Annotated in this window: 48 protein-coding genes and 5 pseudogenes; 19 read left to right on the top strand and 34 right to left on the bottom strand. The window is 54.7% G+C overall.

What is annotated here, in order from left to right:
* Positions 1-978 precede the first annotated feature (978 nt).
* The gene (locus RBB80_RS33685) at positions 979-1,854 is read right to left on the bottom strand and encodes an FkbM family methyltransferase (protein ID WP_433970242.1); all 876 of its coding nucleotides are present in this window, start codon (positions 1,852-1,854) and stop codon (positions 979-981) included.
* A 952-nt stretch (positions 1,855-2,806) separates the two neighbouring features.
* Here RBB80_RS33685 and RBB80_RS33680 point away from each other — a divergent pair.
* The 3 genes and pseudogenes from RBB80_RS33680 to RBB80_RS33670 form a co-directional block, all read left to right on the top strand.
* Entirely contained in the window at positions 2,807-3,337 is a 531-nt protein-coding gene (locus RBB80_RS33680) for a DUF3857 domain-containing protein (protein WP_433970240.1), read from the top strand.
* Positions 3,304-6,081, top strand: a complete 2,778-nt coding sequence (locus RBB80_RS33675; protein WP_433970239.1) for a transglutaminase domain-containing protein — start codon at positions 3,304-3,306, stop codon at positions 6,079-6,081. The genes RBB80_RS33680 and RBB80_RS33675 overlap by 34 nt, the downstream gene beginning before the upstream one ends.
* A 40-nt stretch (positions 6,082-6,121) precedes the next feature.
* Positions 6,122-6,236, top strand: a pseudogene (locus RBB80_RS33670) (amidase family protein); the annotation flags it as partial.
* A 495-nt stretch (positions 6,237-6,731) separates the two neighbouring features.
* Here RBB80_RS33670 and RBB80_RS33665 read toward each other — a convergent pair.
* The 6 genes from RBB80_RS33665 to RBB80_RS33640 all read right to left on the bottom strand — a co-directional run bounded on the left by RBB80_RS33665 (position 6,732) and on the right by RBB80_RS33640 (position 12,631).
* Positions 6,732-7,151, bottom strand: a complete 420-nt coding sequence (locus RBB80_RS33665) for a hypothetical protein (RefSeq protein ID WP_433970237.1) — start codon at positions 7,149-7,151, stop codon at positions 6,732-6,734.
* The gene (locus RBB80_RS33660; RefSeq protein WP_433970235.1) at positions 7,139-7,471 is read right to left on the bottom strand and encodes a hypothetical protein; all 333 of its coding nucleotides are present in this window, start codon (positions 7,469-7,471) and stop codon (positions 7,139-7,141) included. Before RBB80_RS33660 ends, RBB80_RS33665 begins: the two co-directional genes overlap by 13 nt.
* A gap of 173 nt (positions 7,472-7,644) precedes the next feature.
* A complete protein-coding gene (locus RBB80_RS33655; RefSeq protein WP_433970234.1) occupies positions 7,645-8,679 on the bottom strand; it encodes a DUF362 domain-containing protein in 1,035 nt (344 codons plus the stop codon).
* Between the two features lie 980 nt (positions 8,680-9,659).
* Positions 9,660-9,875 (bottom strand): hypothetical protein, encoded by a 216-nt coding sequence (locus RBB80_RS33650; RefSeq protein WP_433970434.1) that lies wholly within the window; start codon positions 9,873-9,875, stop codon positions 9,660-9,662.
* A 509-nt stretch (positions 9,876-10,384) separates the two neighbouring features.
* Complete coding sequence (locus tag RBB80_RS33645) at positions 10,385-11,476, bottom strand: TonB family protein (RefSeq protein ID WP_433970232.1); 1,092 nt, start codon at positions 11,474-11,476, stop codon at positions 10,385-10,387.
* A 921-nt stretch (positions 11,477-12,397) separates the two neighbouring features.
* The gene (locus RBB80_RS33640; protein ID WP_433970231.1) at positions 12,398-12,631 is read right to left on the bottom strand and encodes a hypothetical protein; all 234 of its coding nucleotides are present in this window, start codon (positions 12,629-12,631) and stop codon (positions 12,398-12,400) included.
* A gap of 1,790 nt (positions 12,632-14,421) precedes the next feature.
* Between RBB80_RS33640 and RBB80_RS33635 the strand changes: the two genes are divergently transcribed.
* The 7 genes and pseudogenes from RBB80_RS33635 to RBB80_RS33605 all read left to right on the top strand — a co-directional run bounded on the left by RBB80_RS33635 (position 14,422) and on the right by RBB80_RS33605 (position 24,488).
* Positions 14,422-14,775 (top strand): hypothetical protein, encoded by a 354-nt coding sequence (locus RBB80_RS33635; protein ID WP_433970229.1) that lies wholly within the window; start codon positions 14,422-14,424, stop codon positions 14,773-14,775.
* A 963-nt stretch (positions 14,776-15,738) separates the two neighbouring features.
* Positions 15,739-17,795: pseudogene (locus RBB80_RS33630) on the top strand (DNA topoisomerase 3).
* Positions 17,732-19,765, top strand: coding sequence for a RecQ family ATP-dependent DNA helicase (locus RBB80_RS33625; RefSeq protein WP_433970228.1), 2,034 nt, complete (start codon positions 17,732-17,734; stop codon positions 19,763-19,765). Before RBB80_RS33630 ends, RBB80_RS33625 begins: the two are co-directional and overlap by 64 nt.
* Positions 19,766-20,042: 277 nt before the next feature.
* Positions 20,043-20,960 (top strand): tyrosine-type recombinase/integrase, encoded by a 918-nt coding sequence (locus RBB80_RS33620; protein WP_433970226.1) that lies wholly within the window; start codon positions 20,043-20,045, stop codon positions 20,958-20,960.
* A 51-nt stretch (positions 20,961-21,011) separates the two neighbouring features.
* The gene (locus RBB80_RS33615; protein ID WP_433970225.1) at positions 21,012-21,668 is read left to right on the top strand and encodes a hypothetical protein; all 657 of its coding nucleotides are present in this window, start codon (positions 21,012-21,014) and stop codon (positions 21,666-21,668) included.
* A complete protein-coding gene (locus RBB80_RS33610; RefSeq protein WP_433970223.1) occupies positions 21,640-23,028 on the top strand; it encodes a hypothetical protein in 1,389 nt (462 codons plus the stop codon). Before RBB80_RS33615 ends, RBB80_RS33610 begins: the two co-directional genes overlap by 29 nt.
* An 8-nt stretch (positions 23,029-23,036) precedes the next feature.
* Positions 23,037-24,488: a hypothetical protein gene (locus tag RBB80_RS33605; RefSeq protein WP_433970222.1), complete on the top strand. Its 1,452-nt coding sequence runs from the start codon at positions 23,037-23,039 to the stop codon at positions 24,486-24,488.
* Here the strand turns inward: RBB80_RS33605 and RBB80_RS33600 are convergent.
* On the bottom strand, positions 24,384-25,289 hold the full coding sequence (locus tag RBB80_RS33600) for an Abi family protein (protein WP_433970420.1): 906 nt from the start codon (positions 25,287-25,289) through the stop codon (positions 24,384-24,386). The two genes, RBB80_RS33605 and RBB80_RS33600, sit on opposite strands and share 105 nt — an antisense overlap.
* Before the next feature lie 626 nt (positions 25,290-25,915).
* On the opposite strand from RBB80_RS33600, the gene RBB80_RS33595 reads away from it, so the two are divergent.
* Complete coding sequence (locus tag RBB80_RS33595) at positions 25,916-26,173, top strand: hypothetical protein (RefSeq protein WP_433970221.1); 258 nt, start codon at positions 25,916-25,918, stop codon at positions 26,171-26,173.
* A gap of 40 nt (positions 26,174-26,213) precedes the next feature.
* On the opposite strand, the gene RBB80_RS33590 is transcribed toward RBB80_RS33595, so the two are convergent.
* Genes RBB80_RS33590 through RBB80_RS33580 form a run of 3 tightly spaced genes read right to left on the bottom strand, consistent with a single transcriptional unit; the run spans position 26,214 to position 29,868 of the window.
* Positions 26,214-28,070 (bottom strand): PAS domain-containing protein, encoded by a 1,857-nt coding sequence (locus tag RBB80_RS33590; protein WP_433970219.1) that lies wholly within the window; start codon positions 28,068-28,070, stop codon positions 26,214-26,216.
* Positions 28,028-28,660, bottom strand: coding sequence for a CheR family methyltransferase (locus RBB80_RS33585; protein ID WP_433970217.1), 633 nt, complete (start codon positions 28,658-28,660; stop codon positions 28,028-28,030). Before RBB80_RS33585 ends, RBB80_RS33590 begins: the two co-directional genes overlap by 43 nt.
* On the bottom strand, positions 28,603-29,868 hold the full coding sequence (locus RBB80_RS33580) for a chemotaxis protein CheB (RefSeq protein WP_433970216.1): 1,266 nt from the start codon (positions 29,866-29,868) through the stop codon (positions 28,603-28,605). Before RBB80_RS33580 ends, RBB80_RS33585 begins: the two co-directional genes overlap by 58 nt.
* A 172-nt stretch (positions 29,869-30,040) precedes the next feature.
* Between RBB80_RS33580 and RBB80_RS33575 the strand changes: the two are divergent.
* Positions 30,041-31,149: pseudogene (locus RBB80_RS33575) on the top strand (PDDEXK nuclease domain-containing protein).
* Between the two features lie 54 nt (positions 31,150-31,203).
* Here the strand turns inward: RBB80_RS33575 and RBB80_RS33570 are convergent.
* From RBB80_RS33570 to RBB80_RS33535, 8 genes are all read right to left on the bottom strand, one after another.
* On the bottom strand, positions 31,204-31,575 hold the full coding sequence (locus RBB80_RS33570; protein WP_433970215.1) for a single-stranded DNA-binding protein: 372 nt from the start codon (positions 31,573-31,575) through the stop codon (positions 31,204-31,206).
* A 368-nt stretch (positions 31,576-31,943) separates the two neighbouring features.
* On the bottom strand, positions 31,944-32,798 hold the full coding sequence (locus RBB80_RS33565) for a RepB family DNA primase (protein WP_433970214.1): 855 nt from the start codon (positions 32,796-32,798) through the stop codon (positions 31,944-31,946).
* 184 nt (positions 32,799-32,982) lie between these two features.
* Complete coding sequence (locus RBB80_RS33560) at positions 32,983-33,264, bottom strand: hypothetical protein (protein ID WP_433970212.1); 282 nt, start codon at positions 33,262-33,264, stop codon at positions 32,983-32,985.
* Between the two features lie 66 nt (positions 33,265-33,330).
* Positions 33,331-33,984, bottom strand: coding sequence for a hypothetical protein (locus tag RBB80_RS33555; protein WP_433970211.1), 654 nt, complete (start codon positions 33,982-33,984; stop codon positions 33,331-33,333).
* 524 nt (positions 33,985-34,508) lie between these two features.
* Positions 34,509-37,220 carry an ADOP family duplicated permease gene (locus RBB80_RS33550; protein WP_433970209.1) on the bottom strand — a complete coding sequence of 904 codons (2,712 nt, stop codon included), beginning with the start codon at positions 37,218-37,220 and terminating at the stop codon, positions 34,509-34,511.
* A gap of 2 nt (positions 37,221-37,222) precedes the next feature.
* Complete coding sequence (locus RBB80_RS33545; RefSeq protein WP_433970207.1) at positions 37,223-37,567, bottom strand: PadR family transcriptional regulator; 345 nt, start codon at positions 37,565-37,567, stop codon at positions 37,223-37,225.
* Between the two features lie 248 nt (positions 37,568-37,815).
* On the bottom strand, positions 37,816-38,352 hold the full coding sequence (locus tag RBB80_RS33540; RefSeq protein ID WP_433970206.1) for a hypothetical protein: 537 nt from the start codon (positions 38,350-38,352) through the stop codon (positions 37,816-37,818).
* Positions 38,353-38,463: 111 nt separating this feature from the next.
* Positions 38,464-39,795 (bottom strand): UvrD-helicase domain-containing protein, encoded by a 1,332-nt coding sequence (locus RBB80_RS33535; protein WP_433970205.1) that lies wholly within the window; start codon positions 39,793-39,795, stop codon positions 38,464-38,466.
* Positions 39,796-39,960: 165 nt separating this feature from the next.
* Between RBB80_RS33535 and RBB80_RS33530 the strand changes: the two genes are divergently transcribed.
* On the top strand, positions 39,961-40,875 hold the full coding sequence (locus RBB80_RS33530) for a hypothetical protein (RefSeq protein ID WP_433970203.1): 915 nt from the start codon (positions 39,961-39,963) through the stop codon (positions 40,873-40,875).
* Positions 40,876-41,627: 752 nt separating this feature from the next.
* Here RBB80_RS33530 and RBB80_RS33525 read toward each other — a convergent pair.
* From RBB80_RS33525 to RBB80_RS33515, 3 genes are all read right to left on the bottom strand, one after another.
* Positions 41,628-42,239: a hypothetical protein gene (locus RBB80_RS33525; RefSeq protein WP_433970201.1), complete on the bottom strand. Its 612-nt coding sequence runs from the start codon at positions 42,237-42,239 to the stop codon at positions 41,628-41,630.
* Positions 42,200-43,006, bottom strand: coding sequence for a hypothetical protein (locus RBB80_RS33520; protein WP_433970200.1), 807 nt, complete (start codon positions 43,004-43,006; stop codon positions 42,200-42,202). Before RBB80_RS33520 ends, RBB80_RS33525 begins: the two co-directional genes overlap by 40 nt.
* 73 nt (positions 43,007-43,079) lie before the next feature.
* Complete coding sequence (locus tag RBB80_RS33515) at positions 43,080-43,475, bottom strand: hypothetical protein (RefSeq protein WP_433970199.1); 396 nt, start codon at positions 43,473-43,475, stop codon at positions 43,080-43,082.
* A 222-nt stretch (positions 43,476-43,697) separates the two neighbouring features.
* On the opposite strand from RBB80_RS33515, the gene RBB80_RS33510 reads away from it, so the two are divergent.
* The 4 genes and pseudogenes from RBB80_RS33510 to RBB80_RS33495 form a co-directional block, all read left to right on the top strand.
* A complete protein-coding gene (locus RBB80_RS33510; protein ID WP_433970198.1) occupies positions 43,698-44,075 on the top strand; it encodes a hypothetical protein in 378 nt (125 codons plus the stop codon).
* A 68-nt stretch (positions 44,076-44,143) separates the two neighbouring features.
* The gene (locus tag RBB80_RS33505) at positions 44,144-45,175 is read left to right on the top strand and encodes an HNH endonuclease (protein ID WP_433970196.1); all 1,032 of its coding nucleotides are present in this window, start codon (positions 44,144-44,146) and stop codon (positions 45,173-45,175) included.
* A complete protein-coding gene (locus RBB80_RS33500) occupies positions 45,118-45,453 on the top strand; it encodes a hypothetical protein (RefSeq protein WP_433970195.1) in 336 nt (111 codons plus the stop codon). The genes RBB80_RS33505 and RBB80_RS33500 overlap by 58 nt, the downstream gene beginning before the upstream one ends.
* Positions 45,454-45,603: 150 nt before the next feature.
* A pseudogene (locus RBB80_RS33495) lies at positions 45,604-46,008 on the top strand (bactofilin family protein); the annotation flags it as partial.
* Positions 46,009-46,530: 522 nt separating this feature from the next.
* Here RBB80_RS33495 and RBB80_RS33490 read toward each other — a convergent pair.
* The 8 genes and pseudogenes from RBB80_RS33490 to RBB80_RS33455 form a co-directional block, all read right to left on the bottom strand.
* On the bottom strand, positions 46,531-46,851 hold the full coding sequence (locus RBB80_RS33490) for a hypothetical protein (protein ID WP_433970194.1): 321 nt from the start codon (positions 46,849-46,851) through the stop codon (positions 46,531-46,533).
* Positions 46,852-46,931: 80 nt separating this feature from the next.
* Complete coding sequence (locus tag RBB80_RS33485; RefSeq protein WP_433970192.1) at positions 46,932-47,111, bottom strand: hypothetical protein; 180 nt, start codon at positions 47,109-47,111, stop codon at positions 46,932-46,934.
* A 112-nt stretch (positions 47,112-47,223) separates the two neighbouring features.
* Positions 47,224-47,502, bottom strand: coding sequence for a hypothetical protein (locus RBB80_RS33480; protein WP_433970190.1), 279 nt, complete (start codon positions 47,500-47,502; stop codon positions 47,224-47,226).
* A gap of 203 nt (positions 47,503-47,705) precedes the next feature.
* Positions 47,706-48,035, bottom strand: a complete 330-nt coding sequence (locus RBB80_RS33475; protein ID WP_433970188.1) for a hypothetical protein — start codon at positions 48,033-48,035, stop codon at positions 47,706-47,708.
* Between the two features lie 47 nt (positions 48,036-48,082).
* Positions 48,083-48,502, bottom strand: a complete 420-nt coding sequence (locus tag RBB80_RS33470) for a hypothetical protein (RefSeq protein WP_433970187.1) — start codon at positions 48,500-48,502, stop codon at positions 48,083-48,085.
* Between the two features lie 839 nt (positions 48,503-49,341).
* Entirely contained in the window at positions 49,342-49,629 is a 288-nt protein-coding gene (locus RBB80_RS33465; protein WP_433970185.1) for a hypothetical protein, read from the bottom strand.
* Complete coding sequence (locus RBB80_RS33460) at positions 49,626-49,931, bottom strand: hypothetical protein (protein WP_433970432.1); 306 nt, start codon at positions 49,929-49,931, stop codon at positions 49,626-49,628. Before RBB80_RS33460 ends, RBB80_RS33465 begins: the two co-directional genes overlap by 4 nt.
* A 102-nt stretch (positions 49,932-50,033) precedes the next feature.
* Positions 50,034-50,246: pseudogene (locus RBB80_RS33455) on the bottom strand (response regulator transcription factor); the annotation flags it as partial.
* Positions 50,247-50,368: 122 nt separating this feature from the next.
* On the opposite strand from RBB80_RS33455, the gene RBB80_RS33450 reads away from it, so the two are divergent.
* Both RBB80_RS33450 and RBB80_RS33445 read left to right on the top strand, forming a co-directional pair.
* Positions 50,369-50,566: a hypothetical protein gene (locus RBB80_RS33450; protein WP_433970184.1), complete on the top strand. Its 198-nt coding sequence runs from the start codon at positions 50,369-50,371 to the stop codon at positions 50,564-50,566.
* Positions 50,567-51,512: 946 nt separating this feature from the next.
* Positions 51,513-52,160: a hypothetical protein gene (locus RBB80_RS33445; RefSeq protein ID WP_433970182.1), complete on the top strand. Its 648-nt coding sequence runs from the start codon at positions 51,513-51,515 to the stop codon at positions 52,158-52,160.
* Between the two features lie 850 nt (positions 52,161-53,010).
* Here RBB80_RS33445 and RBB80_RS33440 read toward each other — a convergent pair.
* The 4 genes from RBB80_RS33440 to RBB80_RS33425 all read right to left on the bottom strand — a co-directional run bounded on the left by RBB80_RS33440 (position 53,011) and on the right by RBB80_RS33425 (position 57,373).
* The gene (locus RBB80_RS33440) at positions 53,011-53,517 is read right to left on the bottom strand and encodes a hypothetical protein (protein ID WP_433970180.1); all 507 of its coding nucleotides are present in this window, start codon (positions 53,515-53,517) and stop codon (positions 53,011-53,013) included.
* Positions 53,518-53,692: 175 nt separating this feature from the next.
* Entirely contained in the window at positions 53,693-53,965 is a 273-nt protein-coding gene (locus RBB80_RS33435) for a GNAT family N-acetyltransferase (protein ID WP_433970178.1), read from the bottom strand.
* Between the two features lie 367 nt (positions 53,966-54,332).
* A complete protein-coding gene (locus RBB80_RS33430; RefSeq protein ID WP_433970177.1) occupies positions 54,333-55,766 on the bottom strand; it encodes a pyridoxal phosphate-dependent decarboxylase family protein in 1,434 nt (477 codons plus the stop codon).
* A 701-nt stretch (positions 55,767-56,467) separates the two neighbouring features.
* A complete protein-coding gene (locus RBB80_RS33425; RefSeq protein WP_433970176.1) occupies positions 56,468-57,373 on the bottom strand; it encodes a LysR substrate-binding domain-containing protein in 906 nt (301 codons plus the stop codon).
* Positions 57,374-57,671 lie beyond the last annotated feature (298 nt).

Genomic DNA, 57,671 nt, shown 5'->3' with positions numbered 1-57,671 from the left:
TTCCTGAGCGAGTTCGGGTGACAAAAAACCCCGCTAATCGTTACCGTTTAGGGGCAGAGCGACGACACGAAGAGTCAAGCTTGGCAGAGAGGCTGGGCTGAGTCGCAGGAGGCACTCCGTTTTTCTGAAGTTTCCTTCTCTTGAACACGCAAAAGACGTGAGGTACAATGTTGCCCGCCTCCGGTAGGAGGCAGATGGGAGGGCAACGAGATGTTGCGGGTAAGATGTGAATCGCTAGCGAGAATGGGGCATAAACTTCACAAACTATATACGAACTTGCTCTTGGCAGAGCAACGCGATTTAGCGCAGGCAGAGTACGAATTGCGCAACATGCACAATATGATTCGGCAACATCGTAGAAGTTGTCAACGGTGTTTGTATAACGAGCGAACCGTGGCTTTCAGTGACAAACCTCTTCGTCCTTTTCCAACTGATCCAGGCCGGGACCTTTCCGGATGAAATAGTGTGTTAGCACGCGCTTGCCAAGTCAACCTGGACCCGAAAAAAGGCCCCGCTAATCGTTACCAGTTAGCTGAGGCCAGTTGGAGGAGTGTTGGTAGTTTTATTTAACAACCTTATACGGTCCACAATTCATTGTGAGAAATGCCTTGCTTAGACCGCCGGCTTCCGGCAGATATGCTGAACCAGTGTCGACTCGGCAAGTAGCTTTATGCTCATCCGCTAGCTTGGCGGACGCGTTGAAAAGCGCATCGAAAAGATCGTCAGTTGACTCGACTTCACGATCTAAGACTTCGTGCTCTACCCCGACGATAACCCGATCATGCACGTACAAGACCGCAAACGGAAAGCTGTTTCCCTTTGTGTTCACCCAGACTTGGGTCACGGGAGGAGTCCCTTGGCCAGCTACTTCTCACCTCCGATGCGGCAGACGACGTTGAAGCAATCGATGATTAAACTACGGTCTTTAGCATGATGACCTTCTCGGGATCGAGACCTGGGCTCTCAGCGGATAACGGTTCATTTAATCAATCCTGCGAGTTCGACTGGTAGCACGAGAGCCTCTTCCGTATTTCCTATTAGGAAGGGCCTTAATTGGTACTGACCATGTAATTCCCCGACCTCAAAGATGACGTGGTCTGGGTAAAGGAGATCTTTTACAGTGGCTCCTTTATGTGAACCGGAGCCATTGTAGTGGTCGTGCTGAATTTCTACGAAGATGGGTGGTCGATCCCGCCGGATTGTTTCACGCATCCCTGCTAGCGCCTTGGCCTCGAAGCCTTCGACGTCCATTTTGAGAAGTGTGATAGGAGGAAGCTGGTTGGCTGCGAAGAAGTCGTCGCCGCGGACCACTGGTACCGAAAGGACCTCGGTGGAGGCGTTGTCGGGGAGGTTGTTGCTCAGAGTCCCAGTACCCTGGTTAGCGCCCGTGGGAGGGTGGAAGTTGCCGTTTTCGTTGAGGTCGCCGAGGGCAACTGGGAAGATGGTTACGTTGTCGACACGGGCATGGTTGAGCTTGCGTTTCATCTCACTGCGCACTACAGAAAAGGGCTCAAAGGAGAAGACATGGTCCGCATGGCTGGACATGAACAGGGTGTGATGGCCGATATTGGCTCCCACGTCAAAGAAGTTTACGGGCTTGCCCGTGGCGCGGAGTGCGTCGGCGACAGTGGCCAGTAGACGCACCTCGTGCAACTGGAAGGCTCCGTAGTAGAAGACGGACCAGTCGATGAAGTTAGCCAGGTTTCCAGAGTACGACTTGCCAAAAAAATCGGTGACGAAGGGGCTCGACTTCTGATGATCGGGATGTGAGAAGGTGCGGAGAATTCTGTCGCGGCCGCGAAGCCAGTGTTGATGGCCCACGAATCGCAGGAGTTGTTGCTTCGTAGATGGCATGCTGCAGATGATACCGCAGGAGTCTTATTTGTAATTACAACAGAGAAAGAAAGATGGCTTGGTCGGCGACACGAATTAATCGAATGTTGGTTCTGCTAAGAGGGATTGCTCGATCAATCCCAGCTTGTCTCTTGTGGCTTACGAGTCCTTGCTCGTCAGGCCGAATCGAACGTGTAGCGGATCCTGTGTTTGTACAACGTTGAGGTGAATAGAGTTCCAATCTTAACGGCCTCTAGACTGTCCCAGCCTTTCGTTGGCTGGTGCGCCAGTTTACTGAAGCTCACTCATGTATTCATGAAACTCCTCTTCGTCACAAAACCAGCCGTAGAGATACACATGGAGCATTTGAATCTTCAATAGGCGCTCTCCACAATACCGGCATTCCGCGGTGGGACGAGCCTTTGAAAGGCTCAGCCAGCTTAAGAAAGATTTACCCATGTAGGTATACGATCGTACATTGTTTATCGCACTTAGGTTGAGAGATCAAGGCAAGACAATGGGTGTAGTGCCGGTGGCTGGTTGCCAGCTTCGATCCCGGCGATGAACTAATCCGCTAGCGTTCCTAAATAAGCGTAGATATGTCATAACCAGTTCCCCTAAACTTCCATCTCAATCGGGGAGTACCCGCTCCCTTTTGTGCCAGCTCTCATGAAAGAGACTGTACACAAGGGAATGGCGTATGGCTAAAAGGAAAAAGCATACCTGAGCAGATTTTGGATTATTGCGGCCCGATCGAGGCCGAACCAATTTCGCTTATGCGGGACTCGGCTCGTGCAAAATCGCCAATTCACTTATCGAGGGCGTCGATTAGTACCGAGAAGTCAACCTACGTTGAGTAATCGTCACATGGACGACTAACGGGCTAGGTCATTCTGTCTGTAGTAGCTGGTCGGGAGGGGCAATGTGGGGTATGTACCCGGTTCCCGAAATCTGCTATACACGCAGTTAGACCATGAAACTCCGTCTGATTGTGTTGTCCGCTGCCGTAATTGCGACTCTGCCGCTGCCGTCCCATACTCAAACTCCGACGTCCTCCGTGGATCCATACCGCGACGAGCCGTTTGTCTTTGAGCGGTACGACACCACCACAACAATGAAGGCCGACGGCACCGGAGACATAGTGCAGCATGTGATCGTGCGCATTCAGTCCGACGGCGTGGCGCGGCAGTTCAGCGTGTTGAATCTGCCTTACGCTTCAGCAAATTCGACCGCGACGATGGAATTCGTACGCGTGCATAAGCCGGACGGCAGCACAGTAAACACGCCAGTCGACGACGCCATGGAGATGCCCGCAGAAGTAACCCGCGAAGCGCCGATGTACTCAGACCTGAAAGAGAAACACCTCCCCGTGCGTAGCCTTGCGTCGGGCGACCGGCTCGAATATCAGTTCCACACGGTCCTTAGCAAGGCGCAAGCGCCGGGACAATTCTGGGGGCGGAGCATTTCCTGGTGCAGGGTGGCGTGGTTCTGGAACGGAGTCTAACGCTTGCCGTGCCGGAAAAGACCTACGTGCAGGTTTGGAGCCCGAACCACAAGACGACGCCGGTGACGCGCGACGGAATGCAGGTGTGGACGTGGACCTCCTCGCAGACCAAGGCCAGCGCACGTGACGAGAACGGCAAGATGACCGCGGCCGAGGTGAAGGATCCTGACGAGGACGCCGACGGACGCAAGCTGCCCAGCGTGGCATGGACCACCTTCCACAGCTGGGCCGAGGTTGGCGACTGGTACCGCAGTCTGGCGGAGCAGCGCCTTCAGCCCACCGCCAGCGTGCGAGCCAAAGCCGATGAGCTGACCAAGAATGCGAAGACACCTCAGGAACAGGCAGAGGCGCTCTATCGCTTCGTTGCGACGCAAATCCGCTACATCTCGCTCTCGTTCGGTGTTGGCCGCTTCCAGCCGCATACACCCGACGAGGTGCTGGACCACGGCTACGGCGATTGCAAGGACAAAGACACTCTGTTGGAGAGCCTCCTGCGCGCGAAAGGGATGACCACGGCACCCGTGCTGATCGGGGCGGGGATTGCGCCGGTAACGGATGTGCCATCACCCGCGGTCTTCAACCACGCCATCACGACAGTCGAATTGCCTGACGCAGCCGGCAAGCCAGAGCGAGTCTGGCTCGATTCCACCGCTGAGGTCGCACCCTTCCGCGTCCTCATGCCCGTCATCCGCGACCAGCAGGCGCTCGTCATCCCGGATAAGGCTCCGGCCGAAATGGAGAAGACTCCGGCGAACCCGCCCTATGCCTATCACGAAGACTTTGTCGCCGAGGGCACGCTGGACAGTGGTGGTCTGCTGAAGAGCCACATGGTATTAACCGCGAGATCTGACAATGAGTTGGAGTTGCGCTCCATGATGCAGCGGCTATCACCCGCACAATGGGATGATGCGATGCAGTACCTCTCGGGGGCAATGGGGTTTGGCGGTAAGGTGAGCGGCACGGATATGCGCCAGACCGACGCAGCTGCGCCGGTGAAGATCAGCTACGATTACAGCCGCGAGAAGTACGCTGGGTGGGAGAACAATCAATCGTTGCCTCTCTTCCCCGCAGTTGAACTCACTCTTGTAAGCGAAGAGAAGGCGCCCGAACACGATATCGATCTTGGCGCACCGCGTACCGTCGAGGCTCACAGCACCATGGCCCTTCCCGCGGGCTATCGTGCAGAGTTACCCGACGCAGTTCATGTCGCCCGGGAATTCGCTACCTACGACAAAACATATCGCTTTGTCGACGGGAGGATCATCGCGGATCGCAAGCTGGTCGTCAAGGTGCATAAGCTGCCGCGTGACCGATGGAAGGATTACCTTGCCTTTCAGAAAGCAACTCTGGTGAACGATGGGGAGCCTTACCTGCGGCTCATCCCGCCCGATCACCTCACGATTAACAAGGAGGGCGCGAAGATCGCATCCACCACGCCAGCCAAGGATACGACGCCTGCAGCCGAGCCCTCGAACCCCTCTGACACGCGGCAGCAGCTGGTAGAGATCACCGCTATGCTGCAGCGAAGAGATATTGGTGGGGCCCGCAGCCGCCTCGAAGCTTTACGCAAGAGTTCGCCGGATGCGCCTTACGTCCTGGGTATGCTTGGCGTCGTCAAGGCGACTGACGGGGATCTTGACTCCGGCGCCCGCGATGTCGAAGCAGAGATGAAGGCACATCCCGATGACGACCCCTGGATGGTTCTCGGACTGGCCCAGGAATACAGCAACAAGCAGCGGTTCAGCGATGCTGAGGGATTGCTGAACACATACGGCGGTGGCAGCGAACGGGTTCAGCAGATGCGAGTCTATGTGTTTGACAAACAGGGCGACTACACCCATGCGCTCGGAGTTCTGCGCGATCTTCAGGCGCGCCAACCCGAAGACCGCGCGGTGGCCTCGCAGGTGGCAACCACGCTATACGAACTGCATCGCAACGAAGAAGCCGCCATGGCCGCGAAGAAAGCGATGGACGGTAGCGATGATCCGGATGTCATCAACAATAACGTCTACGTGCTGTCGGAGACGAAGATCGATCTGCCGTTCGCGGAGACGCAGTCGCGCCGTTCGGTCGATCTGCTGGAAAGGGCGACCGCCTCGCACGTTTTGGAAGAGGCGAATACGAAGGCCTTTGCCGAGTCGGCGAACCTCACAGCCTCGTGGGACACGCTGGGCTACATTCTGCTGCTGGAGAGCAAGCCGAAGGAGGCCGAGCCGTACCTGCGCGCAGCATGGTTCTCACAGCAAAACGTAATCGTCGGCAATCACTTGGCGCAGGCCTTCGAGAGTCTGGACCGCAATGCAGATGCGCTATGGATGTACCGGCTTGCGAAGCAGGCGGAGCATGCGGCCGATGCGAAGCAGGACTTTGCCGAAGTGGCTGCGGCCATTGCGCGCCTTGAGAAGGCCGGGGTCAAGGCGGCCAGCGGCGAGCACTTTGCAACGTCGATGCAGGACTTTCGTAGCTACCACGTCAAGAATGGCGCGGGTGCGGAGGGTGGCGGCACGGTACGTCTCCAGTTGAACGCCGATGGTATTGCGGCAGCTATGCTCGTCTCCGGTGATGCAAAACTGAAGCCCCTGCTGGACGAGGCAAAGTCGCTGCATCTGCCCGGCGCGGAGCCAGCCGGATCGTCCGCGCGTGTGCTGCGCGACGCGGTTGTGTACTGCGGTAAGAAGAGCTCGACCTGCGATTTGGTATTTATGCTCAACTCTGGAATCGCAGTGGAAGGCGCGTCAGAGTAGATTCGCCACGTGGTTTCATGTCGTCCCGGTTCATTCCTGAAACTTGGATCTGACGCCGGGTGGCTCCAGGTGGCGAGTCGGCGGCGATCGCGGCAGGCATGTCTCCGCTTGACCTGGGTACCGACCTTGCTATCTCCGTGCGGGGTTATGCTGCCACCTAGTGCAATGGAATGCTGCCAGCTAGTGTGCAAAGTATCATTCACGCCGAAGGTGTTCGGTGCCGCGGTTGCGGTTCGATCAGGACGATATCCGGTCGAACTCAAGAGAGTATAAGGTGTGGTTTGCCGACCATCCACCCGGAACACGAACTAATGGCTCCTCGATGAGCGCATTGCCCTGTTATCACCAAATGAGGCCTTGCAGCACCGCAATAAGTAAGTACGAACCCACTCGCCAGAACTGATCTGACAATCGAGACATTGACTTGCATGGGGTCCTCAGATGGACTCTGAGCGAGACCTCAAGAGCTCACTGGTAATCAGCTCTAAATTCACCTTCACATCCGATATAGCGAAAAAGACCGCGGATGTCTCCGGTTTGATTAGCAGAAAATCACCCTACCGACGAACGCGAGCAGACGACCGCCTGGCCGAGCAATGTTGCTCGCGTGAGTCGTGGCTTTTTCAGACAGTTCATTTTAACCAAGGAATTTAGAGCCTGCGTTGGCTGGCCGTTACTGGTCGAATCGCTCTGACCACAAGCACGGGATCAGACGACGCACAGTGTCCGGGGTAATCGCAGGCAGATTCGGATCTTCCATCCACCTCATCGACTCTTCCCGGACGCGATGGTCCTGCGATGAACATCAGGAAATCTCCCCGCGATGGTGTATCGACCTTGTCTTTCACATACCTTTCCCAGATCGAAGACCAATTTTTCGCAAGATAGATTCCGGAGATTGCCGTCGCTCTTTCGGTGAATCCTGCGAGCACAAAAGACAGCTTGCGGGGTTCGTCCCGATAGGTGTGGCGGAGTATGATGGCGTAGTCTTCTACATCCTTTGCATTGGCTCCGCTAGCACCCTTCAGCCACCGGTCGAGATACCCCTCGTCCCACTTCAGCGGCAGCAAACGAAAAAGTCTTTGATCTCGCTAGGGGCGGGCTTCGCGAAGTATTTGAGCCGCTTTTGCGGTTTGAGTTTCTCGTGTAACGAAACAGCATCGCCGGAATCTGGCTCGCGGGTTACCTGCATCCAGTTTTCACACGCGTCGGTTAAGGCAAAGTCTACCTGGTCGGTGAACCCAAGTCCCATGGAGATATGGAAGGGACTGTGCAATGCGAAGGCATCGGCCTTGTGATGCTCGCTTATGGAGATCTCGGGAATTCCGAAGCCATAGCGGCGGAGTCTCCTGCGATCGCGGTCATTCGCGGTCTGGCGGGAAGTGACCACGGCCTAAGCGAGCGCAAGACCCGCAGCGTTCCCAGCTCAGAATGTCCCTCAACGTCTTAAGTTGACAATGCCTCAAAAATGGCTGGGAAAACGCACTTGCCGCAAACACCAATGTTGCGGTCAAGCACAAGAACAAGACGTTCCTGCTCATCTTCATCTCATCTTGGTCCCGATCAGCCCACTTGGAAAAGCTCGATCCCGTGCGCCTTTCCGAGATTGCCTGAATACTTCTTGTCCGTTCCATTGTTCCAATGCTCATGTACGCCAAGGCTGCGGCATCTGATGCCATCGCGTTCAGGATCGTAGAACGTCTTCGAAGGTGGATCATTAGCCAGAGCGGCTTCGCGCAGATAGTTGTCGGCATTTTTAATATCCACGAGATCAGGCCATTCCGAGGTCAGAAAATCGAAGCCGACCGAATCGACCGCCACACCGTCCAACGACATGAAAATGCTGCTCGGCCAGGCATCGTTGAAAGGGGCCATCTTCCATTTGCGCTTTGGTGGTCCATCCGCGTTCTCGCTTCCGTAGAGCCCGTCGACGATAAAGAGCATGGTCTTCTCGCCAAGATCCTTATGACCCAGGAAATCGACGAATGCGGAGTAACTTGGGGAGCCGTCATGGTTGGGAGGAAAGCCGTCGTGCGCGTTTTTGCGCCAGTCGGGATTGATGCTTGTGGCGCCGAACAGATTCTTAGCACAAAGCGTCACCCCTGAACTCACATGCCCTTTTAGCAATGCCGCATCGATTAGGTAGGCAGCCTCGACGACCGTGGTATCGAGACCCGAAGCGTTGCGGCTGGAAACCGAAAAAGGGATCGCGTTGGGCTTGAACTCGGCCTTTAGGCGCCCGTCGCCGCCGATGTGGTCCACGAACACGACGCCAGGAAACTCACTGTGAATCTTGTCGTAGAGATTGCCCGGGATGAACCGGCTGGTATCGAACACGGTGATCGACGATTGCGGCACTTTTCCCGGGCCGGTCAACTGCCGGACGAGCGAAAGGATCAGATGCGGCGACGAGTTGAGACGGTCGATCGTTCCATGATCCGTTGTGTTGTTCAGGTTCGGTTTGATTGCGACCTTCTCACCGGCCTTGTATCCGACGTTGCCACGATCATGAGTGCGATTGAAATAGTGGAAGATGGCGCTCCATGCCTGGGCATCGCTCTTTTGATTTGTAAGACCGCGGATGGAGCGAGAGACCATGCGGTCAATTGCAGCCTGGTTGTTGTTGGCGTCCGCCCACCAGGAACCCGTTCCATCCCAAGTCACAGCCGCCGGATCGTGGGCCCAGGTGACTCGGCCGGGAACTACGCCGCGGGGAACACCCAGTGGGGAAAGCGTGGATCCGAATAAGGAAGAACGCATGCTGCTGGCAGCTGCAATAGAAAGCGCGAAATGTCGGCGCGTCATTTTCATTTGTGGTTACTCCTTCTCTATACATCATGTGTTTCGTGGCGTCATTGAACGGCTCGAGACGCGAGTATGTCCCTGCCTACGCGAAGATCTCGGAAAGTGGAACGACCATGGCAGTGCGCCCACGAGGGGCCGTTGGGGATGCGAGGCAAGTACCAATTGTGATCGGTACGAATGACAGTGACCTCGTTCCTTCGAATTCATCGACCGCTCCCATTCAGCGGCTGTGCTCCGCAACACACCCTTTGATTGCTGGATAGCTCGCAGTTTTAGTCATTATTTATTGGGTAATATCTAGGACTGGTCCGGTGACTTTGAACGTATTCAAGGAAACTATTATGACTCGGGCTTCGATTCCGCCCCCTCGAAGAAGTGCGTTTCCACTGGATTTGAAAAAGACAAAAGCTTGGGCAGTGTTATCAAATTGGATGGTGCCTGTGGCAAGTTTCGAACTCGGAATAGTGCCATCGATGAACTCTTGCGACTGTGTCATGCTGAAACGAACCTTGGCGACGTTTTCGCCTTCTGAGAGGGTACCGACCTGATTCAAAATGTTCTTAATGACTCTCTTGCTCATGGAGTGATGTTACCTTGTGGATTAGAGGGCGGCTTATAATCGAAGGCAATAGGGAACCCGCTCGGGGAGGGGTCGGGTTTGGCGATATCCAGCGACCTCATCGTATGGAGTATGCCCCAATGCAAGAGCCAGCCAACTTCAATTCGACACCTGCAATTGAGGCAAATTGCGAGACCCTACGTAGAATGCTTCTTCATTCAACGCCATCCCCGGCGTTGCAACCATCCCAAACGCCAACTGGTGGTATGGGAAGAAGAATACTGGCATTCTTTTCTGAAGCTACTTCGCCGATGGCTGAGTAAACCTTGTTTATCATCTCTTGGCTCTCAAGAACTTCGACTACGCCGCCATCACAATCGCCGGGGTCGAACTGCTCCACCGTATTCGCAAAGGTCAATTCGCCCTGCATTGCCTACGTCTCAAAGACCAAGCTGCGCCTGCGATCTGGAATGCAGTCCTTGCTGCATAAACCACTGCCTCTCCAGTCGCCTCAACGTGCATACCTCAATATTTGCACCAGAGCCTGCAACATAGATATCGAGGATCATTTGTTCAGTCAGCACAACACTACAATTTTTCTTTGTATGAAGCCACGAGGCCGCCCTCTGGACGAGAGCGGCGTGTGTCCAACCGGGTGCCTGGAGGCAAAAATCTTCTCCTTCAGCCAAATGTGGCTCCTTTCTGATAGTCGAAAAGTCTCATTCTAGTTTTGCTAGATCAAGTCAAAGAGGATGAGATTCGCAAGTTCGAGAAACGGGTCTACTTGGGTGCAGGCATCTTGAACTTCGCTGTCAGTCTGATCGTTATTTTCGGTTTCCTATACGTCATCAACATCGTCGACGTTGGTAATCATGGAATCTCCTCTCTCCTCATTTGTGAATGAAACTGACTGATCAAACAGCAGTGGGATAGACGTGGCTATCCAGCGAGTTGGAAAGCCACGTTGACAACACCTTCCCAATCGATCGGATGACCCGATGCGTCTGTGGCAGGTTGAAAGCGGGTGGCCTGCACGGCACGGATGGCAGAGTCACCAAGGCCATGTCCGAGATCGCTGGTGACACCTAGAACCTGGACGGCCCCAGAGGACGAGACGCGGAGCCGCACCGAGACGACGCCTTCGATATGAAGACTGCGAGCTTCAGCGGTGTACTCTGGCTTGGGTTTGAAGAGAACCTTAGGTGCAGACTTAGCCGTTGCGGTAGAAGGACCCGTGGGTTTCGGCATCGGCGGCGGTGCGTCCTGGCCGAGGTTGACAACGCCGGGCGTTCGGCCTGAAGCATTCATCGGCCCTGTACCGCCGGTGACTCCAAGCTTGACTCCGACGACGCCGGAAGAGGCATTATCTCGTCCGTGCATGTTCTGGCTGCCGGCTGAGCCGGAACCAAGATTGACAACCTGCGACTGCGCTCCCATGCCATTATTCGAAGCCGGCATCCCCGACATTCCCTTGTTGCCAAGATTGATGGCGGTGGTCGACGGTCGATTCGACGGTGCGATCGGATTGGTCTGCGAACCGAGTGCGACCGCAGTCGGATGAGGAGAGTTGTTGACCACCGCAGTAGGCTGGGCCTGGGCGAGGCTGACCACCTTAGGAGCTGGTGGGGGCTGAATTAGCTTGGGCGGCGCCGGAAGAACGACCGGCATCTGCTGCACCATCTTGATGACGGGCGGCTTAGGAACGTCCGGCAACTTGACGTCTGGAAGTTTAATTTTTGGCGGCTCAACCTTTACGACCGGTGGCGGCGGAATCTTTGGTGCCTTGATCTTGACCGGCGGTGGCTCGGGCTTCTTGATTGGAATCGGCTCGGTCAACTCGGTAAGCTTGTGTCGGGTGTCGATTGTTTTCTTTGCAGCTGCGCCGATGATGATGGCGCAGAGCGCGATCATGATATTCGCGACAACCGCGGTGACTACTGAGGTCTTACTCTGAGAGCCGTTGTCTAGTACACCGAAATGAGTGAACTGCGTGATCGGGGTCTTTGCTTCGAGAGGGGGAGGTGGTGTCATTTCATATCCTTTGCGTTACACGGAGTAGATTCACGTTCGTTGAGTTGAAGGCCGAAGGTTGTGAGGGTAGAACTGAATTCCGGGCCTTGGGCCCACGTCGACAAGACATCGACATCCGCAATTCCGTTCGTATAACCGATGCGTCGTGCGCTGTCGGCGTATACGGATGACACCAGGTGTAAGCGATGAGTCGAGAACACCTATAGACCAAAGACCCGGTGCGCGCGCCTGCGCATCACCTGAATTTGATTGGTCGCAACTGAGATCTCTCCCAATACAGTCCCATCCGTATTGGATTTTGTTGGAACGATCAGGACCAGGTCAAAAGGGTGCGACTTAAGGAATAAAGGTAGGTCATGAACCTCGTTTACGACTGTGGCGCGGTAGTTCCACAATCGCATTTGAACCAAGAGAAGCGAACGTTTATCGTCATCTTCGCAGTACAACAGAATGGTTTTCGGCGGTCTCATTTGGAGGTTCCTCGTGTTTCGTAGTAATTTTGCTGTTGGTTTACAGAGGCTCCCATAGAACCCCATCGACAGAATCTCTAAGTTCTTGAGGCTGCTGGTTGACGGGCCTCAATCTGGTGAACGCTGTGATCTTGCCGCTCGCCGAAGATCTGCCGTCTCGCTATCCCGCCTACTGCGATCGAGTCGAGGTTCTTCAGGTAATAGAGCAACAGGGCGTCCCGGTCGCCGTCAGACGCATTTATCCAGTCCTAATGCGCACTAACTAGCCCATCAGATCCCTCGCTGAAAATAGAAGCTCTCGGACTCAAACTAGGGTTAGGAAAGTCTCTACAGTGACAGAGTCTACCGGGATGGTTACAAAAAATGGTTACGGTGGAAAACTTAGGGACTTAAGGCTGAGAAAGAGCCTTAAGTCCCAACGCACACCCGCAGTAGCTATCGACGATCCTGGCTAGTCAAGATCGTGTTCGAGTCCTGGCTCATCACCCCGACAAGGCTGCGATTCATTGCAGTCGCCGTCGATTTCGGAATCATCTTCAAATATGTCGAATAATGCATCGTCGAATTCCTGGGCGTTGTCGTCAATCGTTTCGTCAGCACTTGGTTGTATAGTCATTCCTTTTTTGAGTGGGCGATGATTCGCCTTTGTTGGTGGACACGCTGATGCGCGGAGATTATCCGGCATTTAAACACGTACTCTGGCGTGCCCGAAATTCTTGATTTTAGAAATAGGTCTCGATTGAGTTCCAGTTGATTGGCGGCACTTGAAGTGCCGCTGATTGCGCAACGCCGTGCGAGCTTACAGTGCGGTCGCCGTTTCGTTTGGAACTTTGTCTGTAGATGTTCCAGATGGTGGCGATAAGTGTCCTCGGTTGGGCCACGAACGCTTCGCGAGGCTTTCTCAACGTGAACTGAGTTTGTCCGGATTGCATTTGGGAAACAACGAACGTTACCGTGAATGACGAGCAAGACCAGCAACAGTGTCGGCAGAGGCTCGGCAGCTTCGGTTAGTCCGAGAAGACCAACGATCCGACAGGTGATAGCAGCCGCTTCGAGGCGGCGCGCGGTGCCAAGCCTCGTGCAGATACGGCTGTATTGCAATTCCAGTGCAACCGCATATTGGATCAGACTCTCCGTGGGTAATGGCAACCTGGGCTGTCTCCCAAGCATGCGGATGTTCACGAACATCCAGAGAATTTGATGGAATACGGTCATATGTGTCCTCCTGTTTCAAACGGAATCGCTGGGAGTTGGCTATGCTGAATGGAGATTTCATCCGTTAGGCCAGCAGATGCAGCCTGTCGGCGAATGTGACCAAGATGCCAAAAGCCCGGTTGAACCGGACACGCATAGACACGCAATCTGTCGCGATCGTGCTGTCTCCCCCAAACCTCTTCGGCCCATTCGCGGGTGGGCCAGGAACGTTTTGGATAACCATTCCCCATCCGGCAGGAGGGACAAGGTGGCGTCAGCGCAGACCAGCGCCGGGAGATGTATTTGAACTGTTCTTCTCTGGATCGGCTTCGAAGTGCGGCTTGCTGAGAGTTGGCCGCTTGGGTCTGGAGAAAAATAGGGGTTGGAAGGGAAGCAGTCGCAAGCTCGACGGAACCCGACTCTCTGACGAGACATCGGCCGCTCCTACGTGCAAGCTTTCGTAGTCCGACCTCAAGTGTGTTGTATTGCGTCTGAAGATCTGCCGCCCATTGTTGATAGCTAGTGGTTGAGAGAACAGGCTGAATTCCAATACTGCTCAGGTAGAGTGCCAACGTGCGCGCCCTTCGTTTACCTTTCGTCATGGATTGCTTCCTTAGGATTAGTCCTCCGTAAAGGAGTGAGAGATTCGGCAACGCAGAATGCAGGACAGTCCCGTCCCTCGTTTGTGAAAGGCAATTGGGTAATTGGTGGCGCTTCAGGAGAGTCGGCACTCTCGCAGGTTGTAGATCTTCAGCGAATCAGCACAGGCCGTCAGAAGGAATTTCGCGCGACTCCCTGTAACGTTTCCATGGCAGACTCCGCCACTGATCCACCGCGGTGGACACGCGATGAAGCCTTGACCTATTCGTTGAGCGATCGGAGGATTCAGATGCAGCCAGCATCAATCATCCAAAAATCTCCTGAAGAGATTCAGGCTTTCCCCTCGCGATAAATCTGGAATAGAAGAGCCCAGCCGATTTGTAATTATCGGAGTTTGACTTCACAGCCTATGACATGACGTGAAACCCAAACCACATAGCCTGCCGAATCCTGGACAGGACCTCACTTATATCGCTCAGTTTGCTCGAGGCGCACTGATGAATACAGCAGGTTCTTCGAATGACGCGAAAGCAGCTGGCGGGTAGCAGTAACCATTATCGCGGGCGTTCCTTTCGAGTGAATTGCAGATAGCATCGAGTAGGCAGTTGGAGTTGCCCCGCCCGCGCACATTTTGTGTAATTGCCACGGGGCAGGTGGTAGGCTTGCTCTATTGGAGGATGGATGAGCATACCCGGAGCAGTAGCTGAACTGAACAAAGAGATTGATCGTCTTACCAGGATCCGTGACTCCCTTTCGCAGGGGGCTGCAGGAGCCAGCCAGCTGGTTTTAACTCAGCCAGCCGTCAGTCAGGCAGGTGCACCTAAGAAACGAAAGTACGTGCGTTCTGCCAAGACAGCGGCCAAGACACCAGCCAAGAACTCCGTGCCGGCGAAGAAGACGACTGCCGCTAAGAAGTCTGCATTGGTGAAGGCAACTGCTCCTGTGAAGAAGAGAGAGATCTCTGCTGCGACCCGGAAGAAAATGTCGGACGCAGCGAAGGCGAGAGCCGCGACGAAGGCCGAAGCCGCGAAGTAGCGCGATGGAGGTTGGAAGGTCGAGGCTTTTACGGAACTCGCCTTTGCCAACGGACCACGCCAGAATTTCGCGCTCAGGCGGCTAGTTGAGTCAGGTATTGAGGGGTTCATAGCCATGCCAAGAACCCCTGCAAACACGCCCAAATCCCACGGGAGGAATGGGCTCTCTTACTCGTGCTGAGCCGATCGCTGCATCGCTCATGTGAACGCTGACGCTATCGCTTATTGCTGTCACGCCGAGCCCGTCATGCGCGAACAGTAACGGTGCAGGCGCGGGCGTAGTTGAAGAGCGAGCAAATATTTACGTGCATATAGCGCCCTAACCTCCACCCTCGAGGTCGGCTAGGACCCAACATCCCTCCCTTTCCTCCCTTTGCCTCGATGGTCTCGATTTCGAGCTCGGCCTGCTCGTTCCCGCCTGAAGGTGTCACGCTGCACTCAAATCGCGGAAAATGCGTTGTGATGCCCAGATTCTGCACCCAAATCGCGGAATTCAGGGGCATGTTTGTACCGAAATCGCGGACAGCGTGATGAGAGCGGAGTTGATTCTCCGCTTCGGGGATGCTCTCTGAGCTGAGTCTGGGGTGTTCTGCTAAGAGATGAATCATAGTTTCCCTGTGCAGCGTTACGCCCCAGGTTGCCTCGCCAGCCGTCTCCCATTGTTCCACTTTTGCGTTCAAATCGCGGACGAACTTCGTCGTGTACGTCGTCCGCGATTTGAGTACAAATGTCCGTGATTTGAGTGCCGTGGCTTAGCAGTAAAAAAGCGGACAATGCTGAACAATAAGGGCCATCAATCCGCGAATCGAGTGCAGCGTGACAGCGGAGGAACCCATTTATTGTGATTAACGACAGGCGTGCCCGCGTGCGCAGGCTCCGCCCTTGCCGAAAACTCACGTTCGATCGTAGCAAGCAGAGGTCGACAATTTACGATCGAGTTGAGCGTCTAGACCTGAAGGTACAAATGAAAGCAAGCGAATCCAGTACCGTTGCGGTCCTGACTGAAAAGCCTTCTGTCGCACGAGACATTGCCCGTGTCCTCGGAGCCGACAAGCGGGGCGAAGGCTATCTCCAGGGAAACGGCTATGTGGTCACCTGGGCGATTGGACATCTGGTTTCCCTCGCACAACCGCACGAAATCAATCCTCAATGGCGGCAATGGCGCATGGATCTGTTGCCGATACTGCCCGAGCAGTGGCCACTGGTTGTTTACGAGCGAACCAAAGATCAGTTCGAAGTGGTGCGAAAGATTCTAACGTCGGCGCGTGTGTCGCGGATAGTATGCGCGACGGATGCTGGGCGGGAAGGCGAACTGATCTTCCGCTACATCTACGATGCGGCTGAGAGCAAAAAGCCGGTCAGCCGACTTTGGATTTCCTCGCTGACTCCGGATGCCATCCGAAAAGGGTTCGACAATCTTCGCCCAGGCAGCCGATATGATCGATTGGCGGACGCCGCCAGTGGCCGAAGCCGAGCCGATTGGCTTGTTGGCATGAATCTGTCACGGGCCTATTCACTTTTCTATAGTGAGGAGCTTTCCGTCGGACGGGTGCAGACGCCGACCCTGGCCATGCTTGTCGATCGCGAACTTACCCTCCGCAATTTTGTCTCCGAAGACTACATCGAGGTTGTCGCGACGTTTCAGGGACGGGAAAATCAGGATAAGGAAACCTATCAAGGTACATGGTTCCGTCCGCAAACAGGGTCGAAAAAGGGCAACAACGCTCAGGCCAACAACTCGCGATTGCCTGCCGATGGCCAGGATGCCAAAAGCATCATCCTTCGCGCTCGTGCGGGAGAAGCGGTCATTGAGTCACTCTCTTCCGAGACACAGCGGATGCAACCACCCCTGCTTTACGACCTCACGGAGCTGCAGCGGCATGCGAATCGTCTGTTTGGCTTTAGTGCCCAAGAGACTCTTGATATCGCGCAGGCACTCTATGAACGGAATAAACTGATCAGCTATCCAAGGACGGATAGTCGTCATCTCTCTGTTGACGTTGCCGCTACAGTTCCAGGCATTGTCGCCGCAGTTTCCGCAAGCTATCAGAAGCAACTGGCTGCAGGAACAGGGGAGCGCCCACTTGGAAAGCGATTTGTCGACGACAGTAAGGTGAGCGACCATCACGCCATCATTCCCAATGCGGTTTCCTCCGAGAAGGCCAACCTGACGGAAAAGGAACGCAAGATTTACGGTTTGATCTGCAGCCGCTTCCTCATGATGTGGCATGACGATCACATTCAGTCCGTGACGACCGTGATTACCACGATCACGCATGAGGAATTCGTGGACCGCTATCGAGCCACGGGGACTGTCGTGCAACAGTTGGGTTGGAAGGTCCTTGACGTTGGGTCGGAGGGGCGAAAGAGAGAGACAAAGGGCGGGGATGAGGAGAAAACTCCGGAGAAGATCCTGCCAGTAAATCTTGCCACAGGACAGCCACAGGACATCGCGAATATAGAGGCCAAGAAAAAGAAGACCAAACCCCGAAGCGATTTACCGAGGGCACTCTCTTGACCGCGATGCAGACGGCGGGCCAAAGCCTCGACGAGAAAGAACTGTCCGAGGCGATGAAAGAGACGGGCCTCGGTACGCCTGCCACACGGGCGGCCACGATCGAAGTGCTATTGAAGCGTGGCTATATCGTACGCTCGGGGACGGGTCTGGAGGCAACAGAAAAGGGGATCCATCTTATAGAAGTGGTTCATCCCGAAGTCAAAAGTCCCGCGATGACCGGCCAATGGGAGGCCTTTCTCAAGAAGATCCAACTGGGTGAATCCCAGCTGGAGCCTTTCCTGGATGGCATCAGTCAATACGTGCGTTCGGTTGTCAGCAAGGTTCGTCAGACTTCGCCCGTTCAACCTGCGCCGCCGCCCCCGCATCCACAAAGACTTCCGATCCTTCTGGTCTCCCCAGTCCAAAGAACTTCTTCAACAGCACAAGCCTCCCCGAGCTTTTGCAAAACGCGTTCGGCTTCGCCCAGTTTCGCCCTAACCAGGAAGCCGTCTGTCGGGCAGTAACCGCGGGAAAAGACGCGCTGCTTGTCATGCCGACCGGCTCGGGCAAGTCGCTTTGTTACCAGCTGCCTGGATTGGCACGAGGTGGAACCACTCTCGTGATCAGTCCACTCATAGCATTGATGGACGATCAGGTGCAGAAGCTGAAAGAGAAAGGCCTCGCTGTGGAATGCATCCATTCAGGTCGTGATCGTGAAACATCGCGCCGTATCTGTTCCGACTACCTCGGCGGCAAATTGCAGTTTCTCTTCATTGCTCCCGAACGACTTCGGGTGGCAGGCTTTCCCGAAATGCTGGCCAAGCGAAAACCATCACTGATCGCGATCGATGAAGCGCACTGTATCTCGCAATGGGGCCACGATTTTCGACCTGACTATCGGATGCTTGGCCAGTATCTACCTGGTCTTCGTCCTGCTCCGATGCTGGCGCTCACGGCCACAGCAACACCGCTGGTCCAGAACGACATTGCAACTCAGCTAGGCTTGACTGAGCCCGCACACTTCATCCATGGTTTCCGCCGCGAAAACATCGGCATCGAGCTTGTAGAAGCTTTGCCTTCGCAACGGCCTCAGTTCGCTCGGGAGATCCTGCTCGAAGACAAACACCGCCCAGCCATCGTGTACACCCCCACGCGCAAGCAGGCTGACGCTCTGGCGGAAGAGTGGGCAAGCGAGTTTGCCGTAGCCGTATACCATGCCGGACTGGATGCCGAGCGACGGCGGCAAGTGCAGGAAGAATTCATGGCGGGCAAGCTGGACGTCATGGTGGCAACCACGGCGTTCGGTATGGGGATCGATAAGACGAATATCCGAACCGTGATTCACACCGCCCTGCCAGGCAGTCTGGAAGGGTATTACCAGGAGATCGGCCGCGCTGGGCGCGACGGAAAAACGAGTCGCGCCATTTTGATGCACTCGTATGGAGACCGGCATACCCATGACTTCTTCTTCAGTCGGGATTACCCGGCGGTTCCACTGCTGGATCGAGTATTTGCAAGCCTTCGTACAGAACCCCAACCGAAGGAGGCGCTGCGCAAATCCTTGGCGATGGAGGAAGAACTTTTCGACAAAATCATCGAGAAGCTTTGGATCCATAAGGGGGCTGTGCTGGACTTTGCGGAGAATGTCAGCCAGGGCGAGGGGCTATGGCGCGCGTCCTACATCCTGCAGGGCGAGCAGAAGCGGGCGCAGATCGATCAGATGATTCGTTTTGCGGAAAGCAATCAATGCCGCATGACGTCCCTTGTTCGTCACTTCGGCGATACGTCGGATAGTGCCAGGGCTTGTGGCGTGTGCGATTTCTGTGCTCCCGCCAAGTGCGTTGCCCAAAGATTCCGAACCGCGACGGAAGAGGAACGAACAATTCTTCATCGAGTGTTGCGCGCCTTGCAGACCGTCTCCAACAAATCGACCGGCAAGCTGCACGCCGAGCTTTGTCCCGGAGGCGAGATGAGCCGAGACAACTTCGAAGAAGTCCTTGGAGCCATGGCCCGGGCAGAACTCATCAAGTTTGCGGATGCTGTCTTCGAAAAACAAGGCAAACAGATTCCCTACCGCACTGTCAGCCTTACTCCAGCGGGGCGAGCCACCGATCAGACTACGCCGGTGCTCTTCGTTATGAAGGACGCTGGACGGCCGGTTTCCCAGCGCAAGCGCCAGAAGAAATCCAGTAAGTCTAACGCTTCTCCAAACACCACCGGTCGAACCCAATCCAGGCCACCAAGAACAAGAACGACTGCGTCCGAGCCAGAGAAAGAGACTCGCATTGAACAGGCTTTACGTGCCTGGCGCCTGAGCGAGGCGGAGCGCAGAAACATTCCGGCATTTCGGATCTTTGGCGATCGAGCGCTGAAAGGTATCGCTACCAACTGTCCCCACAACGATGCGGAGTTACTGGCTGTGCCGGGCATTGGCATGAGTATCGTGCAAAAATATGGAGCACATATCTATCGTCTGATTAGAGGTTCACGTTGACGCCGTGAGTCCCATCAAGTCGCACCCACAGCCCCCGGTTCGCGTGAATACGTCCTCAACCTGTATTTGATGCTGGAGAAAGCGAATGCCATTCTGTAATGGAGCGGATAGGACCGAACCCACAATCAACGCCAGTTGAAGGGACCGCCTCCATGTTTCCCTCGCGCCTTCTGGGGGCTGACCGTATCGGTGGATAACTCTTTTATAATGAGCATATATTGCCTACGACAATGGCAATTATCGGGGGTAAAATCAGTTCGTGACAAATGAGCTCGTTTTGGCGCCCGTACCGCCCGAAAGCAGGGAAGAGAAGCCCCTGCCCCTCACACCCGCCCAGGCTCGGCTGCGGAAGATGGTCCTCGACACCGTCCCGTCGCCGCACTCCAAGCGCAACTACGGGAAAGCCCTCGACGATCTGTTCCAATTCTGTGCCAGCCGGCCTCTCTCCCGGTCCTTATTAATGGAGTGGCGGGCGGGCATGGAGTCGCTCTCGCCCTCCACTATAAACGTTCGGCTCTCCGCCGTCCGCAAAATGATCGGAGAGGCGCGGAAGAACGGCTTGCTCGGGGCCGAGGAGGCCGCGACCCTGACCGAGGTCCCCAACATCAGTCAGAAGGGAACCCGGCTGGGAAACTGGCTGAACCGCGAGCAGGCCAAGGAGTTGCTGGCTGTCCCCGACCGCACGACGCTCAAGGGCAAACGCGACTACGTCATCCTGGCGCTTCTGGTTGGCTGCGCCCTGAGGCGGAACGAACTGGCCGAGCTTGACGTCGAGACCATCCAACAAAGGGAGGGGCGGTGGGTCCTGGCTGACCTGGAGGGCAAGGGCCGGCGCATCCGTACCGTCGCCATCCCGATCTGGGTGAAGCACGGCATCAATGCCTGGATGACTGCGGCTGGGATCGAAGATGGCCGCCTGCTTCGCTCGGTTTCGAAGTCCGGGAAGATCAATCGCGACACGTTGAGCGACTGGGCGGTCTGGTCGGTAGTTGAACAGTCATCGAAGCAAATCGGGATCGAGCACTTCGGCGCCCACGACCTCCGTCGCACCTGCGCGAAACTGTGTAGGAAGAACGGCGGGGATCTGGAGCAGATCAAATTCCTCTTAGGGCACTCCTCGATCCAGACCACCGAACGGTATCTGGGGTCGGAGCAGGATATCGAGATAGCGGTCAACGATAACCTGGGACTGTAGGCTCTCATGAGCGCCGTAGGTAACATGTAGAAGAACTTCCAAACATAGCAGATGAGACCCGAACAGGAACAAATCGCGGCTTGGCTTGAGGAGCAGTCAGCCACGCTTCACACGGCATACGTCCTGGCGCTACAACTTCTGTCAGACCTATCGACTCCTGGCCGAGCGCAGATCATATGCCATGTAGGCAGAGATCTCTGTACTGGACTGCTGGAATTACGAGATGTCACCAAGCGCCCACGGGCCGATACGAACAGCGTTCTTCAGGAGATTGAACCCGAATGGGCAAAGGGAGGATTCGATGCGATCGATACCGCAGAGAGAGTTGATCCAGCCAGCGTGTTGCAGCCGACGGTGTCGGACGACGTGACCATCTCCCGTCATCTCGTCAAGCTTCTCCAACGGTTGATGGGGGAGCATCGGCTCGGTTCGATCAATCAGGAAGGGCAGGCAGTGGAGATGTTCGTAGGAAGCAATCCGGAGGCAGCTAAGCGTCCAGAAGTGCTGCGGCCTATGTCTCGGGAATGGGTCAAATTACGAAGATGGTTCCAACAGTATGCACATTTCGGAGTCCACCAGACGACACCTGTCGAGGAAGAACTTCACTCGAAGTTCGCAATGCTGGAGAACTATATTCTGGGCATCAAACGCACTTTCTACGAAGGAATGGAGGGCTTGGATGAAATCCTGGGCGAAGCCAACTCCTGAACTCGTCGCGCGTGCCATAGCCGGAATGCTACATCCGGAGCAGCAGCGGTATTTCTTCGATCGTCTGGAGAATCCTGAGTGGATCGAGCCGCTGCGCAAAGCGAAGTTCTTCGTGGACCAACCGACGCCGGAGCAGGACGAGAATTGGGTCCGCTATTACCTCTGGCCGGCCAGCCGGTATTTGTCGCGAATGGCGGCACTCGAGCCGGAGCTCGTCGCTGAGATCATGGCTGGCTTTCCTGCCACCGATAACCCTTATGTGATTCAGGATATTCTCACCGCGGCGGCCAGCATGCCAGCGGCATCTGCGGCCAAACTCGCCGAGGCAGTAGCCCGCACGGCTCCCAGTGGCGGTTTCGTTGGAATGGATCGCGCGGGAGAAGTAGCCGCGAACCTCGCCCGGGCCGGGCAGGCTAGTGCATCTCTTAAGGTGCTGGATTCTGTCCTTGAGGTCGTCCCCGACACGAGGCCGTCAACGATCGCATCAGGACGGGAATACCGGCGTGAGGCACGCACCCGAATCCGATCGTTTGATTATGGGAATATCCTACACACCTACGGTCGGGAGCTGACAGCAACTTTGGGAGCGAAGTACCTCGAACTCCTGTCCAAAAAACTGGTGTTTGCGCTGACACAGGAGCATCCGTACGATCGCAAGACGCGCCGGCCGGTAGAGGACTATTCCTATATATGGCGACCTCTTCTCGAGTACGGAGATTCGCGGGAAGAGGCAAAGCAGCTTCTAATCTCCGGTGTGCTCCTGTCTGCAGAATCCATGGCATCGGCCGGCGCGTGGAATGATGCGTTGCAAGTTCTTCAGCGACAACCCTTCATGGTATTCGAGCGAATCCAGTTCTTCTTGCTTGCGAAGTATCCCCAACTTGACCTGAACCTTGCATCGCAGAAGTTAACCGATCCAGAACTCTTCCATGACTATGGCCTTCGTCAGGAGTTCAACGAACTCGCTCGCGCCACCTTCCCACTGCTCACAAAGGACCAGCAGGAATTGCTGTACGCACTTATCGACAAAGGGCTTGAGAAGGAACTTCTGGTGGAGCGGGGATTGTCCCCTGAACAGATCGAGCGGGCTGTTCATCAGTGGAAGCTCGAGCGTTTCGAACCGATCCGTGATCACTTGTCAACCGAACGCCTCGAACAGGTCGCGGAATTGGAAAAGGAGTTTGGCAAGGCAACAAAGTTCGAGAACCGAGTCGTTCGCGGCGGGGCCGTGGCTCGTGGGGCCGCAAGCCCCGCTTCCCATGAAGAGCTGCAGTCGATGACCTTCGATGAGTTGCTCGCGTACTTGAAATCCTGGTCGGCGGACTTGCGCACCCCTTCGGACCGTCACATCAGGGCCTAGCAGGAGAATTGACGAAGGCAATTGCGGCGAACCCCGAGCGTTATCTTGATCGCCTCGATGATTTCAAGACGCTTCAGCCCACGTATGTTCGCGCTGCGCTGCAGGGATTTCGAGAGGCAACAAGAAATCAATCCACACTCGCCTGGAGACCTCTGCTCGCCTTGGCGGAGTGGATATGTGAACAGCCCTTGGATGTAGCGGCCGAGACGAATGAAGGTTATTGGGATGCTCCCGATTCAGGCTGGCATCCGACGCGATTCGCAATCATCGACATCCTCGAGGACGCGCTGCAGAAGGATCTGTTGCCGTTCCCTGAACAGAAGACGGCATGGCAATTGATCGACACTCTGGCAAATGACGAAACCGAGTGTCTCGACTACCGCGACGAAGCCTCGCAAGAGAAGGACGTCTGGACCTACTCCTTGAATACGCTCCGCCCCAGAGCGGTTCGTGTTGCTCTGAACTATATCGAATGGCTGAACAAACACCTGAAGGAGGAGGGAAGTTCCGTTCAGGCGGTTGCTGAGATCGCTCAGTTCCTCGATCAGCACCTCGATCCTGACGTGGAAAGATCTCTCTCCGTGAGATTGATCTACGGAGAGATGCTGCCGTTCTTATGCGCGGTCATGTCGGACTGGGTTGCCGGTGCTGTGGACCGGATCTTTCCGGATCAGCCTGATCAGCAAACCTTGCGTGATGTAGCCTGGGGCGCTTATTTGGCTGCGAATCAGGCATACATCGATGTGTACCGATTGATCGAGCGTCAATATCGCGGCGCGATTCAGATCGGGGATGACACCCGGAAACAAGGGAAGAGTCATCTGCTGGAGCGCCCGAGCTCGATGTTGAGCCACCATCTTGTGCAACTGTATTGGTGGGGGAAGCTCGACCTCAGCCAAGGTTCTGTCCTTAGTGAATTCCTTGCGACTGCCAGCGATAGTGCCTTGATATCGATGTTTATCTATGTTGGACGATCATTGTCGGAAGCCCAAGAGCCCGTGGCTGACGAGGTTATTGCCCGCCTAGAGGTGCTCTGGGATTACATCCTGGCCTCCGAAAACGCCTTGAAATCCGGCAAGGTCTTTGCCAACTTCGGATGGTGGGTCAATACATCGTATTTCGACGATGCTTGGATCCTTGACCGGTTGTACGCAAGTCTGGTGCTTGCGGAGGGCGGCTTCGAACCCGTTCTCGAAGCCTTGTCGAGGCTTTCCAGACTGGCTGAGACCTATCCCAAACTCGTCCTCGATTGCACACGGATGATCGTGCTCGCGCAACGCGAATACCTTGATCTCTGGACTGTCGATCTGAACAATATCCTCAGGACGATTCTTGGATTGGGCGACGTCGAGCTTTCAGCGGAAGCAATGGGCCTCATCAACGAGCTCGGAAGCCGGGGGCACCTGACGTATCGTGCACTGCTGAAGCCATCCGGAGCTAGCCATGAGAGCCCGAGCTAATTCCAGAGCGGAAGCTCTTCCCACCCTGAAGGAAATCCTGCCTGCGCGATGTTGGTGTGCGCTGTAGGAATGAAGGTCGCTAGGTGAGCCCTCAGCCGCCCCCCAATCTGTCGCGGGATCTATTCCCCTCAAGAGAAACTGGAGAAATGCCGCTGTCGAATAGATGTGCTGTGGATTTGGATACGCTAGAAGGTGATCGAGCAACGGGATCTCGCGGGGCCTGGGAATGGGGGACAAGTCTCCGAGTGAACGGTTCCAAAGGCGGCCGTGATGAGCACAAACATTCCGGACGTTATTGATGTTTCTTATCGAGGCAACTAGAAGATGGGGGCGCGCCAATCGATGCCGATGGGCTAAAACCTGCCTATCAGCCACCTTCAAACCGCTCAGGAGCCAAGACAGTAGTCCGAAATCCCACAACTCAGCCTCAATCCATACAGGAGGCCGACCAGTGTATTTGTTCTTGAAGTGCTTTATGAACTCATCGGTAGATCGCTGAAACGCAGCTTCGGATCGTTGTAGCCAATCTTCGTAGTGAGTACGGCCGGTGCGCGGAGATCTTTTCTTCGTGAAATCATCATGGAGCTGCAGCGGGTCACGATGCGCGAAACGGTCCCGAGATCCCAACAGGTGGGCTATGTCTACTCTCAGTGCGACTTCAACTCTTTCGATCGCATCCAGGAAAAGAAGGCGAAGCTGCCGATCAAAAACATACAAATGGGTAACCTGCTCAAAGGTCGTCCCGGTGCGAAAGTTATCCTCAACGATGATCTGCTCTTTGCCGGTGACCGGATGAAGAATCGGTTTGCCGGTCAGCGCATGCCTAAGAATGTGGCTTTTACGAAAGGGATACCAGTAGCCCGCTCAGGCGGTAGTAGCCCATTCTCTCTAGATAAGTGGTGGCAGCAGGGATGTCGGCAATGGTCATCTCGCGACTCAGGAGCAGGGCAATCTGCTCAGCGACTGATTTATATGGCTTGTCGTAAGGATTAGAGAAGGGTGCGCTGGTGCCCATAAAAGGAAAACCGACCCTTACGCATAGCGAAGAAGGGCCGGTCGTATTGTTTCTATTATCGTCCGAAACGGACGATGAAGTCAATTCTTTATCGATAGCTTTGCACATTAAGGGTAATACTCCCGAGAACGTCGCCATATGGAATATGGTCGAGAGTCAACTTCAACATTCATGACGTTTCTACCAAAGACATGTCTCCTGGAGGTACCAGAAAGCCTTTGTGACTGGGATATAGCAACGGATCGATCACTTCGGCGCCCCGACCACCACCGTCCCGGGCCAAACTCTGCCGGAAGACGATAGCCTTGGCTTGTAGGCTCTTTTGGTGAGCGACTCTATTTGTCTGGGCGAGGCCTGAAGTATCTTGGAATGATTCTGCAAGATATGGCCTGGTGGAAGGAACGCCGGAATAATGAATCGTCGAGTCTGCTCCTACGATATGTTCGCCGTCCCTGACCCTTCCTTCGTCCTTAAGGATACGGTTGGAGAGATGTACTTCTGCAATTTGCGATGCTTCTGTGTCTGGTCGGTGCAGTTGGCTACAAGGCCGAACCTTTCTGAAGAAGATAAGACGGGTGCCTATTCGCTGACGACTCCATCGGGTGAAGAACATCAGTTCGCTGGGATTGTGGATGTGGCGCGGTGGGCGACGGCCAATGCTTTTGGATAAAGGGCTTCGGGGAGTCGTATGGTACTCCGCCGCAACTTATCTACTTCGATGGTTCAAACGGCAAGAATAGCGAGAAAGTTGTACCGCTCCTGCCGGTGCGTGTGGTGCTCCACACTCGCAGATCGCCTTGCAGTCTTTCAATAAGTTGAGCAGACACCCACATTCCGAGGCCGGTTCCCGTCTCATTTTTGGTCGTAAAGAACGGCTCGTAAATCTTGGCAAGCGTCTCAGTATTCATTCCAGTACCGGTGTCGACAATGGTAGTGCGAATGCCAGGGCGCTCTCGATCGCGCCAATCGCAAGATGCGCTTACTCGAAGTGTAAGCGAGCCTCCCGATGCCATCGCATCGATCGCGTTCACGATGATGTTTGCAAAAATCTGACGAACATCTCCAGCCAGGCACAGAAGGGGCGGCCCTTCTCTATATTGGCGGTGAACTGAGATATTATGGGCCAGGAATTTTCCGTTGAAGAGCACCAGCAGAGAATCCAGAATCTCAGCGATCTGCACCGACGATGGAGCTGTAGATTGCCGGTAGAACTTGAGTGTCTGCTGCGTGATGTGGGACACGCGGCCTACCTCCTCGAGCGCCTGCCCTACATATGTTTTTGCCTCTGCTGCATCAGCGCCATTCGAGGCGAGATAAAGAAGATTGGTGATCGCCTCCAACGGATTATTGATCTCATGCGCAATGGACGCCGCCAGACGGCTGGCAATGGCCAGCTTCTCCGACTGGATGAGCGCGGCTTCGATCTTCTTGCGTTTGGTCATATCAGTGAGCGACAAGAGAATCAGAGGTGCCGCATCCGGCTCCTGCACCATATAGCGCCCACTGAGCATGAAAGATTTCCAGCCGATGCCGGGGAAGTCGTATATGACTTCATGGTTGAAGAAGTTTCTGTCGTGCGGCAGGATCTCCTCCAGCAGAACTCGCAGGTCGGGTTTATTCCACTGCCCATCTCCCAGGTCATAGACGAGGTGATTCAGGGTTGTATCTGGCTCAACTTCAAAGGCTCGATAGAACGCTTGATTTGCCATCAGGATACGCAGGTCGGCACTCAATACAAGCACAGGCTCCGGCATGGTATCGATAATGGACTTGGTAAACTCTGCCGCAAGTACCAGTTCCTGATTGCGCTTCTTGATGACATCGATATCCATCAGGACCAGGACCGCGCCATCGATCCGATTATCGAGTGTCTTGTAGGGTCTTATCTGCAACCGATACCAATGGCCTTGCTGATCCTGCACCTCTCGTTCGAGGTTCACCACATCCCGGAGAACGGTTGTAAGCAGAGGCCTCAAATCGACATTGAAATCCGGCCTGATATCGGTGATGGAACGCCCGATATCGGAGGGAAGCACTTTGAAGACGGTCTCCGCCGTAGGGGTCATGCGGCGTATACGCAGGCCGCCATCGACCATCACAATGGGGATCACGGTGCTTTCCAGCAGGTTTTTCAGGTCGTTTCCGAGCAGGTGCAGCGTGGAGTTGTTGCTGTTCAACTCGTCGTTGACCGTGGTGAGTTCTTCATTGGTGGCTTGCAGTTCTTCTTTCGAGGTCTCCAGCTCCTCGTTGGTGCTTTGCAGCTCTTCATTCGTGGAGAGCATCTCTTCGTTTGTGGACTGATAATCTTCGCGGAGCGCTTCCTGTGCCGCCAGATGTTCCTTGAGCAGAGCACGTGCGGCCTGCAGTTCGCGCCTTTGCTCAAGAAGCTCTCTCCGGACCAGGCCGCTTGTCTTCAAAGCTCCCGACGGACTCCTTTTGTCATGGATCTCGCTGGGAGAATCTGCCTCCTCGAAGAGGATGAGATAACACCGCCCCATTCCGGTCGCCGGTTCGTCCATGGGGATCACCGACAGATGCACCACACGCTTTTTGCCGCTATGGTCCAAAGGGACGTTCTTTTTATGGACCGTAACAGCCTTTTTCTTGCCGAAGCGATGGCAGTGCGCAGCGCGATAGCCAGCTCTTCACGCACCATGTTCAGTATGTTGAGATTGGCCCGCCCGGACGCAGGCTCCAGATAAGGACTCGTTCGCCCACGGAATTGAAGAATTTCGAGAGCGTCGTTAACGATCACCCCTGGCGGCGCACACTCCTTGAGGATAATTCGATCTGCGACCTGCTGCAGCTCCGCTTCATTCTGGCTCGCACGGCTGATGGGCTGCGCCTTCGTTGGTGGCGATGCACTCGCCTGTATGGGGGTCCGACTCGTCTTGAGCTGCTGCTGGCGGTGATTGCCAACCTTTTTAGAATAGATCTTGTTCTTCTTATTCAGTGGCATGAACATCTGCGGATAAGAGGCTGCGCTCTCGGCGCTTCCCAACAGCAGAAAGCCGGATGGATTCAAGGCGTAGTGCAAGGTCGAGATGATCTTTTCCTGCAGCTCCGGTTGAACATAAATAAGGAAATTCCGGCACGAGATCAGATCCAGGTTTGAAAAGGGGGATCCTTGGCGACATCCTGACGCGCAAAAACACATAGATCGCGTACCACCTTGTTGACCCGGTATCCGCCTGCCTCTTTCGTGAAAAACTTTGCGACGCGGTCCGCTGAGACATTCTTCATTGCGCTTTCGGGATAGATGCCGGAGCGGGCTTTCGCAATCCCCTTCTCATTGATGTCTGTCCCAAAGAGCTGAATGCGGAGGCTACTAGCTTTTGCACCCAGAAATTCCAGCAACGTAATCGCCAGCGAATACACCTCTTCTCCGCTGGAGCAGGCAACTACCCATATGCGGAGGGTTTCTTTTCCCTTCTCTCCAACAATCGCCGGATAGATCGTACTTAATAGGTCGTCAAAGACCTCCGGGTTGCGGAAGAACTCCGTTACGGGAATCAGAACATGATTGGAGAGCTTCGCCACTTCTTCCGGATGCTCTCCGAGATAGGTCAAATACCCAGCAAGAGAAGCTATCCTGAGAGCTGCCATGCGCTGCTGCGTGCGGCGATGAATCGTGTTGGGTTTGTATTTACTGAAGTCGGCGCCTTGCGAAGTGCTCACCAGGCTCAAAATTGAATTGAAAATGTGGTCATCGTCCTTCGGCTCTTCGTGCGAATCCGTCGACTTCCTCCGGAGGGTGGGATGAGTGCTCATCCACGACAGTTCCGCCGCGATCTTCTCAGGAGATAAAACGAAATCGATGCAGCCGGATTTAATGGCGCTCCGAGGCATGCCGTCGAACTTGGCGGTTTCGGGGTCCTGGGCGAAGGTCACTCCACCTTCTGCGCGAATCGCTTCAACTCCCGCAGTACCGTCCGACGCCGTGCCTGAGAGGATGACGCCGATGGCCTGGCTCTTGCGTACCTCCGCGAGAGAACGCATGAAGATGTCGATGGGTAGATGCTGCTTGCGGTCTATCACTCGCGGCATCAGCCCAAAGTGGCCATCCGTGATGGAAATATCCACGTTGCTTGGCATCACATAGACGCGATTCGACTCGATTCTCATCGCGTCGATCGCTTCCAGTACAGGTATTTTGGTCGCCCTCGAAAGCAGCTCTGGCAAAATGCTTCGGCGTTTAGGGTCGAGGTGCTGAATCAAAATGAATGCCAGAGCGATGTCAGTGGGGAGAGCACGCAGAATCGCCGTAAGAGCTTCCAGACCGCCTGCCGATGCGCCGATCGCCACGACTGGAATGTCCGGCGATACACTTTTAGGCGGTGGTCTTTTTACTTGGGAAGTGGGCATTCGACACCGGTCCCTCCGGGACCGTCGTGCGTCGGAAACAGTCGGCTCGATCCTTGTTGGATCAGTAACCTCCCCAAGTGTACGCCACCCTTGACATTCGAAACCATGTCGGATGACACAGATCGAACCCGTGTGTTCGCCTAAAGGGGATTCGCTGTAAGCTAGGCTCTTGATGAGTGAACTGACTTCAACCCATGGTTCTCCAGAGTCCCTTTTGATAGACGTGCGAGGCCTGATCGCAGAAGCACGTCGTCAGACGGCCGCAGCCGTCAATATTGGGCTTACGGCATTGTACTGGCGCATCGGCAGGCGGATTCAGGCGGAAGTGCTTCATGACGCCCGCGGAGCCTACGGAGAACAGATTGTCGCCACACTGTCGCGACAATTGGTTGCGGAGTTTGGTCGTGGCTATACCGAGAAGACCCTACGCCGGATGATCCAATTTGCAGAGGCGTTCCCTGACGAAGCAATTGTCGCCACACTGTGGCGACAATTGAGTTGGTCACATTTTCGTGAACTGCTTCCGCTCGTCCAGCCTTTCCAACGCGAGTTCTATGCGGAGATGTGCCGTATAGAAGGTTGGAGCGTTCGAACACTGCGGGAACGGGTCAACTCCATGCTCTATGAGCGCACGGCATTGTCCAAGCAGCCGGACGCGCTGATTCGCCAGGAACTGACTGCCCTCCGAAATCAAGGGGAGGTCACGTCGGCTCTTCTTCTGAAAGATCCTTACGTGCTCGACTTTCTAGGCCTGGCGGACCGCTTTCAGGAACGTGACCTTGAAGAAGCGATCCTGAGGGAGCTTGAGACGTTTCTCCTGGAGTTGGGTGCAGGATTCTCGTTCGTGGCACGTCAGAAGCGGATTCAACTTGACGGGAACGACTTCTACATCGATCTACTGTTCTACAACCGAAAGCTCAAGCGGTTAGTCGTCGTCGAGCTCAAACAGGGTAGCTTCAAGCCAGAATACAAGGGCCAGATGGAGCTCTATCTGCGATGGCTGGCGAGGTATGAACAAGAGATCGGAGAAGAGCCGCCAGTTGGCATCATTCTCTGTGCCGGGAAGAATACAGAGCAGATCGAACTGCTTGAAGTGGAGCCGCTGGCATCCATGTGGCCGAATACCTGACTGTTCTCCCGCCTCCCGATATTCTTCGACAGAAACTCCACGAAGCCATCGAGACAGCCCGCCTACGCCTTGAGACTCGATCTGAGGATGCAGAACCCAGTGCAACCGGGCCTCAATGCGAGCAAGAGCTCGGAAGAATCGCCAAAAACTAAGACAGAAAAATAGTGGACGGAGCCGACAAGCCCCGTCCACCCGAGCGGTGACGATTATTCGTCGCCGGCTCCGTCTGTTGGGTCATCAGCGGTCTCAATCTTCGAGAGCCGCTTCATGCTGGTGGCGTGGATCTCAGCGATCCGGTGCTTGAACGTGGTGCCCTCACTCTCATCCTCGACATCTCGATACCGCAAGGTGCCTTCAAGTGTGATGAGCTGCCCCTTTTGGAGAGTCTTGGCGAACTTCGAGAGATTCCTCCAGGCATAGACGCGGTGCCATTCGGTGCGATTCTCGTAGTCGCCTTTGTCGTTCTTCCAGCTCTCCTGGGTTGCGATGTTGAGGATGACGTACTCTTTGTTGTTCTGCGCCGTTTTGGCTTCTGCGTTCTGTCCGAGGCGACCGATGAGGATGACTTTGTTGAACATGTGTTTAGCTCCGTTTCTTTTGGTTTGTCCGCTGTCTGCGGTACATGCTTGCCCAACGGGTGTGCCGTCGCGACCCACTCCTCGGCGACTGGATCGAATCTGCGGAAGGGGACCACAGCTTGCCTGGGGGCAGGAGTCCGCACCTCTTGAGAGGCGCGCAGCGGATTCTGGGAAGGAGAGCGTGCGTCCGAAGGGCGGGGGTGTTTTGAGCGCGGCACGCTGAACGCAGATAGAAAGGCAAACCGAAAGGGAGCCGCCCTGCTCAACGGCCTCTCTCATGGCGCGAGTTGCAAAAGCCAGCTCAGACACTAGAAGTGTCATTTCACAAGCAGGAGGAAAAATGACAAGGGCAGATGCAACGTCAATGCTCATCGCTCGGCCCATCTCCTCGCCTTCTCCATGGTTCTCCGGATGTAGGCAGCTCGCTTGGAAGGGCTGGGATCGCGGGAGAGGTAATCGTCTTCAAGGACACATCCGATCCGGTTCTCGGTCATGCCATTGGCAAAAGCGGCGACACAGAAAGCGATGTCTGCGGCGGCAGGACGGTCCTGGTACTTGGTTGAGCTTCGGAATCGCTCAAGAGATAGGTTCGATAACCTCGGTCCCCTTCGGGGAGAAAGAGAACTTTGCAGACGCCTCGCTGCGTGTTCCTGCTCGCGGGCCTCGTAGATCGTCGTTATCTCTTGCTCGAAGGCCTCCGCCATCGGGTACTGTTGTCCACTGTGGCTGTGCAGACGCACGAAAGGGAAGAGGCCGTCCGACATTCTGTATTTAGGTTTGCAGTTCGTGAAGCCGGGAAGCCGCCCAAACCTCCTCCAGTCCGCCGCGCTCGGGTCAGCGTCGTAACGGTCGGCCAATGTCTGCGCGGCAAAGGTTCCGAGGAGCTTCGGGAATACTCTTGGGTGCTTGAGCCACGCTTGAAAGTTGCCGGCGCTGGTCTCGACAACAGCACATGGGTTGAAGCCATCCGCCGCGAGCCTCGCAAGCGAGGTCTCGTGGAGATCGTCGAGGGTGGTGAAACGATGCTCGCCCGATGGACGAATGTAGATGTGCGAGCCGTGGGCATTGCGGTACTTGAGCAGAGGAAGCCTTTCGAGGACCGCCGCGGCCGAAATGCTGTCGAGTCCAGGAAGCATCCCCCGGTCACTCAGGACACCGACATCGTAGAGTGGTGCCTCAATCGCCGTGAGCAAATTGCGAACTGTGGATTCTGTTCTATCCATCGACGTCATCCTTGAGATTTGTTTCACCGTGGGAGGGGAGCGGGGAGGGAAAGGCCCCGCCGCCCGCCTTGTGTGGGCGAAGTTCATACCATCTACCCACTAAGCGAGATGAGAGGGGCACTTTTTGACACCATCGGGGGCATTTTTTTTGCGAAGAGTGGGGTTGCAAACGCAACCCCTCGGATTAGAGAGGTTGGCTTCCAAATGGAGGATCTTTCTGCCTCTGTGAGTTTGTCCTGTTGCGTGGCTGACGTACGTCAGACCACGGCGTCGCTCTTCGCAAAAACTCCCGATGTGCGGCATCAAGCGTTAGCCTCGCCTGATGTAGATCAAAGAGAGAGAAGCAAGTGGAGCATCCGCCCTTGATTCCGCCGCGTCCGTCTCGCTCCGGGTTGTAACGCGGATGCCGTTCGCACTTCGCCTTCACCCGCTCGGCGACCTTGAGTTTGTAGTTGAACTGAAACATGATCTCCTCCTTTTGGAAAAAGAACGGGAGCCGGTTAGCTGACTCCCGTTGCGGGTTAGGCTGCAACTAGCTTCTTAGCCGTCGTCTTCTTCGCTGCGGTCTTCTGAGCGGCCTTGGTCGGTGTGGGTGTCTTCGCTTTCTTGGTGGCTGTCTTCTTGGGCTGCGGGGAGCAAAAACGGCCTCGGCCTCGGTCAGAAAGTCGATTTCGCTTTCGCGTGGAATGGGTGTGTGTCCCGTAAGGACAAGCCGGAGAGCAAACCCCGTGAGCTTGTCATCGGGTTGTCCGTCGATGGTGGATAGCAGAAGCTCTTCGGAGCTTCGCTCGTTGTTTTCGTCGTTAGCAGCAAGGTGTTCGGCTACGTCATCGAAGGCATAGGGGTCGATACTGACAAGGGCGCGAAGAAACACCCTCAACTGCACTGCGCTGAACATGGCCGGGGCCTTGTCGAGAATGCGGTCGAACTTGGATACACGCGCTTTATGCAACTTCTCCCTGCGAGCGCGTTCGGCTTCATGCTCCTTCTGTTCCCGCTCGAACTGCTGTTTTCGCTCTTCGGCTTTCCGCTCCTGCTCCTGCTCGTACTCCTTTCGTTGCTGTTCGTAGTTGCGCTGGCGTTCCTCGGCCTCTTCCTCTGTCTCGGCTTCGGGCGCGCGGGTGCCATTGTTGGGGCGGGATCGGCGGCCTGTTCCGCCGCCGCTCGTGGATCGTGTACAGGGCAATCATCGTCCGTGCATACGGTGAGAGTGGTTCCTACGCGCTTGCCGTAGACGATGATTGCGGGCTTAGCGGCTGCGCACGGCGAGGCTGGCTCGGCGTCCGGGTTCTTGACTACCGTCTCGATTTCACGGAAGTGGCCGCGCTGAACGGCTCCGGGTCGCTGCTCTCTTGCGTTCCTCCATCCGCTCTCGATCTGGATAAGCTCGGGACGGGCTGCAATCTCACGGTCGATGTGGGCGGTGAGCTTGATTTGATAGCAGGGTCCGGAGAGGCATTATGTGGAATCAGGGCAAATGGCAAGTATTTTCCGCTGGCTCGCCACCGGCGCACTCCCAGCGTGAGGAGAGATCATCGTCAAGGAAGTATTTGCCTCATTTTTTTGATCAGTGGATTGTCTCTGAGTTGCCGACGACTCGGAAGTAAAGAGGAAACTTGCCTTGTCATTGTCTATATGACCTGAAGTTGCTCGAGTATCCAGCTTCGGAACTACTACTGGCAATTCCTATGCTCACGACTCGAACTACATCTACTCCAGGCGCAACGCACTCGTAGGACTCACGCTCGCGGCACGTCCTGCAGGGACCGCGCTCGCTAGCAGAGCTACAAGAGCAACACCAAGAATCGCGAATAAGTAGCTCTCAAGATCGAGCGGTTTCATTCCGTACAACGAACTCTCCAGTCCCTTGCCAGCCGCCATAGCGAGCGGCACACCAATCACAACGCCTGTCGCACACAACAGCAGGCTTCCGCGCAGCACCATCCACACCACCTGCGAACGCTTCGCACCTAGCGCCATGCGCACCCCGATCTCCGCAGTGCGACGGTTTACGCGGTATGCAAGCGTTCCGTAGAGCCCTGTCGCAATAAGCACCACAGCCAGCACACCGAAGCAGCCGGCGAGACGGGCGAAGAGAGCCTGCTGCGCGATGGACTGCTCGAAGACCGCGCCCTGCGTCATCGGCGCCAGCAGAGGCATGTCGGGATCGATCTGGGCGATGACCTTGCGCATGGTCGGCAGCATCACCATAGGATCGCCGGGCACACGCATCTCGATGTCGAGTTGACTCACCGCACCACCCTGCGTAAACACCGTCCAGAGCATCGGCATCGCCTCTTCGGTGATGCTGGTGTACTTGTGGTCTTTCACCACGCCCACGATGAGGATCGGATGGCCGCCTTTCGAGTTGGTGAGCACGTGGCCTACCGCATTCAAGGTTCCGACATACTTCTTCGCGAAGGTCTCATTCACGATCAACACCTCTGGGGCGGACGTGGAGTCGGCATCGGAGAAGTCTCTTCCCTGCACGAGCTGGACACCCATGGTGCGAAAGTAGTCCGCGCCTACGGTGTTCTTTCGAAAGTTTGCCTGCCCCGGTTCAACCCCATTCGGCTTGTGCCCGTCCACTGTGACACCCGCGTTGTTGCTGGACCATCCGGAGCCGGGCCGACTGCTCGCCATCGAGACGCTCTCCACACCGGGGATCGTCCGCAGCCTCTGCTGCAGCGCAACGAAGAAGGCGATACTTTCTTCCTTCGTATGCGCGTGCTGCGGATGCACACCGAAGACCAGCAGGCCCTGTGGCTTCTGGCCGAGGGGTGTCTTCAAAAGGTTGCGCAAGGTCCCGAGGAGCAGCCCCGCGCCCACCAGCAACACCACGCACAGGGCGATCTGCGTAACGATGACCGCATTGCCGGCACGCACCTGCTGCGAGCTGGACTGGGATACTGTCGCGGAGCTGCGGAGCACGAGCTCCGGGCCGCTCGACATGGCAGACCGCAATGGGGCGAGCCCAAACACAAGCGCCAGCAGTAAGAGCACGCCTAGTGTGAACCCCAAAACCACTCCATCCGGCTGCAGGTTCGATTGAATCTGCGCCCATGATCCGAGGGCACGGGTTGCGCCCACTGCGAAGAACCACGCTGCGGCACCGCCGAGTGCGACGAGCAAGAAGCTTTCGGTAAGGAGCTGCCGGGCGATCTCCCTACGGCCTGCGCCGAGCGCGAGTCGGACGCTGAACTCTCGCTGCCTGCTGGCGTTGCGCGCGATGAGCAGCATCACGACGTTGCTCATCGCGATCAGCAGGACCAGGCCTACCATCGTCATCAGCATCGTCAACGCCCGGGCGAAGTAGCCATCCTGACTGTCGAACTGCTTGGCCTCATTGAACGAAAGCCGGTACGTCTCGTCGCCCGCGCGCTTCTGTGCAACGCCGGTGTGCGCCGCCCGTTCAAAGAGGCCCTGCGCCTTCGCCAACGCCTGTTCCCGGCTGACGCCCGGCGCCGTGCGGACCATCAGCTTCATGCACCAGAACTTTTGCTCGGTCAGGTACATGCCATCCTCTGCCGGACTCCCCCACGCATTGAACTCGGGCCTGCTCTGCAGGGGAATCCAGAGGTCCAGCGGCAGCTTTCCTTCGGTGCCTTCGAATCCCTTCGCGGCAACGCCCACGATGGTGAACGGAATCGACTTGATATAAAGCGTCTTTCCGAGCACGTCGCGGCTGTGCGCATAGTGCGTGGCCCAGAAGCTCTCGCTGATGACGACGACGGGAGTGTGATCGTCTTCATCCTTCTCGACAAAGCCGCGGCCAAGCTCCGTGCCGACGCCCAGCCCGCGGAAGTAGTTGCCGCTGACCATGTCGCCCGCGGCCTCCTCCGGCATGGTGCCGACGCGTACCGGGGCCTTGCCGCTGGTGGACATGGGGATGAAGGTCATGACCTCCTGCAGGCCGCCTTGCTCGCGTAAGGCTCGATAGACAGGGTATGAGAAGGAGGTGTTCGAGTCGCCTGTCTGCGAGGCACCGTCCGGGTATCCCGTTGTGTGCACATAGAAGACGCGCGAGGCGTCCTCGACAGGCAGCATCTTCATCAGCACCGCATGCATCACGCTGAAGACGACTGTATTGGCACCCACGCCCAACGCAAGGGTCAGCACACACACGATGGTAAACACCGGCGTCTTCGCCAACTGCCGCACACCGTACCGTGCATCCCGCCACACATTCGCAAAGAACATCGTTGTCCTCGATTCCCTCTGTCGCTGTTTCAGCAAAGTCATATTGCCAAACTGTCGCCGTGCCGCTCGTGCCGCTTCCCTCGCGCTCATGCCCTCGCGCTCATACTTCTCCGCGAGCATCTCCAGATGCGTACTCATCTCTTCGTCGAAGGCACTGTCGGCTCGCCTCTGCGCAAAGAGTGCCTTCAGCTTTGCCATGAATGTCAGCACGCGGTCAGACATGTCTAAGCCTTTGCCTCGAGCGCCAGCACGCGGCCAATCACCGCTGCAATGCGCTCCCAGTTCTCTGTCTCGACGGCGAGCTGCTTCATCCCGCGCCTGGTGATGCTGTAGAACCGGGCGCGCCGATTGTTCTCGGAGAAACCCCACTCACTGGCGATCCAGCTCTTCTGCTGCAGCCGCAGGAGCGATGTATAGACGGTGCCCTCATTCAACGTCAGCACGTCTTCGCTCAACTGCTCGATGCGCCGTGCAATCCCAAAGCCATGCAGCGGGCCTAACGCCTGCAGCGTCTTGAGGATCATAAGATCCAGCGTCCCCTGTAAAACCTCAGATTTGTCCGTTGCCATGTCTACTCCTTTGGATACTGCAAAGAAGCTACCACTTTCTCCTTTGGAATGTCCACAGAAGAGCTTTACGCAACGCTTTGTCGAATTGTTCCGTGCTTTTGCAGTTTCTCAATGGCAGAGCGATTACATGAGACGATGAACGCCATTTGAAATTCGCAATTAGTAACCCGGATCATATGGTCCAAATCAATCCACGGCTCCGGCTACCAGTTCTCTTGGTCACGGGCTTGTCGGATCAATCCAACAGGTTACAAGTGATCCGATGATGTTGTTCGCGATGGTCTCAAGGCCGTAATCTGCACGAGGTCGCTGCCAATCTGTCTCTGGGTCGGACCAGCAGGCGTCGGTATGTCTGTCAGCTTCAGCAAGAGCTTTTCGTAGGCAGCAACACCGTCCTCCACGGCGGCCTCTTCCGCCTCGCCGAGTGGAATCTCCTGAAGCAGGCGCAGCAGGTTCGCCTTGCCTTCGAGCAGAAGAGCGGCTGAAGACTGCTTGGGCATGTAGAAGTCGCACTTGGCGCAGGCCATGCGATGCGGGCACTGCTCGAAGAAATCGTAGGTGCAGTAGCCGTGCCCAAGATCGTAAAACTTCCATGGATCTGCTGGAGCAATCCCGGTACGAACGGCATCCTGGTCGATGAGGACTTCAATCGCCCGGAGGTTACGCGCGAAATAGCCTGCGTCGGCATAAGATTTCGCCAGCTTTAGCGGAGTGATCTTTGCGTAGTGCTGGGTTGCAGAGGGACTTGCATGGCCCAACCACTCCTGCAGTTCAAAGAGCGTCATCGGCTCTTTTGCGTTGAAAAGCTTCGCTGATCTCCAGACCCATGTTTTGCACACGCGGAAACAGCTCAGCTTCCGCATCCCGGAAGAAGTAGACGCTTTGGCGAGGATCGCCTACAAGGAACACAGTGCGGTTTTCGCGTTCGCCCAGTGACCGACCAGATCGGCAAGTAACCGATGCTGCCGCCGTGATGTGTCCTGAAATTCGTCCACGAGAAGGTGGCGGATTTCGTTCGAAATAGCGTAGGCACCTTCGCTCGACACCAGCGCCTGCTGCGCGAGTTGGGCGATTTCCACGAAGTCGCAGCGTCCGACCTCCGAGAAGACGATCTTAAGCCTCGCCGCGGCATACCGGAGAACAACAAAGCACGCGCGAACGATGCGCCACTCATCATCACCGTACCGCATAGCAGGGAGATCAGCGATACTGGCCAGTGTGTCGCCGAAACCATCCAGCCTGGAGAGTCTGGATACCAGCTCCTCCATCTGCCCCTTCTCCGCTTTCGCCGTGGTTGGGAAGCCTTCGTTCTTTGTGAACTTCGCCCGAAACTTTCCCTCCTTGGTGAGCAGCATGTCCGCAAGATCGAGATAGGCGCCAAGATACCCTTCCAAACCATCCTTATTGAAAGGACCGGCAAGGTTGGAGCTATTGGTGAGGCCTGCGAATCTTTCACCATTCAGATTGTCGAAGGCAAACCGCCCCAGCGACTCAATCCCTGCAAGTTCGTCCTCGGATAGAAGCTCCGAGATGCTATTCAGGGCCTTCAGAATGGAGCGGGCGAACGGACGCTCAAGGACTTCGCGGAGAACTGTGTCGTCGACGGTGGCGTCGAAGACGAAGCCCTGCATCCAACGATCGCGTTTCGCCAACATCTTGACCAGTTCCGATTCGAGCTCATACCAGGAGTTGTCTCGCCAGAAAAGCAGGGTCGCGATAGCTTCGCGCAACTCTTCCGGTCCGTCATCGATCTGGGACATGGTTTGCTGCGCTGCTTTCCGGTAGAGCTCTTCCGGGTGCTCGGCAACGGTCAGACTGCCTCCGAGGCCGGACAGGAGAGGTTGTTGTCTGGCGAGATCGCGGCCGAACGAGTCAATGGTCGAAATCCGAAGCAAAGCCGGTTGCTCGAGAAGATTCCAGCCGCGCGCCTGGGAATGTTCGTAGGCTGCAATCGCCAGGATGTCGGCGCCGGCGTCGTTTCTTGAAGCTTTTGCGAGCGCGTCGAGGATGCGGTGGCGCATCTCTGCCGCAGCGGCGTTGGTAAACGTGATGGCGACGATCTCGCGCGGATCGTCCACGCGAGGCAGCAAGGCAAGGAAACGCTGGGTTAGCAGTGTCGTCTTACCGGACCCGGCCGGCGCCTCAACAATGATCGAGGCGCTTGTATCAATAGCTTTCAGGCGCTCACCCTCGTCGGGCGGCGCCTGCATGGTGTTCTGAATTGTCATAGGGATACTCGGATGGAATTGAGAAAAAGAGGGAAATGATAAAGAAGTGCTGCTGTAGGTCTGAGTTTTCGATGTTTAATTTCCTTGCAGAAATTACAAGCTGATTCTGCTCATCTTTGATAGTTTGAGAATCAAGGGGAAAACGGGAAAGGTACGATACTCACTATGAAGACGTGGATTGGATTGACCGTTATTGCAACCTCATTATCTGTTTTCGGCCAGGCTCCGAAAGCTACTGCGCCAGTTGCTCCTCATCGTTCTTCCACCCATGCGGAGCCGTCAACACAAATCGGATCACCACTTCCGATGGAGGTGTCCACGTCGGTAGAACCTCACTATCGAGGCATGAACGCATCGGCAATCTTTGACGTCTTGCATCGAAACATCGGCGTTATTAAGGCTTCAGAATATGAGACAAAGACGCAGTTCGATGCGAGATTGCAGAGAATCATGAGTCTGCCTTTGTTTGACGGTCATAAAGTTGGTGACCAGTACACCTTTGCATTGGGTGGTGCTTGGGCAGGTGAAAGGAGTTTTTCCTCAGAGGGTGGAGACCCACTCTCATATCTACGAGGTGCGATACAAACCTCATACAACTCAGAGTCGCAGATATTGACTGTCACGTTGCCCATTGTGACCGGGATGGCTTCTGGGATGTACGATATGGCCTTCGGATGGGGCTATGACGTTCGTACTGTGGGACATCACGTCGGACAAAATGCTTTCGGCGTCAAGATGGCGGTCACTGATTCTGTGATCCATGAACAAACGCTAGATTTCAACGACGCCGACATCGCCTGGTTAGAATCACACTGTGAACAGGAATCTGCACGCAGCGACGTGAAATGCAAAGTTCCTGTATCAGCAGCGAGGGCGCGAGCAATGGACGGCAGTATCCGCGTAGCCTTAGGCTCGACGCTAAAGGAACCGTACACTGCAGAAGATTCCGGAACGCAAAAAGCCACTATCGACAGCCCATATGAGAATCATGAAGTGCGACACGGGCTTTTCATTTCCCCTAACCAACTAGTGATCTATGACGGACGGACAGGTGAAGTGGTAGCGCAATACATCAAGTAGGTTTATCGATCGAACGCTGCGGTTCTCTCAAAAGGAACTCAGTGTCTCTACCGGGACATCGAAGCAGATTGTCATGGTGAATTCCGACTGGCTCGTCACAATGGGCGCAAGTGTGAATTGTGTCGTCTGGCATTCGATCCTCCTGACAATACGTTATTGCATGATTTGGCGGTAAAAGCGCTCGACCTTCGAAGCTGTACTCGCCAAGACTTCGCTATGCTTGAACTGAAGTGCTGGTGATCGGTAGCCAAGTCGACGCGCGATTTCACTCTTTGTGAAACCCTCAACCTGCAACTCTGCAATCTTCTTCCAGGTCGGATCGGCATCTACCAAGGCATCATCCGCGCAAGCATTTCTCGTAACTGAAAGAATGCGCCTTTCCGTGTCTGCCTGATGCGCTGACGCCCCCCGGTTCGGATTGACAACACGATGGTCTTCCCTACGTCGCAAGCATCGGCCACAGCCTTATAGCCGACACCAACACCCGCAAGCATTAGAATGTGCCGGCGAGCCCTTTTAAAACTCACGATCCCGTTACCGAGCCCCGCCTTGCGGGCTGCTGCCCGTCCCGTTTCGTATCTCGAGTTTGCAGCTCGGCAGGGGACACACTTGCAACCGCCGATATACTTGATCCTCGTCCCATGAGGTTTGTCAGCTGCAAGATCCTTTGCTGACCGTAATCCCGATGGTCTCTGTTGGGCCATTCGATTTCCTTTCTCAGAATCAAGAAGCAATTTGACTAACCTCACGGTTCATTGAGTAGGTGGTGTCGCTTCCTCGTCGAGTAGCTTGACCCAAGGCTTTTCGGGATGACGGACCAATAAGCCTCGCAGTTCCAGATAACGAAGCCCAAACTCGATCTCTTCGAACGCGTCGTGGTCATCAACAGATTCTTCGCTCACATTCATCCATCCGTCTCCCTCCGAAACCGTGTTGCAGTCGAGGAATGAGGAAGCATTCTCAAACGCGAGACAGTGGGCCATACGATCGATCTCCGACATGCTCATGAGGTCAACCGTCGTCGCTGTGGGCTCTCCTACAGGAACGGATTGGAAAGCGGCTTTTAGTAGGTCTTCAAGCCAGAGGACATCGACGCTCTCTCTGAAATTGCTGTCTTCTTTCGACCGACAACCGGTGTCCTCGCCCATAGCCAAATTCATGGCATCGGTCATCAGGTCTTGTTCAGTGGGGAATTCGGCGTCGGGATCGCCGTCCAAGGGTTCAATGTTCCGGGTCCAGCTTGTGCCTATCGTGCTGCGCACTAAGCGCGAAACGATTTCTTTGGCTAGCTTTCGTTCTGGCTTCTCAGATTGGCATATTGCTGTCATGTATTTGCCTCGAATCGTTTGAAAGTGACTACCCATACAAAATGCGTGGCGTTCCATGAACCTTCGCCGTTGATCGATTCCCAGAGCATCTGGTACTCCAATTTGGCGGTCGGAGCATGCCCGAGTAGGAGGAGCGCGAGTTCACCCTCCTGCGTTCCAGCCATATCCTTGACATCCTGGGCAGTGATGGGTTCGCCCGCCTTGCACCCTTCGGCTATAGCGTCTTCCTCTGAAATAACCTTGAGAGGTTCGATCCGGACGCCGGATACTTCCAACTGGATACGTGAAGCGTGGCGTGGCATAAACCGGGCGACCTTGTACCGCCATCCCCACTCATTCCCGGTCTTTGGTGACTCTATCGTCGTAGTCGGGCGCTTCCCGTCTGCCACATAGTGAACGGGTGCGGTCTCCAGTGGGACGTAATGCCATTTCGGGCGACCCTTTTTCGTTTTACCGTTTGGGCGTTTTTCACACCACAGCCAAGTCGCCTCCTTCACATAGCACCGATCACCTGGGCTGCCATAAGAGCTCACCCACTCGAACTCACCCGGCTTGATTCCGAACATTCCGCTTGGGAGAGAGATGGAAACAGCTCCGTGTCTGTTGAGGTGAGGCTTGTAGATGCCAGCAGGTGCGCAGATGGCCGGCGAGATGATCGACTCGCCTCTCACAAGCCGCGGGAGAACAATCCGCAAGCGTTCCTCATCCTTTACGACTCGTCGGGTTTGAGTCTTCAGCCCATCACGAATGGCTAGAACCATGGCGGAACTGAAAGCAATTGGTCGATCCTTTGCGATGAGCATTATGTTTCTCCGTCTCTAAAAACGAAAATGCCGCCTTCGAAATTGAAGAGCGGCATGAATAATCGGATTGCGTTCAGCAGTGCACACCTGCATATGGGATGCAAAGAGAAAAAGGCTTATTTACGAACGGGACGTAGGCTGATTTGTACGTCTGGGCAGAATTTGTCACAAACTTTTTCCAAGTCTCTTCGCCGCCCTGAACGAATAGGGTGCCATAGATGACTACAGGAAGCATCCTCAATTTCGACAGCACTTCTTCCATCGAGTCCTCGCGGCACAATACAAGCACATATCCCAACGAGCCTTCTGGCAGCTCAGAAGCTTCCCAGTCTGAGTCAACCATATAATCTTCGCCGAGTTCCCCCAAAACTCCTTCGTCGGAGAGCCTTGCCATTTCGCGGTCTAAGATCTGGAATCTCAACGCCTCAGACGCCGCAAATAACGGATCGCTCATCCGATAGAAATTCAAGATGAGCCAAGCCTAGTAGGAACCCATTTCATGTTGCGCGAGCTCTTCAAAGAAATCTTGACGGAGCTTTTCATTACCGGAGTGCTTGTATTGAGTGGAAGCCACCGATTTAAAAGATCTTCGCCTTTTCTTGAAAACCATGCTTGCTCCTTTGAGCCCAGACTTAGCTTCCTACCACGACAATGGATTCTACGCCTACCCGAATTCAGGATGGAACGCGCCATGCACATCTGGCGCTTCACTGTCGGTGATAAATTACCAACGATGGGTCAACCTATACATATACGCCGCATCTGCTCCTATGACATGTTGGAGGTTCCGGCCAACGGATATGTGCTCGCAGAATCAGCAGGCGAGATGTATTTCTGCAATGCACGATGTCTCTGCATCTGGGCGATCCAGCTTGCGACACGTCCAAACCCGACTGAAGAACAAAAGTTATTTTCGACGGAAATGACACCGCCGGCCGGACTACGCCGCACCTTTATGAATGTCACGGAGCTAGCACAATGGGCAGCTGCGAATGCGCTTGGGGGCGAAGAGCACGGGGGGCTCATGAATGGAAAAGTTAGGCAGCTCCCACCTACAGAACCGGCCTAATTTCGGGATCGTCAGACAAAACAAGTGATCAAAGGTATCGTCCCGATGCGGGAGATAATTGAGTTGATATGACTGATGGTGAACTTAAGGATTTGGAACAAGCAGGATGGAACAGAGTCAACATCAATACATACCGTCACCGCTGCAACGCCATGGTGCTGAAGAGAGGGGACAGATGGGTGTCAAAGACCGCGGCAGGAGAACTGATTGCGAAGTACAGAACCGTGTCGCAAGCTGCCGACCATCTTCGAGAGTGCGACCCCCATTTCTGGAGCATGCGCAGCCGCGGAGGGTACGGACAGTGCGGCGGCGTCTCAATGGCTCACACTGATTTCGACCGTCAATCAAAAACTTATGCCTTTGTCTTCCACTTGCCAAAACAGAGTGACTTTCCGAAGTTTTTAACACCTGTATTCAAGAGTCATATGTTCGGGCAAGCAACATGCGCCAGATGCTCAACCCCGATGAGCGTCGTTAGATTCCGATCGCTGTTTGCGGATAACTCTCTCAAACGAAACCGGGCCGAAGACTTTATCGTGTGCATTTGTGGCTATCCCGTCTGGGTTTTACACCAGGAACGTTTCTTTGATGCAGAGCAACGGATGTTCAGGTATGAGCGTGCCCTAAAGCGCAGGAGGAGCCTATCCTTAGCGGGTGGGAGACATACGGCCGAGGAAATCCAAAAGATACTCGCCCTTCAAAGGAATCATTGCATTTATTGCAATGTTCGATTTTCTGTCGAGGTGAAAGCGACCAAAGATCATCTGTTGGCGGCTGTGTACGGAGGCTCTAACTGGGCGCTCAACATTGTGCTGGCTTGTAAATCCTGTAATTCTCGTCGAGGAGACATTCCGTTTCGGACGTATTGCAAGCTCCTCAGTGAGGTGCAGAATCGAAGAATATTGGCGCATTTGAAGCGCAGAATCCTAGCGATAGATTTCGACAACTTAGGCAAGGGTGCCTTCAGTTCGTTTCATATCGGCATTGAACTACACGATTCGCAACATACCCACTCACCAACCACACAGGACACGACTATCTGGTGCCCAGTCCTCCCAGCGGATCATTCCTGTTCAAACGAGCCGAGGACGGAACTCTGATTAAAGTCGGCGATGCTACGTGGGACGAAGACCTCAAGATTCCACCAGGCCAGACCGTCAATGTGACGTTCACTTGGAAGGTGAAGCCGAGCGACTACAACAAGACGTACGAGGAGCTCACTGCGGTCAAGCCTGCGGACGGCAGTATCAGTCCAGACCTCAATAAATTTCTGACGACACGTATGGATGAGTGGGCGGGTTTCGTATTCTTCGACTACCTCGACAACGTCAAGATCGATCTACCGCGAGACTGGGTGTTGCCTGCGTCCAAGTTTTGAAGGGTCTTCCACAGATCGCTACATCATCCACCTAAGGTCCCCACCATGTCTTAGATACTCTGTGGATTCAATAAGATACAAACTATCTCATCTTGGGCCGCGGGCGCCAAGAGTATTATCAATATAGTCGGTCAGTAATTCCGGGATACAATCGGAGACTCAATGCTGCCCTTGGAACAATCCGAAGCTTCAGCCGTATCGAAGATTCCGCTGGAACGGCCGCGGTCTGAGTCGTCGACTGATCCCGCAGCGATAGGAAGATCGCTTGTCATCAAGGGTGAGGTGACGGGATCTGAATCACTTTACATTGATGGCAGGGTCGAGGGCGCGATAGATCTACCCGGTAACCGGGTCACCATTGGTCGCAACGGGCAGGTTGCAGCCAACATCGTGGCAAGCGAAATCGTTGTGCTGGGTAAAGTTCGCGGCAACTGCCAGGCAAGTGGTCGCGTGGATATTCGCAGCGAAGGGTCGCTCACCGGCGACGTAATCGCAGCACGTATATCGATTGAAGACGGTGCGTTCTTCAAGGGCGGCATCGAAATTCGCAATCCCGACGCGATTTTGACTCCATCGAGTGTCCAAGGAATAGCGAAACTTGGTTCCCCTCTCGCGGCGGCCTATGACACGCAGGCTGAGAATGAAATTGCTGACGGACAATATGAAATGCTTGACGATGAAGCCGATTTAGAAGACCTAATTCCACGATGGCGCTCGGGGACTCCAGCTCTCGTGCACTCGCGGAGTGCTCGATAAACCACCCATCGCATGCCACCTGAATCTCCAACAAACTCGCCTCGGGTGTCTATTGGCTGGGCTCCTAGTTTTACTACTGACGTCAAGAAACTGGACGCAGAAGTGGGATATGCCGCGTCAACCGAAATTCTAAACGCCCTGGTTGAAGCACTTTCCGCGCTCAAGCGGTATGAATGGGACAAGACCCTCATATCGCCGGCGGGCCACATCGGTTCCTCATTCCAATACGACTTCCATCCGCATTACGTCTTCACTTTTAGTGTTCTAACTGACCGAGATGAACGGAAACAACCAATTAAAGAAAATTATGTCCTCAAGAGACTATTTAAAAAGTGACGGATTTCCTGCCACTTTTGAATAGATATCAAGGGCAAATCCCAGAGCCAAAAGCAAAAAGCCGAATACTGCGAGCTTTCGTGTACGCCTATCAGCCCAGTCTTCCCCTGACTGTGAAGTGGCCGGCTTTCCAGAGGGATCATCCAGGATATCTGGCTTTCCAGCCGCCTTTAATACCTCGAACAGTCTTTCCCAGCCTCGCACAACCCCAGTCTTCCATTTAGCGGTGAACGCGTCGAGCGCCAGGACAATACCAGCGACGAAATTGATGGTTGAGGCTAAAGCGTCCAAATGGATGTCGACCATGAGGCGAGGATACGGTGGTCCTCTCATTATGAAAAGAGGCCACCTAGATTCATGCGGACAAGACATGCTCTGAGATCAGATCAGCTCCGCTTGAGATGGTCGAGCACCATCCAAAGATATTGTTCAGGTCCAATCACGGATATCAGCTTGACGCCAGCCTCGATCCACTTCTCCTCGGTAATTACCGGAGGATTGGAAAGACAATAGTTTGGATTAGTAAGTATTTGCCTGACGTCACTCGCGGTCCATGGCTGATCCATATCGTATTCTCCTCGTGCCAATTCTACCGTTGCGATGTTGGCTGATAGGTCGTCTCTGCCCAGAAGGCCGTACAGTGAAGAAACCAGCCGTCTCCGACCTCCAAACATAGGTTCATGACGGGGTGGCTAAGGATTCTCTGGAGGCGAAATGAAGTCGCGCCGCCTCTGCTCCGGGGATGTTCCATCCGTACATCGAACCGCACAGCATAGCCTCTTCGACTTCAGGGGTAATCCCCATTCGTTCGTTGATAAGGCGAACGTGCTCCTCGCATCCCTTGACTGTAGTGTGGTGGTCGTAATTGGTCAGGTGATAGCCCGACTCGCCGAATGTAACAATGCCAATTCGCTTGGAAGGCTTTCCACCAGGGATCACAACGTACGCGAAATTCATTTCGACAAGCTCCTTTGTTTTCCTTCTCAGTAACCGAGTTCGTGAGTTCTTTCAGAAACCCATCAATGCCAGCAATGTGACGTTTTCTTGGATGGCTAAAAGTAAATCAGTGATGATGGACGAGATGTCGGTAACGGATCGCTGCGGCGAGAACCGCTAAGGGGGCCACCAAAGCGGTTCACAGCCACACTCGAGAGCCTACGTTAGGGAAGCTTATAGACGATCTGACCTGTTGTGCCTGTGATACCAGAGATCGAAAACAGTAACCCAAACGCTTCGTTCTCAGAATCGGCATCGAAGAGGGCCTGCACTCCATTACCGTCGTGATGACCGTATATTGACCAAAGCATTCGATAACCTTCTGGGGGCCAACCATCGGTTCCCACCGTCATCTCAACAATAAACGTCTCAGCCTCACTAACGGTATCGAAAGGATGGCATATAGCGGAACCGTCGGAGGTCTGCTCCTCCACTACTGGCCGAACCTCGTATGTGTCGAAACGGAGATCTTGAATCAATTCTGAAACCCGCATGTCTACCCTCACTCAGAGCCATGAACCCACTTGCAAAGTCACAACTGTTATGCCGCGTCGATATGCAAAAACCAAGGGGCAATACCGGCAACGAAGTTTAGTGAATGCCCCTGGCTCTGGAAAAGGGTTGTCAGTTGTATCTCTCGTTCACTGTCACTGATTTTGTCGTCATCGTTGATTAGGATCGCCGTTTTCGTAAAAGCGCTGTTTCCCCATGATGATGGAACAACAGCTTCGTTCCGGCTCACAAAAATCCCAACGATTCCCGAGAAGGCGTGATGCTCGATTTCTGCCGGCTCGGGCACTTCTAGAAGATTCTCGAGCGGCACACCACTTTCAAATGAGCATTGCCCAAGAACGCACATCATATTGTCCACGTTAAGGAGCATAGTTTCGCCGGACTGACGATGGTCAAGCTCGTTTTTGCCGCCGCGGCGCCAGCTGTCACGGTAAATCGTGAATTCCATAAATACCTTTCTGATAGATGTTCCGCGAATATCGGATTCCTTTCGCGGTGGCGCCGCCAGTTGGTCTAGCCGCCACTAGGGTGTGAGAAACGTGAGTTGATGTGTCCTCCAGATACAATTCCTTGGCGAAGAACGAAAAGCCGCCTTTTCGCAGGCGGCTTTAGGGCAAGCGCTATCGAGTGGAGCATGCTGAGAACAAGCTCTTCGCCATCAGCCTTGTTATTTCGTCGTTAAAGGAACTCGGCCACTGGCATGAGCTCCGCTAAACATGCTCTCGAATCCAGACGTGAAGCCTGTTGACAGGAGCGTTCACACTCCAGACATGGATGCGCTCGTCGCCATTTTTCTCAGGGGTCTCCACTCGAAGCGGAAGGAAGGGATCGCCTAGCTGGTTTGAATTGCAAAAGCGGATAGCTGCGTCGGCCGCTGTTGGTGCGAGAACGGGGGATTCGATTTTGGATTTATTTTCAGCGTCTGAAAAACAGGAAACTAAAAACCTTCTTCGGGTGTTCACTAAAACCATCTCCTTCGGTCAGATGGGGCCACTAGATAAAAGGGTTCTGGCGACAGGCGACCATACGAAATAGTCCTTGAAATCCTCTCGAGTTTGGCTCATAGCTCCCTAACCGAATAGGAGACTACAGCAGGATTTTCCAGAAGAGTAGGCATACTGGATAGGAATGATTCGTGATCGATCTTCGATGCGTCATCTTCGATTTCAACAATGTGCGTCAGATGCCATCCCGCGCAAGGCAAAGACCACAAGGCCTGTTTAGCTGAAGGGGCTTGTGGGAGTCGTGTATCTGATATCAATTCGCGACTCCCCGCGCGGTCGAGCATCAGTGTTGGACGTACCGATTACCGCGCTTCTCCTGCTGATCTGCCTTGACTGCCTCGAAGACTGATTCCGGAGCTTGAATGCCAAGCTGAAGGAGGATTTGACGGTAATAATCCACGTCTTTCCTGTTAATGCCTGCCTGTGGATCGCTAAGGTTGGAGTAAACAAACGCTCCCTCTTCTGTATTCACGACGCAAAAGACATAGTTGAGGGGGCGGTCGTAACCCATGAGAACGTAGACCTTCTGGCCGTCTTTTGTAACGGCCTTGAAACTGTGCTGGGACATCATTTCTCCTGGGAGTGTGTGTGATCGGCTTCGTTGTGATCTTCAGCGAGTCCGCATTCGAAGCAATAGCCATTGTTGGTTGGGTCGGAGTATTTGTGCGGTGTTGCCCTGGCCAGCTGCCACGATGGCTCCAACACTTCCCACTTGCCTACGGTCTTTCCGTGGACGTCGGTGATGTTCCCGCTTTGGTGCGGTTCTGGGGCCTTGTTCCCATACGTGCTTACGGCGAGGGCCGACTGGATTGCGCGGCGAACGTCTGACCAATCTTGAAGCGCGTTGTTGCTCAGATCTATCTTTAGGCTCAAATTCCTAGTGTCGTTTCCTAACCTCTTCGATAACCTTGTCAGCGCTTCTTCAAGCTGACTGATCCTCTCCGCGTGTTGCCTATTGAGCGTCATGACAGCAAGCCCAGTGCGGTTATTGCAGCCGAATTTGTCGAAAAGACTACGAACGTGACCTTTGACTGTCAGAAACGAAACATCCAATTGATTAGCAATCGATTCGTCATTGTGGGCCTGAGTGATGAGAGTCAGAACTTCGGCTTCCCTAGCTGTTACGCGGAAGCCCTTAAGGCGCGCACGGAGGCTATGCCGGCGCCTGCGCTTGGAAATCTTTAGCATGAGGCCTTTCATATATGTCTCCGGCTTAGAGCGCGAAGATTTGAGTTTGGTCGCGAATCGAAAGGGGGCGGTACCAGATTCACCACGGCTCTAAGTGGTTGTATATACAGAGGATGATGACTATGATCAGGGTGGGGGCAACGATGGACGAGTCTCATATTTCGGACGGAGACACTATGGTGGCGAGCGTGGAGAGTCGCGCCATCAACATGGCAACGGAGTACTACGAAAAACGTGGTTATGCTGTCACGAATGTCTGCCGCGCTCGTCACGAACACAAAGGTTATGACTTGCTGGTTAGCGAAACGATGCAACTCTAAAAATTGAAGTAAAAGGATCCGGAAAGCTTTATCACGGAATCCCGGATCTTCACGGGAATGAACTTGACGATCAACTTCAACTGATCGCTGACTTCCTTTTTGTCTGCTATTTTCCTAACGGCTTGCCTGCGAAGGTCGCAGTGATTCCTCGCAATAGAATTCCTCCGAATGCAATGCAGCCGAAGCTTGCCTATTGCATAGGTAGCTCGTTCAAGAACCGTTCATTCATCGAGTCCTTCTTGGAGAAACCGTGAGAATCATGGTCATTGCCATACTTCTATTCGCCGACTGCCTGGTGGCGACACCTCAAGCGCAAGAGAACCAAGAAACACAGGCTTTGAAGGCATGCACCCTATCGCATATGGGCAAATACTCAAGCGCGAGAGAAGTGGGCTACAACTCGTGCCCTGCAGAGACTCAGGCGTGGTTGAAAGCGTGTATCGCTCGCATAACCACCTGTCCGAAAGATGACGATCGTGCCTGTGAGGATGGCCAAGCAAGGTTCAACTGCGAGGGAGATTTGCGAGATGTTGAAAATTCGATTGACCATACATGGCAGGCTGCACATCCGACACCTCCCCGTCCAGTAGATCCGAGAATGGAAAGCGCCATGAAAGATCTCGCATCGCAGCTGCCTCTTCCAGGACTGCCTAATTTGAAAGTGCCGGTCTTCGCAATTCCGAGAGCAGTTGTGTGTTCCAGTGCGAATGCGCTGATGAATCCAAATCGTGACATAGCGCTCGCAACAGGAGCATGCACGGTCTTTGAAAACTCTAGGAGAGTCTCCATACTGGTTCCGACCGAATCCACGGAATACATACGGGACCATTACTTCCAGATCGTCGAAATCAGATGGCATAGTAAAGATATGTCTGAGGCAAATGTCTATTCTGGCTGGGTCGCAATATCGGCGCTACGAAATTGATTCCTACTACTGGAAGAGGAAATGGCAAAGAAACTTATAGTCGGGCTCGAATATGACGGAGCCTTTGCAGACATAGACATTGAGATCTCGGAGGCGCTGAACAATGGGGCAGTCCCGACAGCACCACTCTTTCAAGCTGGGGACCGGTCAAATAACGAGAAAGAACAGGTTGTTCAGTCCTATTTAACCGCGCAGAGTCTACCGGCAAGCTTTCACTACCAATCGCTGTTCATCGCTGACGCCGCGAACGGTTATCCCACCGTGAAGATGGTAGAACCCTATGGGCATGCTTTTATTGTGAAACCTCATGTCTTCGATGAGCTGAAGGTCGCCTCGATCGGCGACATGCAAACCCTAATTTGCGAGATTACGCGAGAAGGGAAAGACTATACGACCGCAGACCCGAGGGTTGTGTCACTGAGCAACTCTCAAACTAGGGATGCTTCGATTGAGCAAATGCTCAAAGAGGTTGCAGTCCTTCGAAAGGACCCATGCAAGAGTCAAATCTTTATCGAAGCACGCGGTCTATCGGCAACTCACCCACAAAGATTTAGAGCGCCCCTGCAACAAAGGGGATTTTCCTTTAAAGAACAGCCCTTTCCGCTTGGTAGGGCTCTAGAAGGAGTCTTTGGAGGCTATTGGTTGTCCAATCCACTTTTTTGCTCTTAGTATTGCAATCGTTTTATGTGTGGTTAGGGGCCCACGTTGACTCCCTGGCTGTGCAGACTTGGAACCGTCGCAATAGCATTGTGGTAACATTTTCCGTAGCGACAGCAGTTGGCCTGCCGCCGCTACAGCACTACTGCAGTGAGCTACTTGCGAAACCTCAAGACTTCAGCAAGTAGTAGGGCTAGAGCAAGAATCACGCGAACCAACTCGTGATCTTCGACATCAAAGTCCAGCTTCACCTTCACACCACATACCCCCTCTCGACGGACCCGGAGCGCTAACTCTGGGTCAGTCAGTCGCGTTTGAGACGCGACCCGCGTCGATCGAGAAAGCTACTTCTCGCCTATTCGCGCTTTCAACTGCCAACGATCAAGGGTGAGATCCCAAACTTTTGTAGATGTGCGCAAATTCCCGACCTGTACGAGGGGCATCGCCCAAAGAAAGTTCGGGCTGATGCCCATACTCGGGATAACGGAATCTGATCGATCTGATCTCGGCTTGCTGTTCGCTGAGGGTCGATCATGTAAGCTAAGTACATCAAATCGCTCTTGTATCACGGTTAAGTACAGCGCGACACTTGGATGTCCCGAAAACCGCCCCCGCAAACCCCGACCTTATTCCCACCAAATCCCAGCACCGCTCTGATCGCGCTTCAGCCGATAATCCCGCCCGGCAGGTAGCTTGAAAGTCAAGTTGACGCTGGTCCCTCGCTGGAGCGTCGCTCTGTTTGAAAGATCTAGGCCAAATGCTTTCAGGCCTGACTTAATGTCAAAGCTGCGGCGGCTCTCTGCGGTGCGGGAGAATGTATGGAGCGCTTCGGACATGTCGCCGGAAAGTCTAAACGTCTCTTCTATAACATCCGCTTTTTTAAGGCGGCAAGACTTCCTTGCGTGGTCTCAGTTTCGATTCCCAGCCTGAACTCACGCTTCCGTTCATCGGGGACCTCACTACGCAGGCCCCTCCCGACTGGCAACCCCTTTTCATAAACGCTTACTAGGTATACCCGCAGCGGAAATGTTATGAAAACTAGTTTATATTCTCCCGCTGCAACTTGAAATTCACTCGCACATGTCATCAACGCGGTTTGATTCGCCCCCATTCCAGTTCCGAACACTTCAACCTGCAAACCTGCTAATGTCCCTGCGATGATCTCCTCCTTATAATGAACTTCGCTGCGCTCCGCGATAGGGCAGCTGAGCCAAAATAGCGGCAGCTTGACCTCTCGCATTTCCGAACTCTCTATAATAAATTCTCTCGACGCAACTAGGTCTTTAATACGCCTGATGAAATACTCGAACCTACTGTCGGACACTTCGTCGGCATATATTTCACGGCTCTTTTCATTATTGAAGAGCACCCCGGGCGTATAAGAGGGGGCTCAAAAACCCGAGCGGCCTCTTTGTATTTAATTAGATCCGACGTGATCGCTTCTTTGTTTAGACCTATTTCACTTAGGCCTCTCTCAAAGTTTTCCGGGTCGATTCTCAACGTCTCGAACCAGTCGTTTCTTGTCGTGTAAATCATTGGGTGCTTCATGTCCGAGATTTTACCCGGAAAAATCGCGGCACGGCCAAACACTCTCTCACTCCCTTCCATAAATGCAAGTAATAGCGAGTGTTATATGAATTGCCAAATACTCCACGAAGCCAAGCCATAGTCTCAGGCTCGAGGTCTAAGCACGCCACCTGATATCCTTTGGCGCGAGCACGATCGATACATGTACTCACCAGGCTGTTCCCGATTCCATGCGCTCGCTGCTCAGGGAGCACAAAGAGGCCTTTGATTTCGCACGTTCTTGGATTCATTCGGTGGCGTAGGAACTGCCCGATATGCGATGCAGCCCACTCCCTCCGACCGGTGCATCGCTAGCAACACCTCTCCATTTCTAGTCGAATAGGCATCGGGCAATTCCAGAATTTCTTAATCGAGACGGTCAAATCGAAATCCGGATGATTGCCAGTGTTGCGTACAAACTCACCATAAGCCTTGAACATCGCACGTGCTGATTGCACCATATAAGCGGCGACGAATCTTCCAGAGGCACAATGCAAATCATTACGAGTAGAGTTTAAGCCCTCATGCCGGGTGGCGTAAGCCCAGACGGCCATAGCTCCTAAACAGCCGTCTACGTTCCTGATGTCCCGGAGCAAAGTCTCCCGTTGGCTTACCGGTTTACGAAGGATGCGGAACAGCAACCTGATTGGCAGCGGTGGCGACAACACGCTCGACGGCGCTGACGATGGCGTCGATGTCTTCGTCGTTGGTTTGCCAGTTGCAGACGCTGATGCGCATGGCACGTCGGTCCTGGAATGTGGTGCCGGTGAAGAAGGCGGTGCCTTCGGCGCAGATGGCAGTGATGATGTGGTCCGTAAATATGTCATGATCTGCCACTGTAGCGGTGGGCGATGGGTTCAGGAAGCGGACGAGGCCCTGGTTGATAATAGGCGTGTTGAGTGCCATGGCGTGTGGCACCGCACCGATACGCGATGTGAGTTGGGTAGCGAAGCGGCAGCAGCGATCGACGAGAGAGGCGATGCCGTTGCGGCCCAGCTCGCGGAGTGCGGCGTAGGTGGCGAAGCCGCGGGCGCGGCGCGACATTTCGGGACTGAAGTTGATCTGGTCGCGCGCGTCGGTGCTTGCGACTATGTAGGAGGCGCCTTTCGACATGGCTGCCTGATGCGATTCGGGATGCGCGATGAAGGCGTAGGCAGAGTCGTAGGGGACATTGAGCCACTTGTGGCCGTCGATGGCCCAGGAGTCAGCGAGGTGAGAGCCGTTGAGCAGGTGCGCGTAGCTGGGTGAAGCGGCAGCCCACAGGCCGAAGGCTCCGTCGATGTGGACCCAGGCGTTGTGCCGCTGAGCGATGGGGATGAGTGCGGCGAAGTCGTCGTAGAGCCCTTCGTTAACATCCCCTGCCTGAAGGATGACGATGGACGGAACGTCACCTTCCTGTTGCAGAGCTGTTTCGAGAGCTTCGGGCAGTAGCTGGCCTGTGTCGTTGGTGGCAAGGTAGTGGATGTTGGCGGATCCGATGCCGAGCATGCGGATGGCGCTGACGGATGAGGTGTGGACTTTGCGGCTGGTGAAGATGCGGATGGCAGGAGCGGCGGCGAGACCTGCTTCTTCGATGTCGATACTGAAGCGGGCGAGAACGTGGTGACGTGCCGCGGCGAGCGCTGTGACGTGGGCCATCTGGCAGCCGTTGGTGAAGGCGAAGCTGGCGGTGGAGGGGATGTTGAGAATGTCTTTGAGCCAAGCTCCGGCGACCTCTTCGACGATGGCAGCGGCGGGGGAGTGGGCGTAGATGGCGGCGTTCTGGTCCCATGCTGAGGTGAGGAGATCGGCAGCGAGTGCGGCGGGAAGGGTGCCACCGATGACCCAGCCAAAGAAGCGGCTGCCGGAGGAGCGATGGAGGCCGTCTTTGCAGGCTTCGATGAGGTCTTCGATGACTGTGGCGGCATCGAGGCCGGTGTTGGTCAGCTCGACGCCGAGGGCGGAGCGGAGGTCATCGAGGGTCGCGGTTCCGGCGACGCGGGATCGAGGCTGGGCGATGTATTCGAGGGCGTGATCGAAGGCTAGCTGGAGGGGTCGAGCTGAAATAGCCATTTGTATTGATGATACTGCGGGGGAGCATGTGAGATGCAATGGTATCCGGCGAGGCGCTCGCCCACCTCTCACTGCTCAAGTGGGAGCACATCAACCTGACGGTGACATGACAACTTCCTGCGCTTACTGTGGTTGATATGTCAACCATCGCAAGCGCTTTGTCGAGATGGGGTGAAATCGGATGCGACCACGATCTGCACGCCTTCCTCTGCAGCCTAGAGGTCTATTCTTCTCTATTTCAGCTAAAGCAACTGCGTGAGCGCCTAGTCGCACTGGACGACCTCGATGCGAGATTTGGAGGCTTTGATTCAGAGGATTTCACGAATTATAGGAATTCACGGCCGCTTAAACAGGTGAAGGCACTCCGGACCCGGCTCGAAGCCGCCAATGCAGAACTCTACCAGTCCGTCCGCTCTGAGATTGTTCGCCGCGATTAACCGCGCACACTTTCTTCAGTGTCTCCAGGGGTGGCGAGCCAGAACGAATCAGAAAGCCCATCACCGGGCTTGGGTTTCGAGTCTCGAGACGAGTTAATGAGCGGTATTCTTCAACTCCGCGAACCGAGCGAACCGAACTTTCAGCGATCACTGGAGATGGTGCCCTATCAGGGGTCACTACACCAAACGTCAAAAATCGTAACGACTTTCCGTCCCTTCAGCTAGCTGGTACGGGAACAGGATCCAGAGCCAAAGACGGCCCTGCTAAACCGACCAAGATGCTCTTAAATCTCTCCTGATTTCCTTGAACAGACTGAGTACGCGTTGAATAAGTGGGTCCACATTCCCGCGCGACCATAGAGCATAGGTCTCCAGCGGTCGGATCGAAAAACTCGGAGGACGCAAAACGACACCTTCAGGAACAAGAGTTTTTGCCCAATATGGAAGGAACGCAAATCCAGCACCGGCCATGGTGAGAGCCACCGCAGTTTGGAAATGCTCCACCATTTGATATTTATTTAATGGCACGTGGTTTTGTACGAAGGCCGTGGTGATGAGTTGATGCAGACTCGGGAATAGATCCTTCGAGGGAATCATAAAAAGTTCCCCTTCAAAACCCTTTAATGCCACAGCCCTCTTGCGGGCAGCTTTATGCCCTTTCGGAAGGGCCACAACGATGGGCTCCCGGACCAGTAACATACTCTCGATTTGGTCATAGCTATCAGCTAAATGTCCAATACTGATATCAAAGGCTCCCGACTGAATTCCCGGAACCTGTAGAGCTTCAGGCGCTTCTTTAAGCTCCACATTCACAAGAGGAAGAGCGGTTCTAATCTTGTCGAGAAGCCGGGGAAGGATATGGAAGCTCGCAGTTGGAATAAAACCGAGCCGGATCGTTCCTGCCTCGCCGCTCTCCGCATGCACTGCCGCAGCCGAGGCTTGCTTAACCTTCAATAAGATTTCTCGCGCCGCAGACAAGAAAGCCTCGCCCGCGCGTGTGATCTCAACATGTCGCTTTGACCGCCGGAAAAGAAAGACGCCCAGCTCATCCTCAAGTTGCTTGATTTGGACGCTCAATGAAGGCTGGGAGATATGCAGGATATCGCTTGCCTGCCGAAAACTTAAGGTTTCGGCAACGGCAACGAAGTATCGAACTTGCCTGAGTTCCATGGCTGATAGCTCTCAACGATCAGAGTAACAGGAACAAAGTATTTCACCGATATCAGGCAGCCGACGTATCTTGCAACTGGGGGTGGAAGAACTCTCGATGCCTCCAACCATGCTCGCCCCTTCGAGAAAACGTCGGGGCAGGCAAGCTGTGTAAACCGGTCACACTAGGAAATCGGTGGACGGCCAGCCGCGTACTTGACTGGCGAACAGATAGAAAGCCTATTTCTAATCTGCCCGAGTGGGCATGAAAGCCTCGGAGACACGCGTGGCAGCACAAGAGCCGGTTCGAATTCTCGGG

It is taken from the genome of Tunturiibacter gelidiferens (assembly GCF_051013345.1).
In the GTDB taxonomy this organism is placed as follows: domain Bacteria; phylum Acidobacteriota; class Terriglobia; order Terriglobales; family Acidobacteriaceae; genus Edaphobacter; species Edaphobacter gelidiferens_A.
This window is presented reverse-complemented; position numbering and strand designations above follow the sequence as displayed.

Excerpts from the sequence above, each read along its gene's own strand:
- RBB80_RS33645 (WP_433970232.1), bottom strand. The coding sequence starts at position 11,476 with ATGACACCACCTCCCCCTCTCGAAGCAAAGACCCCGATCACGCAGTTC.
- RBB80_RS33470 (WP_433970187.1), bottom strand. The coding sequence starts at position 48,502 with ATGGAATTCACGATTTACCGTGACAGCTGGCGCCGCGGCGGCAAAAAC.
- RBB80_RS33450 (WP_433970184.1), top strand. The coding sequence starts at position 50,369 with ATGATCAGGGTGGGGGCAACGATGGACGAGTCTCATATTTCGGACGGA.
- RBB80_RS33490 (WP_433970194.1), bottom strand. The coding sequence starts at position 46,851 with ATGGTCGACATCCATTTGGACGCTTTAGCCTCAACCATCAATTTCGTC.
- RBB80_RS33560 (WP_433970212.1), bottom strand. The coding sequence starts at position 33,264 with ATGTTTCAGTTCAACTACAAACTCAAGGTCGCCGAGCGGGTGAAGGCG.
- RBB80_RS33640 (WP_433970231.1), bottom strand. The coding sequence starts at position 12,631 with ATGCCGGATAATCTCCGCGCATCAGCGTGTCCACCAACAAAGGCGAAT.
- RBB80_RS33510 (WP_433970198.1), top strand. The coding sequence starts at position 43,698 with ATGCACATCTGGCGCTTCACTGTCGGTGATAAATTACCAACGATGGGT.
- RBB80_RS33425 (WP_433970176.1), bottom strand. The coding sequence starts at position 57,373 with ATGGAACTCAGGCAAGTTCGATACTTCGTTGCCGTTGCCGAAACCTTA.
- RBB80_RS33595 (WP_433970221.1), top strand. The coding sequence starts at position 25,916 with ATGAATCGTCGAGTCTGCTCCTACGATATGTTCGCCGTCCCTGACCCT.
- RBB80_RS33655 (WP_433970234.1), bottom strand. The coding sequence starts at position 8,679 with ATGGTCTCTCGCTCCATCCGCGGTCTTACAAATCAAAAGAGCGATGCC.
- RBB80_RS33505 (WP_433970196.1), top strand. The coding sequence starts at position 44,144 with ATGACTGATGGTGAACTTAAGGATTTGGAACAAGCAGGATGGAACAGA.
- RBB80_RS33680 (WP_433970240.1), top strand. The coding sequence starts at position 2,807 with ATGAAACTCCGTCTGATTGTGTTGTCCGCTGCCGTAATTGCGACTCTG.
- RBB80_RS33540 (WP_433970206.1), bottom strand. The coding sequence starts at position 38,352 with ATGACGCTCTTTGAACTGCAGGAGTGGTTGGGCCATGCAAGTCCCTCT.
- RBB80_RS33430 (WP_433970177.1), bottom strand. The coding sequence starts at position 55,766 with ATGGCTATTTCAGCTCGACCCCTCCAGCTAGCCTTCGATCACGCCCTC.
- RBB80_RS33445 (WP_433970182.1), top strand. The coding sequence starts at position 51,513 with ATGGCAAAGAAACTTATAGTCGGGCTCGAATATGACGGAGCCTTTGCA.
- RBB80_RS33520 (WP_433970200.1), bottom strand. The coding sequence starts at position 43,006 with ATGCTCATCGCAAAGGATCGACCAATTGCTTTCAGTTCCGCCATGGTT.
- RBB80_RS33685 (WP_433970242.1), bottom strand. The coding sequence starts at position 1,854 with ATGCCATCTACGAAGCAACAACTCCTGCGATTCGTGGGCCATCAACAC.
- RBB80_RS33565 (WP_433970214.1), bottom strand. The coding sequence starts at position 32,798 with ATGGATAGAACAGAATCCACAGTTCGCAATTTGCTCACGGCGATTGAG.
- RBB80_RS33475 (WP_433970188.1), bottom strand. The coding sequence starts at position 48,035 with ATGCGGGTTTCAGAATTGATTCAAGATCTCCGTTTCGACACATACGAG.
- RBB80_RS33585 (WP_433970217.1), bottom strand. The coding sequence starts at position 28,660 with ATGTGTTTTTGCGCGTCAGGATGTCGCCAAGGATCCCCCTTTTCAAAC.
- RBB80_RS33465 (WP_433970185.1), bottom strand. The coding sequence starts at position 49,629 with ATGATGTCCCAGCACAGTTTCAAGGCCGTTACAAAAGACGGCCAGAAG.
- RBB80_RS33635 (WP_433970229.1), top strand. The coding sequence starts at position 14,422 with ATGAGCATACCCGGAGCAGTAGCTGAACTGAACAAAGAGATTGATCGT.
- RBB80_RS33535 (WP_433970205.1), bottom strand. The coding sequence starts at position 39,795 with ATGACAATTCAGAACACCATGCAGGCGCCGCCCGACGAGGGTGAGCGC.
- RBB80_RS33485 (WP_433970192.1), bottom strand. The coding sequence starts at position 47,111 with ATGGATCAGCCATGGACCGCGAGTGACGTCAGGCAAATACTTACTAAT.
- RBB80_RS33530 (WP_433970203.1), top strand. The coding sequence starts at position 39,961 with ATGAAGACGTGGATTGGATTGACCGTTATTGCAACCTCATTATCTGTT.
- RBB80_RS33615 (WP_433970225.1), top strand. The coding sequence starts at position 21,012 with ATGAGACCCGAACAGGAACAAATCGCGGCTTGGCTTGAGGAGCAGTCA.
- RBB80_RS33550 (WP_433970209.1), bottom strand. The coding sequence starts at position 37,220 with ATGTCTGACCGCGTGCTGACATTCATGGCAAAGCTGAAGGCACTCTTT.
- RBB80_RS33580 (WP_433970216.1), bottom strand. The coding sequence starts at position 29,868 with ATGCCCACTTCCCAAGTAAAAAGACCACCGCCTAAAAGTGTATCGCCG.
- RBB80_RS33525 (WP_433970201.1), bottom strand. The coding sequence starts at position 42,239 with ATGGGTAGTCACTTTCAAACGATTCGAGGCAAATACATGACAGCAATA.
- RBB80_RS33610 (WP_433970223.1), top strand. The coding sequence starts at position 21,640 with ATGAAATCCTGGGCGAAGCCAACTCCTGAACTCGTCGCGCGTGCCATA.
- RBB80_RS33650 (WP_433970434.1), bottom strand. The coding sequence starts at position 9,875 with ATGCAGGGCGAATTGACCTTTGCGAATACGGTGGAGCAGTTCGACCCC.
- RBB80_RS33480 (WP_433970190.1), bottom strand. The coding sequence starts at position 47,502 with ATGAATTTCGCGTACGTTGTGATCCCTGGTGGAAAGCCTTCCAAGCGA.
- RBB80_RS33570 (WP_433970215.1), bottom strand. The coding sequence starts at position 31,575 with ATGTTCAACAAAGTCATCCTCATCGGTCGCCTCGGACAGAACGCAGAA.
- RBB80_RS33545 (WP_433970207.1), bottom strand. The coding sequence starts at position 37,567 with ATGGCAACGGACAAATCTGAGGTTTTACAGGGGACGCTGGATCTTATG.
- RBB80_RS33435 (WP_433970178.1), bottom strand. The coding sequence starts at position 53,965 with ATGAATCCAAGAACGTGCGAAATCAAAGGCCTCTTTGTGCTCCCTGAG.